Raw genomic sequence first — 56,167 nt, forward strand, 5'->3', positions numbered from 1 at the left:
GAATCCCAGAAACACCACCCACCTGGAACGACACAGGCGCATCAGCACCCGCAGGCGAACCGCCGCGCGTATCCAGGGCGCGGAACGGTGAAAGCGATACAAATGTGCCAGGGTCCACCGGTTCCGTTGGACCGCGCATTACAGCAGATGCCGGGGAACTCTCTGGAACGCGAGCATACGCTGGGAGCGCTGAAACCCCGGCGGTGGAGGCGAGCAATCCAAGCAGGACAGCGAAAACAGCCAAGAACTTTAATCCACGCACGCGCAGGAGACCCCCAATTGCCTCGACGGCATGGATCACCGTCATTTTTGCGACAATCTACCAGATGCGAGGTGGGCCACAGAACCCAAACGACCCTGCAGTACTGCGGGCCCCGGCGCCGTCGCACTCGATCAATCCTTTGCTGCGTAACTGTCGTTTTCGGGCCCTAAAACGACAGTTACGCAACAACCGATCGGGGCCCGCCTAGACCCGCGCGCTTCCGATCACCGGAAGTCCCGCCGTCGGGAAGAGGCTCGGGAAGACCGACGGCCCGGGTACCGGCACCGCGTCGAGGGCCACAGTGACGGTTTCGACGCCGACGACGACCCGCTCCCCGCGCACGCTGACCTCCAAAGGCGCGGCATCGGCGTCGGGCGCTGAACCTGAATCCGGAACCAGCGCAAGGCTGATGGTCGCCGGCCGCAGCTCGACGGACAACAGCCGCCCGCGGATCTTGAGCCGGAAGGACAGGCTGTCCCACTCGGCCGGCAACCGCGGATCGAAGTGCGGGACCTGGCCCTGGTCACGCATGCCCGCGAAACCGCACACCAGGGAACTCCAGATGCCGCCGGTGGACGCGATGTGCACGCCGTCAACGGTGTTGTGGTGCGTGTTGTCCAGGTCGATGAACAAGGCCTCGGTGAAGTGCTTGAGCGCGACGTCGGAGTAGCCCACCTCGGCCGCCATGATGCCCTGCACGCAGGCGGACAAGGTGGAGTCGCCGGTGGTGATGGGATCGTAGAAGTCGAACGCGCGCTGCTTTTCCTCGGCCGTGAAGTCCTGCCACTGGAGGAACATCGCCAGTACCGTATCCGCTTGCTTGAGGACCTGGTGCCGGTAGATCACCAGCGGGTGGAAGTTGAGCAGCAGCGGGTACTTGGACTTAGGGGTGTTCCAGTCCCACGGCTCCAGGGTCATGAAGTCGTTGTCCTGGCTGTAGATCTCCATGTCCGGATCGTAGGGAAGGGACATACGCGCGGCGGCCTGCTGCCACACCATCCGCTCGGTGTCGGGGACGTCCGGGTGTTCCAGTGCCGCAGCGGCCCGCAGGTTAAAGCGGGCCATGACGTTGGTGTAGAGGTTGTCGTTGACCACCGCCGTGTACTCATCCGGGCCGGTGACGCCGTGGATGTGGAACAAGCCGTCCTTGCCGAAGAAGCCCAGCGAAGCCCACATGCGGGCCGTCTCGATCAACAGGTCGGCGCCCACTTCGGCGCGGAAGCTCGCGTCGCCGCTGGCCCACTGGTACCGGTTGGCGGCGAAGGAGATGGCGGCGGCGATGTGGAACTGCGCCGTGCCAGCGGCGTAGTACGCGCTGGCCTCGAGCCCGTTGATGGTGCGCCACGGGAACAGTGCACCGTCCACGCTGAGTTCCTTGGCCCGAATCCGGGCGTCGGGAAGCATGGCGTGGCGGGATTCCAGCACTTGGCGCGCGGCGGCCGGGTTGGTATAGGTCAAGTACGGCAGGAGGTACACCTCCTGGTCCCAGAAGTAGTGGCCCTCATAGCCGGAGCCGCTGACGCCCTTGGCCGGGATGCCCGCGACGCCGGCCCGCGCGGTGGCCTGGGCGAGCTGGAACAGGCTCCAGCGCACGGCCTGCTGCTGTTCGGGCTGGCCGCCAATGGTGATATCCGCCGTAGACCAGTAATCCCGGTAGTGCGCCGTGCCTTCGGCGAGGAGCGCGTCAAACGGCACGAGGCCCAATTCGGCGTCGGACGCGAGGATCTCGCCCGGGTCTGATTCGCTTGCATCGGCGCTGTTCACGACGTAGCTGACGCTCTTCTCCAAGCGGAACGTCTCGCCTTCATTCACGGCCATGACGTAGCGGACCGTTGACTCGTCCTCCCCCACCACGGTTTCGAAGGGCTGGCCTTCGGCGGATATCCAATGGTCCACGGCCATGCCGATGCGCTGCCGGGATTCAGCGGTTTCCCAAGCCATGCGCAGCGATCCGTCGGAGCCCTGGAGGTGGAGCGGAAGCAACACCCGGCCAGCGTGGCGGCCGGAGCGGCGGGGGTCGTGGGCCGAGTGGTCCTCCACAGGCTGGTCCTGCCGATTGATCACCAAGGACGTGATGTCAGCGGACACCTGGCGGTCTGCGGTGAGGCTCAGCTCGATGCCGAGGGAACCCCTTGAATCGATCCCGACGGCGCGGCGCTCCAGGGTGGTGACAATGGCGCCTGAACGGCACTCCCAGGTAACGGCGCATTCGTACACACCCGTGGCGAAGTCGATGCTGCGGCGGTAATTCTGCACCGCGGACTCTGTGAGGCTCAGCTGCTCGCCGTCGATGACAACGTTGAAGTTGTTGGCATCCGGCACATAGACGATCCTTTGTCCCGTGCGGGCGAAGCCATACGCGTTCTCGGCGTGCTTGATGTCCCACGTTTCGTGGAAACCGTTGATGAACGTGCCGGGGAGTTCGGCGTCCGCCCCGGCCCAATGGGCACCGCGGATGCCCAGGTGGCCGTTGCCGAGGCTGAAGAGGGTTTCGAGCGTACCGGCGTCGCCGGGAACGTGGATGCTCTCCACGAGCTTCCACGGTTCGCAGGGGAAGCGCAGCCGGTCGGAGCTGATGAGTGCCATGGACTGTTGGGTTCCTTCTGTTTCTGGTGAAACGGCTTGGTTAGAGGAGGTCATCGAGGTCGTCGACCACGAACGTTGCGCCGGCGTCGAGCAGGGTCTGGTGGCCGGCTCCCCGGTCCACCCCGATCACGGCGCGGAAGTTCCCGGCACTGCCGGCCTGCACGCCGGACACTGCGTCCTCGACGACGACGCAGCCCTCGGCGGGAACGTCCAGCAGTTCGGCGGCGTAACGGAACGTGGCCGGATCCGGCTTGCCGGGGAGCCCGACGGCGGCTGCCACCTGGCCGTCGACGACTACCGGGAAGTAGCCATCCAGTCCGGCCGCCTTCAGGACGGCGGGCGCGTTGCGGGAAGAGGACACGACGGCGAGCTTGAGTCCCAGCTCCAATGCGGCGTGGATGAAGCGGACGGAGCCCGCGTAGGGCTCGACGCCACGCGAATCCACGATCTCGTTGAAGATCCGGTTCTTGCGGTTGCCCAGGCCCTGCACGCTGGTGTTGGCGGGATCGTCGTCGGTGGGTCCTTCCGGCAACGTGATTCCACGGGAGGTGAGGAAATCACGCACGCCATCGAAGCGCGGCTTGCCGTCGATGTGGTCGAAGTAGTCGCTCTCCTGGTAGCCGTCCGGATGGCCCGTTTCGGCCAGGTAGCCGTCGAAGAGCTCCTGCCAAGCCTGCTCATGCACCACGGCGGTGGGCGTCAGCACGCCGTCGAGGTCGAAAAGGAGCGCGGTAGCGCCCGTCCAGGCGGTCTTCTGGGTGGCTCGGGTATCAGTCATGGTGTGGAGTGGTCCGTTCAGCGCTGGCGGCGCGTGGTTTTGCGTTCAATGAGTTTCGTGTCAAGGAAATGGTGGGAGGGTTCGTTGGGGGCGTCGGCGTTCTGGAGCCGGTCCACCAGGAGGTTGGCGGCGAAGGCACCCTGGTCCGCCACTGGCTGCGCCACCGTGCTCAGGCCGAGGAACCAGCTCATGGGGTGGTCGTCGATTCCAATCACGGAGACATTCTTTGGTGCGGACAGCCCATGCTCTCGCAAGGCCATCAGTGCCCCGAACGCCGCCTCGTCACAGTGTGCGAAGACCGCGGTGGGAAGGCTTCTGTGGGCAATGAGTTCGTTCATGGCTATACGGCCGCCGTCGATCGTGGAATCCGAATTGATGACCAAGTCCGGATGAACAGTCAGGTGATGGTCCTTCAATGCACGGCTGAATCCCTTGAGCCTGTCGCTGGCCGTCAACACCGAGTTCTCCTGGGTTTCGCGGCCGGAAAGCACCGCCAGATCCCAATGGCCCAGCCCCAGCAGGTGGGAGGTGGCCTGCCAAGCTGCGAGTTCGTCGTCGATCCCTACGTTGTCCCACGGTACGGAAGTCATCCCCACGCTCGCAACTGCAAGGCCGGACGCGGCCAGGAGGGCAACCTCGGATTCGCTCAAATCGACGTTGAGGAGCAGCACGCCATCCACGCGTTGGGACAGTCCAAGGAGGTCGCCAAAGATCTTCCGCTTGACGCTCGACTTGCCGCGCAGGCTGATCAGGACGGTGTCGAAACCGCTGTCTCCGAACACTTCCTCGGCCGCCTCAACGGCCTGGGCGAAGAACCACGCGGTGGCGGTAGGAGTGATGATGGCGATGGAACCGGTATTTCCGCCGGCCAGCCGGGCCGCCGCGGAGGATGCCTTGTAGCCGAGCTTGGCTGCGGCGTCGGCCACTTTGGCTTGTGCTTTTTCGGACACGTTCGGCAGGTTCCGCAGGGCGCGTGAAACGGTGCAGATGGACAAGCCCGAGAGGACGGCAACGTCCTGGATTGTCACGCGGTGAGCCTTAACCATTCAACACGGCCTCAACCCTTTCATCTTCTGGATTTGGCGGCACATCCTTGCACCGCCGAAGAAGAGTGTAAGCGCTTACAATTTTGGCAATCAAGAGTTGTTTTCCGGCATCCCCGAATGTGACGCGGACCTCACTTCAACGAAGGACGTAAAACCGCAGAAACGCGCTCACATCCGCCATTTCCCGGGCCTCGATCCGATGGCCCATGCCGGGGTAGGTTCTCGAGGTGAGAGCCATGTTCTTGTTGAGCCATTCCTCGGTGTGCTCAATGGCATCCCTGAAGATCACGGGATCGGCTTTGTCCCTGCCCCAGAAGAACGGCGGCGGCGAATCGAAGGACTCGCTGAGCGCCAGAAGGTCGTTTTCCAGCACGAATCCGGAGAGGCCCACTGTCGCTTTGAAGCCTTCCGGACGGAGACGCAGAAGCGTGCTGGCCATGGCCATGCCTTGGGAATAGCCCAGGAGGCTCACGCTGCTGTGATTCCGCTTGACGGAGTCGATCCAGGCGAAGACCTTGTTAGTGGCCGTGATGACGTCCGCGAAGTCGTTGGCGAGGAAGTAGTCCAGCAGGAACCAGCCGTAGTGGTCCCCTATCGCCACGGGCCCACGGAGCGCAGCGCAAGTGAATTCTTTGGGGAGCTGCGGAAAGAGATTCACCATTCGCTGCTCGTCCGTGCCGTATCCGTGCATCATCACCAGGAGCGGCGTCCCTGCGCGCTCATTTTCCGGTCTGGACCAGACGACAGTTTCCATGGGCCACAGCTTAGTGGGGGCCGGCGGCCCGTTCGACCGCACGGGCCTCGGTTCAAGGCCGCCTCTAGCGGCTGGCTACTGCCTTGTGATGACCTGTCCGGCCTTGATGACCGTACGTGTGCGACTTTCGTCCCAGAGCACCGACGGTTCATCGACAGGGTTTCCGTCCAGGATGACCAGGTCTCCAAAGGCTCCTTCGGCTATGCGGCCCAGGTCATCGCGACGCAACAGGGCTGCGTTGGTCGATGTCGCAGAGCGGAGCGCATCGTAGACACCCAGTGCTTCGCATTGCAGGCGGAGCCCGGCCAATTGCTCGTCCTCCAGCTCCCCCATGAGGTCGGTACCAAATCCAATTCGGACCCCCGCGTCGCGTGCTAACACGACGGCATTCCGGCCGGCATTCAGCACTTCCCGGTTCTTGGCCGCCCCTATCTCCGTGAGACCGATTTCTTCGCCGCGCCGTGCCATCGCGTCGTAGGTCGCCAAAGTCGGAACCAGGTAGACCTCATTGTCAGCCATCAAGCGGGCAGTTTCGGCGTCCAGCAGATTGCCGTGCTCAATACAGCGCACCCCGTTGAGCACCGAATGGCGGATGGCCTCGGGCGAGTAAGCGTGGGCCGTCGCATAACTGCCCCGGCGGGAGGCCTCTTCCGTTACAGTGCGGATTTCGGCCGAGCTGTACTGCGGAACCCTGATGGGGTCGACGGGCGAAATGACTCCGCCGGACGTCATGAGCTTGATGGCCGTGGCTCCGGTGCGGAAGCGGTTGCGCACGGCCCGCAGAAGCTCATCCTCGCCGTCCACCACTTCGCACATGTGGCCGCCATGGAAGCACCCGCCGTCGTCCGCGGCCCGGATGTCACCGTGGCCACCTGTCTGGCTCAGGGCCGGTCCGGTAAAGAAGTACCTCGGACCTGCGTACAAGCCTTCGTCGATGGCATTGGCAAGGCCTATGTCTCCCCCGGCCACGTCACGGACGCTCGTGAAGCCCCGGTTCAAGGCTGCCCCAAGTCGCCGGGCCCCTGCGAGCGCAGAGTAGCTCAACGGCCCCGTTTCGTTCTTGGCGGCAGTCAAGCTGAGCGCGTAGGCATGGAAATGCGCATCGATGAGCCCGGGAATCACGGTACGGCCGTCGGCGTCAACGATTTTTCCGGCCTCTTCCACGTCTCGCCCCACTTCGGTGATCCGGCCCTCGCGGACCGTGATGGAGCCTTCGATCAGGTTCCGGGTCTCGCCATCGAAGATGAGGGCGTTCCGGATGGTCAGTGTTCCCGGCGGCGTAGTGGTCACGTGTGGAGATTCCTTTCCTAGTTAGTGGTGGCAATCGCTTGTTCGAACAGCGGGACAGAGCGCTGGGCGATGTCCACGGCCGCATCCACCGATGTCTGCCCGTAGCTACCCTCAGCGGCAAGGAAGTTCATGGATCCGATGGTCTCACCGTTGCTTACCACTGGAACGTTGACGATGGCGCCGCAACCCAGCGACTCAATGGTCGCGGAGTCGAAGAAGAATGCCCGGACTGCTTCCTTGTCCGCCCCAAGGAACGGCTGCTGGCCCTTGAGGACCTGCTCGAGCCACACCGGGTTGGTGTCCCCGCCCAGGGTCTTCCTTCCGCCCACGGGGTAGACCCCCGGGTGGCTTGTGTAAATGCGCGCCATGCTGGTGCCTGCGTCGGCGACGACGGAAGCGGTGAACAGGATGACGCCGGGCGTTTCCTGTGCGGCGGCATAGACATCGTCAAAGTTTTCGAACTGGGAACTCATGGGAGTCCTTTCTGGTTATAGCCGGGATTGGCGGAACTCGTCTTGTTGTGGATTGAGCGACGAAGTGTGCTGAGGATGAGATGGACGGACAAGAGCTTGGCTGGGGTGTCGAGGGGGACGCCCAGTTCGCGGGCACGGTTTAGCCGGCTCTGCAGGGTGTTCCGGTGCAGGTCAAGGGAGCTTGCTGCGAGGCTGACGGAGCCGTGGTGGTCGAGGAAGGCCCCTGCAGCCGCAATGACGAGGTCTCTGTCCGGGCTGGCCATGAGCAGCGGCAGCGTCAGTTCGGCCACGAGCAGGACCGAGTCCTCATCGACGAACGTCGCGGCCGCCGCAACGTCGAGGTTGGCGAAGCCTGCCACGGTGCCGGGTCCCGTCGAGAGAGCGGATTCAGCGGCCAAACGGGATTCACGGACGATATTCGGCAGTGCCACGGGTTCCTCGCGCCACCGAGAGAGTCCTGCCCCCAGCCCCAGTTCCTCTAAAGACTTCCCGAGACGGACCCGGATCCGCGCTTCGAGCTGGTCCGCCGACTCTTGGTATCTGACGGGAACAAGGGCGAGCCAGCCACCGTGGACTTCGGCCAGGGGGCTGCGGACTGTGACCTTCCGCCAGAGCAACCGCAGCACCGCTGTGAGCTCCGGGCGATGAGCTTCCAACGACGCCCTGCGGATCCACACGGCCACATATTGCTCCTCCCCACGCCAGCCCAGCTGGGAGAGCAAGTGCCGGTGACGTTCCACGAACGTGGTCCAGGAGGAGCCGGGGTCGTGGTTCAAGCCGACAAGGGCCGCCGTGGGTACTGCACGCGCAGTGTCGAGGACATCTCCCAACAGCCACGCAGCGTTTACCGACGGCGTTGCCACCTCGAGGATCGACCGGACGAGCTGCAGGTTGTGGACTCCGGATCTTGGTACCCTCGCGGTGAGCCTGGACGGGATGGAGCTATTCGAACCGCGAACATCCACGGTGATGATTTCGACTGCCTCCCGGGTGGGCGTTCCCGCGGACGCCAGGCTCACGCCGTCGTACTCCAGCAAGATTTCAATACCGTCCAGCTCCCTGGAGATGGTATTCAGGACAGCTCCCAAGGTCGTGTCCTTCGCGACCGCTCGGGCAAACCGCGCCAGCTCAGCGTCCACCACGGAAAGGGCAGCGCCGATTTCAGCGGCGAGTGCGAGGGCAATGCCTGACGTGTCGCCCTCGGCGGCCAGCAAGGTGATACCCAGCCGCTCGGCGAGGCCGATCACTGCGCTGGAGTAGGTACTTCCAGCGACGACGACGGCGCTGGCCTTCCGCTCCCAGGCGTGCCGCAGAGCTGCGGACACCAGCCAGCCGCCGGAGCCCATCTCCGCTGAAAGGACGATGACGGTGTTGGGCCGCACCCGCTGGATGGCATCGAGCTGGGAGACAAGAACGACGCCATCGATTGCCGCGCTGGACGGAGTGAGATACAGCGGGGTGGTGCCGCGGAGGGAGCCGTGCGCCAGGAGCGCGGCGACATCCAGATGGTTCTCGCTTTTCGACCTACGCATGTTGCCGCCTTGGGTGCTCGATCGGAATACCAAAGGCCTTTGGTTCAGCAAGATCAAGGCCTGCCTCCGAGTACCACTGCGCCGCGGCCTTGATCTTCAGGACGTCAATGACATCGCCCACCCGCACATCGTCGATGTTGACGACCGTGCCGTGCTCGGAGTTGAGCAGCGAGACGATGTCCGGGACGGCAGCTGCGATGGCGCCGTCGACGAGGGCCAGCAAGATTTCGTTCTGGATCTCCAAGCGGATGATCTGCCCGGATCGTTCGTCCACGAGCGTCACGCTGGACGGCAGCGCCGGAAGGCCTAGGTCCGAAGGGCGCGACAGGCCTTCGACGTGACTCACCCGGGCCCGGGCAATCCGGGTGGCACCCAGAAATTCAGCGAGCTGCTGGAACTTGCGTCCAACCGACGTTTCGCCGTCGAGAATCTCCCCGATTCGGATCATCCGGCTGATGGAGCCGTGGACTCCGTGCTCGCGCATTTGGCCCGCTGAGCACGGATACATGGCTGTAGCGGCCCACCCACCCATCTCCGTGACGAGTGCCCGCACCAGGGTTTCGGCCCGCTGCGGGTTCTCAGCCTCCACCACAGCCCGTTCGCCGGTAACTCCCATGAGGGCGATCGGACTGATGGGGACGTGGCCGATGTTCAGCGTTGTTTGGCTGATCAAGGGAAATACACGGCCCATGGGGTCGGAATCAATCACCGGCAGCGAGGACTGCAGCCCGACCATAAGGGGAACAATTCCGTTGATGTTGGCGGCGGCGAGCGAATAGATCGCCCGCACCTGCCGGCCAAGGTTGGCCTCGATGGCACGGATGCACCCGATGAACTCATCACCTACAGGAGGCATATCCGCGATGAGGAGACCCTGAGTGACCATTCCGATCGCAACCACGAGGTCATCGGGGGCCAGCTCGTCAATCGAGATGAGTTCCAACACGCGGTTTTCCATGGCCCTTTCAATCATCTCCGCGTAAACGTAGATGGCTGTCGGGTCGATGGTGCAGGCCAGGAAGTGGGCGCCGGTCCGCAGGTGCCGGACATCCTCCACCGTCAGCAGGGCGCTCATCGAATGACACCCTCTTCCGCCCCGAAGGGTGCCCGTCCTTGTATTTCGGGGGCATCTTCAATCGTGTCCCCGGAGGCTTCACCAGCGGCTTGGACCCTGATCCGCACGATGCCGGGGTTGCCATACGGCATGGCATAGACGTTCGATTCAATGATCCGCGTGAGCCCGGGGCTCGCCCCCAACTGAACGGCTGCCGACTCGGCATCTTCTTCCGCGCGACGCTGCACCAACTGGAGGTCCGCCCGACCGCTAACAGTCTCCAACCTGTCGATCCAGGCGGTCAGGGGCGCGACGGCGGAGCCCACCTGCGCGGCGTCGTGCTCAGCTGCCAGCGTGGGAACCAGCCCGAACGGGAGCGGGGTGTCCTGCCCGCTCCGGAGGTCCGCAACCACCGAGGGGACCGCAGGGCGGACCGGATGGTCGGCCGTGTACGGTTCGACGACGGCGGCGTTGCTGGCGAGGCTCGCCTCGTACCCTTGGCGGATGACGCTTCGCGTAGCAGGGAGACCCCCGCGGATTTGGCCCACGGTGACCCCAGAGTCCGCACAGATCACGACCTCCCCATCCGGGGCGCCGGCCAAGGTAGCCGCGCCGAGGATCTGCATAGCGGGTTCGGGGCGCAACCCGTGAATCGGAATCACTGCCAGCCGCGCGAGCGGCGCGCGGCCGCCGTCGTTCTTGGCGAACCACATCGTGGCGGAGGGAAAATGCCGCCGTCCCGACGCTTCCAGCATCGCGACCAGGTCCTCTCCTGTTTCCATGAGGGCGCTGTTGAGGATGGCTGTGTAGTCACGGTCGCGGAAAACACTGGAATAGAAGTCGCTGGAGATGCTGATGCGCATTTCGCTGTCACTGGACAGGATGGCATCGGCAATGCGCGTTTCGTGATCCTTCGACGCTGTCGACCCCACGGAGGTGATTGCAATGTTCCGTACGTCTCCGGAGAGGATGTCCGGAAGTTCGGCCAGGAAAGCCTCCAAACCTAGCGGAGCGAGGGGGCGTCCTCGCAGGTCGTGGCCTCCGCCGACGTGGACTGTCCGGGCCACCACGGGTACCACGAGTGCCGGCAGCCCAGTCACGTGGAACGCGTCCGCAGGCGGGCGGGGCGAAATCCGGATCGCGATGACCGAGGCTAGTTTCCGCGCAGCGAGGACGCTCCCGGCGTCGGAGGTAATATCCGTTACTTTCGTAATTTCCGCACCAAGCTCGTGGCGAAGCTCTTCGAAGGTGGTGTCGACGGCCTCTGCAAGCGTGCTGCATCGCTCCGCAGCCGCGGCGGCCACCACGCTGTGCCCGTCGAGCACCAAGGTCCGGCAGCTTGTTCCCTGCAACCGCAGCCCTATGCGCATTGTTCGGCCTCCTGTTCAGCCTGCCGCAGTTCCCTCACCGGGTCATGACCATGTTCCATGTATATAGCGTCCCCCGATAGGGCCTAGCCCGTGCGCTTGCGGAAGAACAATCCGTCCGCGGCGACTGCAAGCAGGATGAGGACGCCGGTGACAACCTGCTGGTAGGTGGTGTCCCAGTGGAGCAGGTTGAAGCCGTTGCCGATGACGGTCAGGATCATGACTCCGACGAATGCCCGCCACATAGCACCGTGTCCGCCGAGAATGCTGGTGCCTCCGATGACCACGGCGGCAATGGCCGTGAGTTCGATGCCGATGGCCATGGCTGGCTGGGCTGAGCCTGCGCGCGAAGCAAGAATCATGCCGGCCATCGCGGAGCACAGGCCGCTGATGGCAAAGACGGCGACGTGGATGGAACCGGTGCGGATACCGCTAAGGCGTGCCGCTTCCTTGTTGCCGCCCACGGCGTAAATCCTGCGGCCAAACGTAGTGCGCCAGAGGACGATGCCTAGGACGATCGTCATGGCTACCATGAGCACGGAGCCCGCAGTGAGGCCGAAGAGACTGGGCCAGGTCCACGTCTGGAAGGCGGCAAGTTGCTCGGGCAGCGGCGCGACGATGGCTCCGCCCGTGATCACGATGGCCAGGCCGCGGTAAATGATGCTCACCGCCAGCGTGCCTATGAAGGAATTCACCTTCGTACTGACCACGATCAGGCCGGTGACGGTTCCCAGGGCGGCTCCCACCAACAATGCGCCGACGAATCCCGCGATCACCCCTAAGTGCTGGGTGATCATCACTCCGGCGATGGCGGAGACAGCCAAGTTTGCGGTGGAGGAAAGATCGAAGACACCGCTGACGATGCACAGTGTGGCGGCAGCGGCCAACAGTCCCACGATGGCAGCTTGGTCGAACAGGTTGATGAAATTTCGGCCCGTGAGGAACGTTCCGGTATTGAGGGTCAGCAGCAGCATGATGGCGATCAGTCCGAAGACGATCCCGAAATCCCTGACATTGAGCTTGAATTTCTTCTCGGCCGGCTCGGACACGGCAGCAGTAACTGTGGTCATTTGATTCACCTATTTCAGAAATGCGGAAGCCATGACTTCATCGCGGGAGGCGTTCCGGTCGAATTCAGCAACGATGCGGCCTTGCCTCATGACATGGATACGGTGGGATAGGCCGATGACTTCCTCGAGTTCGGAACTGACAACGACGACAGCCGTGCCCTTTGCTGCGAGGTCAGCGATCATGCCGTGGATGCGAGCCTTGGCCGCGATGTCGACACCACGCGTGGGTTCGTCCACCAGCAGCACCGCCGGAGGATTGAGCAGCCACTTGGCGAAGAGCGCCTTCTGCTGGTTTCCTCCGGACAAATCGGCAATTAGCGAGCCGCGGCGGGCGCCGCGCAGGTCGACGGAATGGCTGATTTCGGATACGGCTGCCTTTTCCCGGGCTACCCTGACGAAACCGCCCAGTGATCGGCCCGACAAGGTGGAAAGAGCGATGTTTTCGTCCACCGGCCGGCACATGACTAGGCCCTGTTCTTTCCGCGACTCGGGGACGAGGGCCATTCCGGCTTTGATGGCTTGCCGGATGGAGTTGGCACGGAGGCGTCGGCCGTTGATCTGGACATATCCACTGGTGGTTCGATCAGCACCGAACATGGCGAGCAGGGTCTCGCTGCGGCCACTGCCCACCAGGCCAGCGATACCCAGGATTTCGCCTTGGCGGACCGTGAAGGAGACGTCTTTCACTTTTGAGCTGCTCAGTCCCGCCACTTGGACCACCGTTTTTGCTTCCGGGGGTACCGGCTGAACCTCCGGAATGAGGAAATCGACCTCCCTGCCGACCATCAGGCCGACGAGCGACTCGGGCGTGTGCCCCGAGGCGTCCTCAGTGGTGATGTGCTGTCCGTCGCGGAGAATGGTCACTCGGTCCACTAGACCCAGGACTTCCTCCAGATAGTGCGATACGAGGATGACGGTGGTGCCTAAACGCGCGAGGCTCCTGATCACCTTCAACAGCTTTGCTTTCTCGGCCTCGTTCAGGACCGCCGTTGGCTCGTCCATGCACAGCACCTTGGCGCCACGGGCGAGGGCTTTCAGGATTTCGACCTGCTGCTGCTGACCGATCGGGAGGTCCCCCGCCATCGCCCGGGGGTCAAGCTCAAAGCCGGTCTCGGCCAGGAGGCGCTCCAAGTGATCGGCGTCCCGCCGCGAACGGAGCAGGCTTCCTGTGTTGGCCCATCGGCCCAGGAAGACGTTCTCCAGCACTGAAAGGCCAGGAACGAGTGCCAGCTCTTGGGATATAAGGGATATTCCTTGTGCGATGGCGTCCCTGGGCTCGGCGATCTTCACCTCCCGGTCATCAAGCTTGACGACGCCGAAATCTGCCGCGATGGCGCCGCCGAGGATCTTCAGCAGCGTGCTCTTGCCAGCACCGTTTTCCCCCATGATGCCGTGGATTTCCCCCGGAGCCACCGACAACGTGATATCGCGGAGCACAGTGCTGGCACCGTACCGCTTTCCGATTCCGGAGACGGTGATTTCCGGAGCGGCACTCCGATTGACTCGCTCTGGTGTATCCAACTGTTGTATAGCCATTTTGACCTCGGGAGATGGAATGGACGTTTGGCCGGTCCTGCCGGGACCGGGGCGGGGGCTCCTGCCCTGCCGGGATTTCAGCCCCGGCAAGACAGGACCACGAGGGTGATAAGTCGGCTAGTCAGAGTACTTCGAGACGTAGTTCACGGCGTCGAGGGCTTCCTTGGTGCCCTTGGCCTTGTTGGGAGCCAAGCTCGCCTCGTCCACTGCCGTCTCCACCTGCTGTCCCCGGGCCTTGGCAAGGCCGAGTTCCGTGGCCTTGGCGCCGTTCGCCACCACGTCGCTGACGTAGATGGAGAACCATTTACCGGATCGGACGGCCTCGACATTCGAAGTAGATGCACCGTTGCCAATGAACTTGATGTTGCTATTGCCAGCCGCAGCGGCCGCACCCGTGATCGCCTGGGATGCACCGATGACGACATCGACGTCCGGGTTGGCCTGGGAAACGTTCTGGAACGCCTGCCGGCCGCTGTCTTGGGTGTATCCGCCTTCGACACTGGCCACGAGCTTGATCTTCGGATCAGTGGCCAGCTCAGCTTTCACTGCTTCGGTCCGGGCGTTATCCAGCGGCAGGGACTTGAATCCCTCGAGGTAGGCCACCTTGCAGGTGTCTTTGGAGACTTTGGCGCAGGCATCCTTGCCCATTTGGCCGAGCATCTTGCCGTTGCTGGTGGGAAGGTCAACGATGCTGATCGCACCGGGGACCTGGGGCTGGATAGTGTCGAACTTCGGACCGATAACGGAGAACTCGACCACCACCGTTATGCCAGCTTGGACGGCCTGCTGCAGTGGCGCAATGAGGGCCTGGTTGTCGTTCGCCTGGATAACGATCACCTCGAACTGTTTTGAGGTGACTGCGTCCTGGATCTGCTGGACCTGGGTCTGGGCGTTGAAGTTGGGGTCCACGAACGTAGCGCTGGCGTTGTTGGCCTTGGCCGCCTGCTGGACGCCGAGGAAGGTTCCTTGGGCGAAGCCGTTCGACTTGGCGAAGCCGAAGAATCCGACGTTGAGGGGTTTGCCGGCGTCCGCCGTCGAAGCTGGTCCGGCGGCCGCTTGCGTGGGTGGGGTGCAGGCTGACGTCAGGAGCGCTAGCCCGATGAGCGCCGCGGCTGCGGCTGATTTCTTTATGTTTTTCATTGGGTGTCCTTCTGTGGGCGGGGCTTAGTATCCGTAGTGGGTCTTGGCGAAGTCCTCGGTGATGAAGCCGTTGACGATGTCGTAGGTGATCTCGTCCCGGGAGCGCTGGGAGACGTCCCCGAAGCCGCCGCCGCCGCCGACTGCGAGCCGGACGATGTCGCCGGCCTTGACCTTGCGGGCGTTGGCTTTCAGAGTGCGGACCTCATCGCTGCGACCTGGGTTGAACACAACCTCGGGCCCTTGGGCGTCTGAGCCGCCGAACAGTCCCCAGGCCGGGGTCTTGGACCTTTCGAACCAGAGCCCCACGACGCAGTCGGCCAGGAACTCGTATTCACGGATGACTCCGTTTCCGCCGCGCCACTGGCCGGGGCCGCCGGAGTTGGGTCGGATGGAGTATTCGTTGATGCGGAATGGGTAGCGGGTCTCCATCATTTCGATGGGCAGGTCCTTGAGGGAGCCGTTGACGTTGTTGATCATCGCGGACTCGCCGTCGGTGCCTTGCCAGGCTCCCCAACCGCCCAGTGTGGCCTCCATGGTCACGAAGTTCCGGCCGAAGCGAGGATCGAAACCGGCTGCAGTGATGATCATCGAGTCGCCGTGGCTGGCGCTGGCAACCCGCTCGGGCATGGCCGGTGCCATGGCCTTGGAAACCAGGTCGATCAGTAGTCCGAGGTGGGAGAAGTACCACTGGCACGGGGCTGGCGCCACCGCGCCGAGAACTGAACCTGAACGCACCTGGGTGGTCAACGGCCGGAAAGACCCGCCGTTCGAGTTGGAGTCCGGGCTGACAAGGAGCTTGTAGCCGACCCGCAGTGCGGAGACTGCCTGGGCGGCGCCACAGTTGACGGGCCCCATGGTCTGGTCAGCCGATCCGGTTACGTCGAAATCAACGGTGTCGCCAGAGACTGTGATCTTTAGCCTGATTGGAATCGGGGTGTCCAGGTTGATGCCGTCGTTGTCCAGGACGCCTTCGGCTTCGTAGACGCCGTCGGGAATGTTGCGGACGGTCTCGCGCTCGATTTCCTCCGTCTGACGGAAGATCTCATCCCGGGCAGCGTCCAGTTGGTCCATCCCGTAACGGCCCACGAGCTCCTTCATCCGGGTGGTGCCCATCCGAAGGGCGGCGATCATCGCGTGCATGTCACCGATGGTCTGGTAGGGGAAGCGGACATTGGTTCGGATCAGATCCACGACGGAGGTTTCAATGCCTGCCTCGATCAGTTTGACCGGGCCCATCCGGAAGCCCTCCTGGAAGATGTCCGTCGCATCCATGGAACCGCCGACGTCCTTGGAGCCCATGTCCATCCAGTGCGCACGGGTGGCTGCGAAGCCGACCACAGCGCCATCGTCGAAGATCGGGGCAAAAATGGTGACGTCGTTCAGGTGGGTTCCGCCAAGATAGGAATCGTTGAGGATCCAGACGTCCCCTTCCTTCCAGACGTCGCGGCCGTACAGTTCTTCCACCGCGATGGAACAGGTTTCCAGGTTGCCCAAGAACAGTGGCAGCCCAGCGGACTGTCCGAGCACGCGGTGCTCGGTGTCCAGGAGCGCCACGACGCAGTCCCCTCCTTCGTAAAGGATGGGTGAGTAGGCGGAGCGGATGAGGGTGGCGTTCATGTCGTCCGCGGCGCTGGTGAGCGCGTTGCGGATGATCTCCACGGTGACTGGATCCAGGGTCTTGACTGCAGTGATTGTCATTGTTGGTACCTCAGTTTCCTTCGACGTCTTGAGTGCGGATGATCAGTGAGCCGAATTCGTCGACGATGACGTCGAAGCCGGGGGGCACCACGGTTGTGGCGGTCTGTTCCACGATGATGGCGGGGCCTTCGAAGGCATGGCCGGCGGCCAAGTCGTCACGGCGGACCACGGTGGTCTGGTGTTCGATGTGCTCAAACACCACCGGGCGGATTTCATGCTTGAACTCAGCGCTCTGTGCGGTGGCGAAACGTGGCGCATCAAGACGGCCCAGGTCGCCGACGGCCTGCGTCCGTAGCGCCACGATTTCGATGGGCGCCCCGAGGTTGGAATGCCCATAGCGCTCGTGGTACATCGCTGAGAAACGCGAGGCCAACGCGGCAACGAAGTCGGTGGATTCCGGTTCGTCAGCGGAGGCGAGCGGAACGTTCAGGGAGAATTCCTGCGATTGGTAGCGGACATCCACTGATGCATTGGTGAGGCGGCTGTCCTCCGGCACGCCCTCGGAGGCCAGGGAGCTCAGGCCCTCAGACTCCATCGACCGCAGCACGCCGGCCATGTGGGCCACGTCGATATCCTCGTCGAGGTAGAAATACGGCTCCGAGAAGTCCTTGCGGATGTTGGTCTGCAGCATGCCCCAGGCCGAGAACGCTCCGGGGAACCGGGGGACGACTGTTTCCGGGATGCCCAGTTCCTTGGCGAGGAAGACTGCGTGCATGGGACCAGCACCCCCGAATGCCACGAGCGCGAAGTCCCGGGGTTCGATCCCGCGGGAGATCGTGATGGTCCGGATCGCCTGGGCCATCTGGGAGTTGGCGACGTCGCAGATCCCTTCGGCCATGGCAATGGGGTCCAGACCGAGCCGGTCGCCAACCGTTTTCAGGGCGGCGATCGCCGCTTCCCGGTCCAAGGACACCTGTCCGCCTGCGAACCAGTCAGGGTCCACGCGCCCCAGCACCAGGTTGGCGTCGGTGACGGTAGGTTCCGTGCCTCCACGTCCGTAGCAGGCAGGTCCGGGAGTGGCTCCCGCGGAACGCGGGCCGACCCTGAGGCCACCGGCTTCGAGCCAGGCGACCGAGCCGCCGCCAGCGCCCACGGTGTGAATATTGACCACGCTCATGAGCATTGGAAGGCCTTCAAGATGTGCCTCCGTGGAGACGTCGGGCTTGCCGTCGACTACCAATGAGACATCGAAGGACGTTCCGCCCATGTCGACGCCGATCAGGTTGCGGTTTCCCGAAACGCCGGCCAGTTCGACGTCGCCCATGGCGCCCCCGACCGGGCCCGAGAGAAGGGTCTGGAGTGGGCGCTTCCGTGCGGACTCAGCGGTGAGCACCCCGCCGGAGGACTGCATGATGTGCAGCGGGGCTTCCACACCGCGGTCCCCGAGCTTCTTTTCGAGGTCCAGGAGGTAGTTGCGGACCACTGGTCCGGTGTAGGCCTCGACGACGGCGGATGAGGTGCGCTCGTATTCGCGCCATTCCTTCGCGGCCTCGTGGGAAAGCGAAACGGTGAAATCTTCGCCTAGTTCTTCGAGCAGGATTTCCCGGGCCCGAAGTTCGTGAGCGGGGTTCTTGTAGCTGAACAGGAATGCGACGGCGACTGCGCCATAACCTTCGGCCACTGCCCGACGGCCTGCCTGACGGACGGCAACTTCGTCCAATGGCCTGATCTCGAGGCCTTGCCCATCCAGGCGCCCTCCCACACCGATGACATCCTTGCGCTCGAGCAGCGGGGAAGGCTTGCGGTACTGGGCGTTGTAGAGCTCAAGGCGCGGGCCGCGGGCAATGTGATAAGTGTCTTCGACTCCGGCGGTGGCCAGCAGCAGCACCGGTACGCCGCGACGCTCAAGGAAGGCATTCAATCCCTGGGTGGTGCCGTGGACCAGGAACTCGATGTCGGACAGGTCGTCGACAATGGACTCGAGGCCGGCGATGACGCCCGCGCTCAGATTCCCCGGCGTAGTGGATGATTTGGTGGCCGTATAGGTTCCGGCGTGCTGATCGTAAGCGACAATGTCGGTAAACGTTCCACCGATGTCCATGGACACCCTGTAGTTCGGCATGTATGTCTCCTCATGGTTCTGAATGGGAACTCGATGTGTGAGACATCACGCTACGGACCCGGCTTTTCCGGACGTGGGCAAACTGCACGATGCTGCATCTACCCCGAGGGCGAACTGCCTAACGACCATCGAAATCCGACTATCGCCGCAGTTCAGAGCCACAATTCTGAGACGTGCTGCGAGCCTAAGAGAAAACACCCTGAATCTCTTGACGTGACGGAGAGCGCAATTCGGCATCTCTCCGCCGGCCGTCGCTCCCGGGCGTAGACTCTGTTGCGCCGGCGCCCGGACGCCGACCACGTGAAAAGGAGATGGACATGGCAGGCAACTTCATTGCGAGTTCAACCATCACGATCAATGCAAGCGCCGATCGGGTGTGGTCGGTACTCACCGATCCCCAGGCCATCAAGGAGTTCATGTTCGGGACCGAGGTGGTCACCGACTGGACGGTTGGCGGACCTATTATTTGGCGCGGGGTCTGGAAGGGCAAAGACTATGAGGACAAGGGTGTCATCCTTGAGTTCGAGCCAGGGAAGCGGCTGGTAAACACCCATTTCAGTCCGTTGTCCGGCCAAGAAGACACTCCCGGGAACTACCACACGCTGACGTGGACTTTGGAGCCGGAAGGCGGGATGACCAAGCTGACCTTGGCGCAGGACAACAACGCCAGCGCGGAAGAAGCGGCGCATTCGAAGGGCATGTGGGACAGCCTCGTGGAGAGCGTCAAAAATATCGCGGAGCGTAGCTAGCGGGGCCCTCTACGCGTCGAAGTGCGAGACGGGCGTTTCGTTCGTCAAGGACTGGAGAAGGGATTCCGCAACGTCCCTCAGTTTCTGGTTCCTGCCGTTCGAGGCCTTACTTAGAATCCTGAAGGCCTCCTCCTGGCTGCACCTGTTCTGGCCCATGATGACGCCGGTTGCCAGATCGATGGCGGTCCGGGAACGCATGGCCTGCTCGAGGTCCTCTGCGCGTTGCTGCCTGGCACCGATTCGGACCGCCAGACGCAGAGCCTTTTCTGCCTGGCTCGCGAATTGCTCGCAACTGCGGATGGAGGCCTCGTCGAAGGCATCGGAGTGCGGAGCGAAAAGGTTGATCGCCGCCGTCGCGCCCTCTTCCAGGCGCAAGGGGACGCAGAGCACCGCCAAGTGCCCGCGCTCTGCGATCGTGGAACAGTATTCAGGCCACCGGGAGTCCGTCGACGTATCCCGGACGAGCAGGGACTTCCCGGTTCTCATCGCCTCGAGGCATGGCCCGTCTCCATAGGCTTGCTGCACTTCGTCAATGAGGCGGGCTTCGTGGCTGCTCCCCGCGACCGTCATCGATCGGCGGCGCCGGCTCAACGTGACCCCGCACAGGACGTCCTGGCCGCGCGCAGCGGACACCGACGAGGCCGTGAACACCGCAAGGTCTTCGAGGAAGCCGCTGACGTCTTCACTGTCGATGACCAAATCCTGGAGTTGTCCCACTACCGAGGCATTCAGGCCCATTTCGTCCATGGCTCAGTCTAGGAGCAGCAGGGCGGCAATGGCAGAAAAGGCGCACGATGCAGCGTCCACCAACTGGACAAACGTTCCGCCGGTCTTGCGCGCCGGGGGTACAGAGTGCACAATTCTTCTACAGTCCGTGCAGAACTCCGGACAGGGGCCGAGCCTTCGGCCTGTTTTCGCTCAAGCAGCCGGGCGCCATGTCACTCAATGTGAAGGTGCTGCCTGATGAGCAAATGCCTGTTACCGGCGCGGAGCTAGTCGATGTCGACCGTCTCCGAATCCGCCGTCCCCCACGAACCACATCAGCCTGGGGCTGCCCCCCTTTGGTGTGCCCGTTGCGGAACGGACAGGCACCTGATCATCGAGTCCATCCAGGCCCGGTCTCCAAGGTCTTCCCAACAGCTTGCCGTGTTCTACACGTGCACTTCCTGCGGGTTTTCCTATAGCCACGCGGCCACCGTCCAGCAGGCGGGGGCCATCCTGAATCGTCGGGGGATTCAGGATGGCCTCCTGGAGTTCGGAAGCCACTATTTCCATTGCAGCGAACCACTCCGTGAGGTGAACACCGCGCTGCGAAGCTTCAGGGCACCGCAGACGGGCGTGCCCCGATCGCGCAGCTCTCCCCCGGAAGCCCGGCTCCACACCAAGGTCTTGAGATGCAGTTGCGGGTTCGAGCTGGAAATACCTGCTTAGCCAACAATGTGCAGCATTACCCGAAGGAAACACCATGAAGCTTGAAAGTACACAGCAGCGCCGGCCCGAAGACGACTCCCCGCAAGATTCCGATGGACTGGACCAAAAGAGGAACAAGAACCGGCACGAACCGGATTCCCCTACCCAGTCCCGCTTGCCCGATCCCCCAGACCCAGACAACCTCCCCATCGACTACCCGGGCCTAGGGGAGATCGAGTGGCCATAGGGCGGCCTCCGGTCCGGCGTTAGCACCCAAACCACACCTCAACAAACCCAAACCAAAGCAAAGATCTTTGTTTATGTTGTTTTCTGTTGACAGACCAACATGAACAAAGATAGAGTCAAGCAATTCCACATCATGTGATGACTGTCACTGGTGTACTTACAGCTTGTACGCAATGGAGGGTATGTGTTCGCCGAGGAGCGCCAACAGCTGATCTCCGAGCTCGTCGCCGAGCGTGGGCGGGTCAGCGTCACGGACCTTGCAGACCGATTCAGCATCACCACAGAGACGGTCCGCCGTGACCTCGCTGCCCTCGAATCCGCCGGCAACCTTCGCCGCGTCCACGGCGGGGCCGTCCCGTCGGACCGCCTCAGCACCCGCGAGGAAAGCGTGGTTGAGCGGGCCATCCAGCGCCAGCCGGAAAAGGTCCGCATCGCCGAGGCCGCCCTTGCCCTCATCCCCGAGAACGGAGCCGGCAGCATCCTGATCGATGCCGGCTCCACCACGGAAGCGCTCGCGCGTTTACTCGACCAGCGGACCGCCCAGCGCACGGCGTCCCTGAACGGGAACGCCCCGCGTGAAGAACTGGTGGTTATCACCCACGCCATCCCCATTGCCGGACGGCTTTCCGGCAACCCGCACATCGCACTCCAGATCCTGGGCGGCCGCGTCCGCGGCCTCACCCAGGCCGCCGTCGGCCAGTCCACGGTCGAGGCCGCTTCCCGGCTCCGCCCGGACATCGCTTTCGTCGGCGCCAACGGCATCCACGCCACGTTCGGGCTCAGCACCCCTGACCCCGAAGAAGCCGCCGTCAAGGCCGCCTTCGTCACGTCCGCACGGCGCGTCGTCGTCCTCGCGGACTCCTCCAAACTGGACGCGGAAACCCTCGTCCAGTTCGCCGCCCTAAAAGATGTGGACACCGTGATTACTGACCACGAACCCTCTGAAGAGCTCTCTGCCGCTTTGGCTGAGGCCGGCGTCGACGTGGTGATCGCATGATCGTCACCCTGACCGCCAACCCGAGCTTGGACCGCACCGTGGAGCTCCCGGCCCCCTTGGCCCGCGGCGAGGTTCAACGCGCCGTCGCCGTCCACCAGCACTCCGGCGGCAAGGGCGTCAATGTCTCCCGGGCGCTTGTCGCCTCGGGCCTGGACACCGTTGCTGTCTTGCCGGGCGGGGATTCCGATCCCGTCCTCGCCGGACTGCTCGACGACGGCGTCCCCTACGCGGCGCTTCCCATCAGCGCGCCGCTGCGGAGCAATGTGACGCTCACCGAACCGGACGGCGTCACCACCAAGATCAACGAACCCGGCCCGGAGTTGAGCCTGGACGAGCAGGAAGCCCTGATCGGGCTGCTGCTGGACCGCTCCCGTGGCGCCAGCTGGGTGGTACTCGCCGGATCGCTCCCACCAGGAGTTCCGGCGGATTTCTACGCCACGGTCGCCCGCAGGCTCCGTTCAACGCACGACGGCGACGCCCCGCTTATCGCAATCGATTCCTCCGGCGCCCCGCTGGCAGCCGCCATCAGCGGCGATTCCAACGGCATCAGCGGCAAGCCCGATCTCCTGAAGCCCAACGCGGAAGAACTGGCCGAACTGGCCGCCGCAGCGGGCCTCACAGACGTCCACACGGCTGACGAACTGGAAGCGGACCCGGGCCTTGCCGCCAGGGCCGCTGCCGCCGTCGTCGCCAGCGGTGTGGGTGCAGTACTCGCAACACTCGGTTCCAAGGGCGCCGTCCTGGTAACCGCCGACGGCGCGTGGTTCGCCACGCATCCGCCGATCCAAGCCGTCAGCACAGTTGGTGCCGGCGATTCATCCCTTGCTGGCTATCTGCTGGCCGCCACCAACGGCGGAACCTCGCAGGACTGCCTCCGTCAGGCTGTGGCACATGGTGCCGCCGCTGCTTCGCTGCCGGGCTCCACTGTCCCGGCGGTCCACCAAACAACTCCCGACGCCGTTACCATCACGGCCCTTCAGAAGGACTAACAGTGACCCAGCTCATCACCCCCCAACTGGTCGCCCTCGACCAGAACCTCGGCGATTCCCCCGCCGATGTCATCCGCTTCCTGGCAGGCAAAGTTGCCGCAGCCGGGCGCGCCTCCGAGGTTGAAGGGCTCTTCGCGGACGCCTTCGCCCGCGAGCAGAAGACCGCCACGGGCGTACCCGGCGGCATCGCCATCCCGCACTGCCGCTCAATCGCAGTAACCGAGCCCGCCCTTGCGATGGCCCGCCTCTCGAACAAGGTGGACTTCGGTGCCAAGGATGGCCCCGCGGACATCATCTTCTTCATCGCTGCCCCGGAAGGAGCGGACCAGGAGCACCTGAAGTTGCTCTCCAAGCTGGCCCGTTCCCTCATCAAGAAGGACTTCACTGCGGCCCTGCGTGCGGCTGCCACCGAGCAGGACATCGTCGATCTGGTTGACGGCGCACTGGCAGACAAGCCGGCTGCCCATGCGGCAGGGCCGGCGGCACAGGCCACCGAGGCCGCCCCGGCTTCGGCGAGTGCCGCTTCTGCCGCGGCCCCGAAGCGCATCGTCGCCGTCACGGCCTGCCCCACTGGCATCGCCCACACCTACATGGCAGCCGATTCCCTCGTGGCCGCTGCCAAGGAAGCGGGTGTCGACCTGCAGGTTGAAACCCAAGGCTCGGGCGGATTCACCGCGTTGGACCCGGCTGTGATTGCCGCCGCCGACGCCGTGATCTTCGCGGTCGACGTCGATGTCCGCGGCAAGGAACGCTTCGCGGGCAAGCCCGTCATCAACGCTCCCGTGAAGCGCGGCATTGACGAGCCGGCCAAGATGGTCCAGGAAGCCCTCGCCGCCGCATCCGACCCACATGCACACCGCGTCCCGCATTTCGGTGCCGAAGAGAGCGCCGAACAGGCATCCGCAGCTGCAAGCGAGCACCTCGGCACCAAGGTCAAGAAGGTCCTGCTGACCGGCGTCAGCTACATGATCCCGTTCGTCGCCGGTGGCGGCCTGCTGATAGCCCTGGGCTTCCTGTTGGGCAGCTACGAAATCGCCGGAGTTGCGGACAAGATCCTTGCCGCGAACACCCTCGTCAACCTGCCCACCGATTACCCGGTCCATGCATGGGGTCCGCTCGGCGCCTACCTCGGAGCCGTGCTGTTCAAGATCGGTGCGTTGTCCCTCGGCTTCCTCGTCCCTGCCCTGGCTGGCTACATCGCCTACGGCATCGCGGACCGGCCTGGTATCGCCCCGGGCTTCGTCTCCGGTGCTGTCGCCGGCTACATGGGCGCCGGCTTCCTCGGTGGCCTGGTAGGCGGCCTGCTCGCTGGCCTCACGGCACACTGGATCGGCACGTTCTCCGTTCCACGCTGGTTGCGCGGCCTCATGCCCGTGGTCATCATCCCGCTCGTCGCCTCGATCGTCGCTTCGGGCGCCATGTTCCTCTTCCTCGGCGGCCCGATCGCGGCCATCTCCAAGGGCCTCAGCACCTGGCTTTCCGGGATGACCGGTACTTCGGCGATCGTGCTTGGCATCATCCTTGGCCTCATGATGTGCTTCGACCTGGGCGGTCCGGTCAACAAGGTTGCCTACTCCTTCGCCGTAGCCGGCCTCGGCGCCGGCAGCCTCGCCAACCCGGCCCCGCTCCAGATCATGGCTGCCGTCATGGCCGCCGGGATGGTGCCGCCGCTCGCCATGGCATTGGCAACCGTGCTCAACAAGAAGGGCTTCAGCCTCGCCGAGCGCGAGAATGGCAAGGCCGCCTGGCTGCTGGGTGCTTCCTTCATCTCTGAAGGCGCCATCCCGTTCGCCGCTGCCGACCCGCTCCGCGTGATCCCCGCAAGCATGGTGGGTGGCGCCGTGACCGGTGCGCTGAGCATGGCCTTCGGAGTTACCTCCCAGGCACCCCACGGTGGCATCTTCGTCTTCTTCGCTATCGGCAACGTGTTCATGTTCATCGCATCGATCGCAGTCGGCGTAGTCGTCACCGCCCTGGTCCTGCTCGCGCTCAAGCGTTGGGCGGTCCGGAAGCCGGTCGAGGCAGAGCAGGCTCCTGTTCCCGTCGCGGCCTGAACAACCCGCCAATAAGCAAGTAGAGGACTATTCCATGCAGACCTTTTCAGGTGTAGGCGTTGCCCCCGGGCGTGTTCTGGGGCCGGTGCGGCAGATGCCGAAGCCGGTGCAAGAGCCCCGTGAGAACGTCAATATTCCTGCGGACGTTACCGTCGAATCGCAGGGCCAGCGCATCAAGGATGCCGCCAAGGCCGTGCAGGCGGAACTCCGTGCCCGGGCCGCGACGGCGTCCAGCGAAGGCAAAGAGGTCCTGGAAGCAACAGCCCTGATGGCCGCCGATCCCATGCTGGTGAAATCGGCCATCAGGCTCCTCTCCCCCGAGGCTCCGGGCGGCGCACGCACCGCCGAACGGGCCATCTGGGAGGCCGCTGCAACGGTTGCAGACTCATTGAAGGCCCTTGGCGGCTACATGGCAGAACGCGTGGCCGACGTCCTGGACGTCCGCGCCCGCATCGTCTCTGAACTGCGCGGTTTGCCCGCGCCGGGCATCCCGGCGTCCGACGTTCCGTTCATCCTGGCCGCCGAGGACCTCGCCCCGGCAGACACCGCCACCCTGGACCCCGCCAAGGTGATCGCCCTGATCACCTCCAGCGGCGGCCCCCAGTCCCACACCGCCATCCTGGCCCGCGCCCTCGGCCTGCCCGCGATCGTCGCCGCCCCGGGTGTCGACGAGATCGGGGACGGCACGGAGGTCTACCTCGACGGCGCTGCCGGCACCATCACGGTTGACCCTGGTGAGGAACTCCGCCTTGCGGCCAAGGCTTGGGCCACCCAGGCATCCACCGTTGCCGCCTTCAGCGGGAGCAACGTCATGGCCGACGGGTTCCGGGTTCCGCTGCTCGCCAACGTCGGTACGGGTGCCGACGCCGTCAAGGCCGCCGACGCCGGTGCCGAGGGCGTCGGTCTGCTGCGCACCGAATTCTGTTTCCTGGATCGCGACGACGAACCCACCGTGGAGGAGCAGATCGCCGCCTACGGCGCCGTCTTCGCTGCTTTCCCGGGCAAGAAAGTGGTGGTCCGAACCCTCGACGCCGGAGCGGACAAGCCCCTGCCGTTCCTTACCAACGCGGACGAGCCCAACCCTGCGCTGGGTGTCCGCGGGTACCGCACCGACCTCACGTCCCCCGGCGTCCTCGAACGCCAACTGGCGGCAATCGCGGCAGCAGAGGCCGCCAACCGGGCCGAAGTGTGGGTCATGGCTCCCATGATCTCCACGGCCGAGGAAGCAGCGCATTTCGCTTCACTCTGCTCCGCCGCCGGTTTGAAGACCCCGGGCGTCATGGTCGAAGTCCCGTCGGCTGCCTTGACCGCAGCCTCCGTGCTGCGCGAAGTCAGCTTCGCCTCGCTCGGAACCAACGACCTTACCCAATACGCCATGGCCGCGGACCGCCAGCTCGGCCCTCTGGCCACTCTCAACGACCCCTGGCAGCCGGCCGTGCTTCAGCTCGTGAAGTTGACCGCCGACGGCGCCGCTGCCGCCAGCTCGGGCGGCAACCCCCGGCCCGTGGGAGTGTGCGGCGAGGCAGCCGCGGACCCCGCCCTCGCCGTCGTACTCGTTGGACTGGGCGTCGCGACGCTTTCCATGAGCGCCCGCGCCTTGGCTGCCGTTTCCGCTGTCCTGGCAACCGTCACCGTGGCGCAGGCCCAACAGCTCGCGACGACGGCGCTGTCCGCCCCGAGTGCATCCGCCGCGCGCCAAGCCGTTCGCGCCCAGCTGCCTATCCTGGACGAGTTGGGTCTCTAGACTTTCCCCAAGCCCACAATCGAAGGAGCAACAATGTCCGAACGTACCGCCACCATCGCCAGCCGCGTCGGCCTGCACGCACGCCCGGCAGCCATCTTCGCCGAAGCCGCCGGCGAGCTGGACATCGAGGTCACCATCGCCCGCGAAGGCGAGCCCGCCGACGACGCCATGGATGCCGCGAGCATCCTCTCCCTGATGAGCCTCGGAGCTTCATTCGGCGACGTCGTTGTCCTGCGTGCCGAAGGTGCCGGGGCCGACGAAGCCCTGGACCGCCTCGTGAAGATCCTCGAAACGGACCACGACGCCGAGTAACCCCACTGAGCATGCTCTCCCTTGGCACTCCGGGATGGACATATTCCTCACCTGTCCATCCCTCGTAGCCAACGGGGAGCATGCTCTTTTGTTTTCAGGGCAAATTATTCAAGGCAGTGACCCCAAGTAGGCCGCGATATCCGACTCGCTGGCCTTGAGCTGTTCGAGATCACCCGCCAGGAAACCCTCCACGAGGCGCGGATCGACGTAGGCTGCCCTCGCCACCGTTGGCGTGTTGCCGAGAAGTTCGGCGGTTTGCTTGATTGCTTCGAGGACTCGTTTGCGGGCAGGCACTTTGGAAGCCGGGCCTGCGAGCGCCATTCCGGCCGCTGCAGTGCCTTTCCACGTGCGGAAGTCCTTGGCCGTGTAGTCGCCGCCGGTGATGTGGCGAAGGTACTCGTTGACCATCGCGGCATTCAGGGAGACGCTTCCCTCACCATTCTGGAAGACCAGTAGGGGCTCCTTGCCTGGCCTGCCTGCCAAGGGTCCGAGGAATCGGGCGAGCACCGGGTCCTCGATGGTGGAATCCCAGGTTTGGCCGCTTTTCCCCGGGAAATGCAGGGAGACCGTTTCCCCGTTGACCTTCACGTGCTTGCACCTCAGCGTGGTGAGCCCGTATGAGCCGTTGCGGCGCGCGTAGCCATCGGAACCAACGCGCAAGGCACCGAGATCCATGAGCCGTACGGCCGCGGCCAAGGTTTTAGTCTTCTCGGAAGGTGACTCCCGCAGATGCCTGGAGACCAGGCGGCGCGCCTGCGGCAGGAGGGACCCAAGCCGCGCGGCCCGGGCGAACTTTTCAGTATCCTGGCGGGCACGCCACTCCGGATGGTAGATGTATTGGCTCCGGCCGGCGTCGTCCACTCCCATTGCCTGGATATGTCCGTTCTCGAACGGACATATCCAGACATCGGCCCATGCAGGAGGTATCGCCATCGCGTCGAGGCGTTTGCGCTCCCCGCCCGAAATAAGCGATCCGTCCGGGTAGTAGTAGCTGAATCCGCGGCCGGACCTTCGCCGGGAAATGCCCGGAGTGCCCGGTTTACTGCGGCGGAGCCGTGGCATGCACTGACGCCGTTCGCCGGGTTCCTAGGCTTCCTGTGGATCTGCCACGGACGCACTGGCCGACATGATCTCGGCACTGATCATCCAAGCGAGCTGCTCCAAACGGGCAATGAACGCGTGGAGCAGGTCCGCCGTCGTGGGGTCTTCTTCGTCTACTTCGTCGTGGACATCACGCATGGTCTGGACCGTCCGCTCCAGGCGATCGGTGATCAGCTTCACGGCGTCCTTGGTTTTGGTCAATCCAGCGGGGAATTGCTCCAGCCTTGTTGAGGCGGCGATGGTGGTGCTCCGGCCATCGGGAAGGGCATGGAGCGCCCGCATCCTTTCGGCGGTTTCGTCGGCGAACTCCCGGGCGGCTGCGACGAGTTCGTCGAGCTGCAGGTGCAAGTCCCGGAAATTAGGGCCAACAATGTTCCAATGGGCCTGTTTTCCTTGGAGCTGGAGTTCAATGAGATCCGTCAGGACCAACTGGAGGTTATCTGCCAGGGTTTGCGATGCTTTCACGTTTTCTCCTCCTAAACGACCGTCCGATGCGAGCGCAGGAAACCTGCGCTCGACCTTCCGTTTAGCCTACGACGATATCCAAAAATCTTTGTAAGCGTACTTAGTACTTGATTTGATAAGGGTGCTTAGTAGTACCATGGAGGAAGTCGATGCCGGTTCTTACCGGACGAAAACCCTGAAAATCCGGGGCGGTATCACTACAGCAAGACCTTGCACGGGGCCTTCGGGCCTGGCGGGGAACAACGGTTCGCAAGCGAACTGACAACCGAATACATCGCAAGGGACCCGGGCGCTTGCCAGCGGTCCCGCTGAAGTAAGGAATGTGTCATTGTGAACACTCTTCTGATCATTGCAGGCGTTGTGGCAATCGTTCTTCTGCTCGTCGGCGGCTTCTCGCAGGCCGTGAGCTGGCTCCTTTGGGTCGGCGTGGTCCTCCTGATTGTCGCGGCCATCGGCTGGCTCCTTAGCTTCATGTCCGGCCGCAGGTCACACGGAGTTTGACCGGCAACTGCAGTGAGGACGCCTGGCCCTGTCGGCCAGGCCCCACACCGTTTGGCGAATCGAAGAAAGTCCCTTTACCAGCAAAGGAGTACGTCCATGGGTGCAGATGACAAGATCCAGAACGCCGGAGAAAAGCTTGCAGGCAAATCCAAGGAAGCGGCTGGAAAGCTGACGGGTAACGAGAGACTCGAAGCCGAAGGCAAGATGGATCAGAGCAAGAGCGACCTGAAATCGGCCGGTGAAAAGGTCAAGGACGCTTTCAAGAAGGATTAAATCCGCTCGAAGTGCGGCTTCCGCCTCGCGCGGGAGCCGCACTTCCTGGTTCAAGGAGTTAAGTCGATGCCGACTATCTCTGACCCGCTTGTTCCCAACGGCGCGCCCCTCCCCAAAGGGGAACGAATCTGGTGCGGCCATTGCGGCACCGCCGAGTACGTGATTCTCGATTCCATCGAGCCCCTGAAGCCACCGTCGGCAGAGTTCGTGGATGTCGCCTACACCTGCGTGGAATGCGATATGTTCTACGCCCATGCCGCAACATTCCAGGACGTCGCAGCCATCCTGAACCAGCGAGGCACGGTGTCAGGTGTGCTGCAATTCGGCGGCGAATACATCCACTGCGGCGAACCCATGAAGATCTCAGGAACCGGATTCCACAGCGTGTATGCACCGGTGTCCACCGAAGACCCCGCCGTCGACCTTCTCGACGTGTACCTGGCCACAAAGGTGCTGCAATGCCGCTGCGGGTTCCGGATGGAGCTTCCGTCCTAGCCCGGATCCTGACCAAAGGAGGATCGCATGCCAAACAAGAAGAATCCCAGCCTCAAGGATCCGGAACTCTACGAAAGCCTTCGTGAGGATGGCGCCTCGAAGGAAAAGGCCGCGAGGATCTCGAATGCCGCTGCCAAGGAGGGCCGCAAGGAAATCGGCCGGCGCGGCGGCACCTCGGGCGACTATGAAGACTGGACTGTGCCCCAATTGAAGTCCCGGGCGAAGGAACTGGGGCTCACAGGGTACTCAAGCAAGAAGAAATCCGAGCTGATCTCTGCGTTGCGAAACCACTAGGCCATCCATGGGACATGTGCCTTGCTCCGGCGCAGGCCACTGGGAGCATGCCCAGCGTTCACGAAGCGCACGACGGCGGCGCGTCAGGCTTTCTTGACCCTCGCCCTCGGCTTGCTGGCCGCCTTGGCTGTGGCGCCGTCGTCGGACCCTTCAGCGGAGGACTCGTCGGACGAGCCGGCAGACGCTTTGCCGCGCTTCTTGTCGAGACTCCGTTTGAGGGCTTCCATGAGGTCGATGACCTCGCCACCTTCCCCTTCGCTGGCTGCCACACCGAACGTCTCCTCGGTGTCGATGGAGTCGCCCTTTTCGAGTTTGGCCGCGATGAGTTGGCGCAATTGAACTTGGTAGTTGTCGGTGTATTGCTCGGGCTCGAAGTCGCGCGCCATGGAATCCACCAGGGCCGAGGACATCTCAAGTTCCTTGTCCGAGATCTTGACGTCGGTTTCCAGCGAAGGGAAGTTTGCTTCGCGGACTTCGTCGTCCCAGAGCAGGGATTGGAGCATCAGCACATCGCCCCGTACCCGCAGTGCGCCCAGCCTGGTCTTCTGCCGGAGGGCGTACTGCACAATGGCCACGCGTTCGGTGTCCTGCAAAGTGCGCAGAAGAAGCATGTAGGCCTTGGGCGACTTGGAATCCGGCTCGAGATAATAGGGCCGCTCGTACATGATGGGGTCCAACTGCTCAGCTGGAACGAACTCCACAACCTCGATTTCGCGGCTGCTCTCCGCAGGCAGCGACTTCAAATCGGCCGCCGACAGCACCACGGTGCGGCCTTCCTCTTCGTAGGCCTTGTCGATATCCTCGTAATCCACAACAGAGGCGCAGATTTCGCACTTCCGCTGGTAACGGATTCGGCCCCCGTCCTTGTTGTGGACCTGGTGGAGACTGACATCGTGGTCCTCGGTGGCGCTGTAGAGCTTGACGGGTACGTTGACCAGCCCGAACGCGATAGAACCCTTCCATATGGCCCTCATGCACTAAGTGAACATCACAACACGGCGGAGGTGAAGAGGTGGCAACCAGCCAGAAGGAACGCGTCAACGTTGAAGGCCATGAACTGACGCTCACCAACCTGGGCAAAATCATCTACCCGGAGACTGGCACCACCAAGGCCGAAGTGCTCGAATACTATGCCGCCGTTGCCCCGTTCCTGATCCCGGCTGCCGCCAACCGGCCCGCCACACGGAAGCGCTGGGTCCACGGAGTAGGGACCACGTCGGATCCCGGGCCTATGTTCTTCCAGAAGAACCTGGACGACTCCACGCCGTCATGGGTTCCCCGGGTCACCATCCAGCACAGGGAACACAGCAACGTTTATCCGCTCGTCAACAACCTCGCCACGCTCACCTGGCTGGCCCAGATTGCAGCCTTGGAAATCCACGTGCCGCAATGGCAAGTGGACGCCGACGGGACCATGCTGCCGCCGGACCGCCTTGTCCTGGACCTCGACCCCGGTCCCGGCACCGGCCTTTCCGAATGCGTCGAAGTCGCCAAGTTGGCCCGCAGCATCCTGCAGGACATCGGCCTCGATCCGGTTCCTGTGACGAGCGGCAGCAAAGGGATCCATCTCTACGCCGGACTGGATGGCACCCGCAAATGGGAGCAGGTCTCCGCGTTCGCGCACGAATTGGCGCGCTCGCTTGAGGCCGACCATCCGGACCTCGTGGTCAGCGACATGAAGAAAACCCTGCGCAACGGCAAGGTGCTGGTGGATTGGAGCCAGAACAGCGGGAACAAGACCACCATCGTGCCGTACTCCCTCCGCGGTCGGGCCCACCCCATGGTCGCCGCCCCGAGGACGTGGCGCGAACTCGCCTCCCCCAAGCTCGAGCATCTGGACTTCACGGCCGTCATGGAGCGCGTCAAAGAGGGAAAGGACCCCTTCGCCGCGGTGGCGGGCGGGCACGCCACTTCGCACTCGAACGGCGGTTCCAGAACCAAGAACGACGACGGCGGCCCGCCCCACTCGCACCGCGCGGGCACCGGCGCGGCCGGCGTCAGCACCGCCGTCGGGGGCGCGGCCTTGAACCCTCGGCTGGCCAGCTACGTGGACAAGCGCGATCCGCAGCGGACCCCCGAACCGTTTCCCGCCGTCGAGCACCAAGCCGGTTCGCGCCCCCTCCAGTCCGACGCCGAACCCAATCCGCCCGGCGGAATTTTCGTCATCCAGGAGCACCATGCCCGCCGTTTCCACCTGGATTTCCGGCTGGAGCACAACGGCGTCCTGGCGTCGTGGGCCTTGCCGCGGGGCGTGCCGGACACTCCGGACAAGAACCACCTCGCGGTGCGCACGGAGGACCACCCGATGGAGTATGCGCAATTCGCGGGCATCATTCCGAAGGGCGAATACGGTGCCGGGACGGTCAGCATCTGGGACAGCGGCGAGTTCGAGTGCGAAAAATGGCGCGACGGCAAGGAAGTCATCGCTACCCTCACCGGAAAGCCCGGCGGCGGATTGCACGGGACCCGCCGCTTCGCGCTCATCCACACCGGGGAGTCGCCGTCGCAATGGCTGATCCACCTGATGAAGGACAAACCGGGCCATCGGACGGTGCTGTTGCCTGACTCCCGGCCCCAACCGATCGGGACCCCCAGCTACGCGCCCATGCTCGCAACCTCCGGGACAACCGCCGATGTCTCCTCCGGCGACTGGCTGTTTGAGCTCAAGTGGGACGGTTTCCGGGCGATCGTTTCAGGCTCGGGCGGCAAGATCAGGTTGACCAGCCGCTCGGGGATCGACATGACACCCACCTACCCCGAACTGGCGGATCCGCGCTATTGGCCTGACCACGACTTCGTGGCAGATGGCGAAATCGTCGCACTCAGCAAGAACGGCCGGCCCAGCTTCGAGCTGCTCCAGAAGCGGATGAACCTCTTCAAGCCCGGCGACGTCGAACGTGCCCGGGCCGCGGTCCCCGTGCAGCTCATGGTGTTCGATCTCCTGTACGACGCCGGGTCCCAAGGCGGCGCCGACCTCACGTCCCTGCCGCTCAGCGAGCGCCGGGAAAAGCTGGCGGAGTTCCGCGCCAAGCTGCCGGCCCAGGGCTCCCCTATCCATGTGTCCGAGATCCTGGAACATGACCTCGACGACATCCTGGCCAGCGCCGGCGAGCTTGGCTTGGAGGGCGTCATGGCCAAGCGCGCGGATAGCCGGTACCAGCCGGGGCGGCGCAGCAGGTCCTGGATCAAGCTCAAGTTGGAACGCACGCAGGAAGTGGTGGTGGGTGGCTGGCGGCCCGGCTCCGGGACGAGGCTGGGGACCATTGGCGCGTTGCTGGTGGGGATTCCCGACGGCGACAAGCTGCGCTACGCGGGCCGGGTGGGCACAGGGTTCAAGGACTGGCAACTGCGCGACATCCTGAAGCGCCTGCAAGGTCTCGATCGCCCAGACTCTCCCTTCCACGACATCCCGGCCGAGGACGCCGCCACGGCGCACTGGGTTTCCCCCGAGCTCGTGGGAGAGGTGACGTTCGGCGATTGGACCGGCACCGAGAGAATGCGCCATCCCGTCTGGCGGGGCTGGCGCCCCGACAAGTCTCCCGACGACGTCGAGCGCGCATAACCCAGGCCCGCGCGCTTACGCCTCCCGCACGTAACTCAGCCCAACTAACTGGCAGCAGATGTCGTTATGAGGGCTCAGAACGACATTAAGTGCGAGTCAGTTGGGCTGAGGAGGGTGGGTTCCTAAGAGGAGTGCGGCATCTGCGGACGGCTGGTGCGGTGGACCGCGGTGACTGCCGCCTGCTGGCCTACGCGGCCGTGGCTTGCGCCGCGGTCCTTGGGGTGCTTGGCCTTGCCGCTGACGTCCGGCCAGGCCGGTCCTTGGGTCGAGCCGAGGGCCATGGCCACCGTTGCCGGGGCTGGCATGGGCGCTTTATCCATGGACTCGACCAAGTGGCTGGCCACCTCGGAGTTGATTTGTTGCTCAACGTGCTTCGCAGCCATTGTTCTTCCTTTCTGCATTGAAACGAAGGGATTTTCCATACTAGGTGGGAGCGGTCCGCTTGTCTGCAGGATCTACCAGCGGACTTTCTTCTCGGACTTGGCCAGCTTGCCACTCGCCTGAGTGGGTTTGTGTCCTTTTCCGGTGCTTTGCCAGCCGTTCCCTGCCCCGCCACGGGACTTGCTGGCCAGCATCTCCTTCTGGGCGTCAGTCAGTTTCGATCTGACACCGGCAGCCGGGGCGATGGTTTCCTGCGCTTCTGGTTCCTGCCCGGCGTCGGTTTCGGGTGCGTTCGGTGTCATGCAGTGGACTCCTTAGAGCTCTTGATGTGCCGGAGGAGGTATCGGGACGCGACGTCCGCTGCGAGACCCTGGGTCTAGTGAAAGCAACAGGAACGGCGCGGAGGCGAAGCCTCAACAGGCATGGATTTTTGTCGGTTCAAACTCAGCGGTGACCCGCTGGCCTATTCAAAAATCAGTGTTCCCATGCACCCACCCTAGACACTCCGGGCTGTGTTTGTGAACCCCGGCTTTCGTCGAAGCCGTTTCAGGCGTGGTTCCCGCCTCCACCCTCGGCTAGCATGGCCCGGAGAGCACCCCTCGGTATCCCGAAAGGCTCTCCTATGTCAGCACCCACGTTCCAGCCGTCCCATTCCGCCGTCACGGCACGGCTCCGTTCTGCCGGTTGCGTCTTCGCCGAAGAAGAGGCCCGGCTCCTGATCGCCGCGGCGCACGCTCCCGAGGAGCTTGACCGTCTGGTAGAACAACGCGTCTCGGGTTTACCCCTTGAATACCTCCTGGGCTGGGCAGAGTTCTGCGGCCAACACATCGCCGTGGACCCTGGCGTCTTCGTCCCCCGGCGCCGCACGGAGTACCTCGTCCAGGCGGCGGCCCACCTCGCCCGGCCGGGCGCCGTCGTCGTCGATCTTTGCTGTGGTTCGGGTGCCGTCGGCGCCGCTTTGCTTGCCGCGGCGGGCGGCATCGAGCTTCACGCGGCCGACGTCGACCCCTCTGCGGTCCGCTGCGCCCGCCGTAACCTCGGCCCGGTGGGCGGCCAGGTGCACGAAGGCGATCTCTATTCGGCGCTGCCGGACGCTCTTCGCGGCCGGGTTGACGTCCTGGTGGCCAACGCTCCCTACGTCCCCACGGACTCGATCGGGATGATGCCGCCAGAGGCCCGACTGCATGAACCGCGGGTGGCGCTCGACGGCGGCTCGGATGGTTTGGATGTGCAGCGCAGGATCGCTGGGGAGGCTCCGTTGTGGCTGGCTCCCGGTGGTCGGCTGCTGATCGAAACGAGCGTCCGGCAGGCCGCGACGACGGCGGCCCTGTTCGAGGACGCCGGGCTGTCCGCGCGGGTGGTCCATTCTGGAGAATTCGATGCCACGGTGGTGTTGGGAAAACAACGGGCAATCCACCGGAAATGATCAGCAAACTGTGCGTTCCGGGGCCCTGAATCAAACAATTTGGTAACGCACCTCCGGAGCACGCCAAAATCCGCGTGATTCCGGGGCTGCAGGGGGTCCGCGGATGTCAGACATTTGTGCCCGAAAGGGTCCGGAATGGCCCCGAAATTCGGAGCCCAACTCTAAGATTGGGCGAATCTCGCGTAAAATTGAAACCCTGCCCAGAGCGGAGCAGCTGTATGTCGCAAGCAAATGATCTCCCTAGGAGAAACACAAATGCCCACAGACCGAAGCATCACCGACTCTTCAGCAGGCGCTAGGAACGCCGCTGCAACGAGCAAGAACGCACCACGCGGTGCCTCAAAATTGAAACTTCCAACACGCCGTCGACTCAAAGTATCCGACGTCAACGTCGTTGACCAGCCCATGCTGAAAAAAGCACTCGGCGGGACGATCGTCGGCAACACGATGGAATGGTACGACGTCGGCGTGTTTGGCTACCTCATCACCACGATGGGGCCGGTCTTCCTGCCCGAGGCGGACAAGTCCGTGCAGACCCTGTTCCTGCTGGGAACATTCGCCGCAACCTTCGTGGCACGCCCCCTCGGCGGCGTTGTCTTCGGGTGGTTGGGCGACAAGGTGGGCCGCCAGAAGGTGCTCGCCACAACACTCTTGCTGATGGCGGCAAGCACCTTCGCCGTCGGACTCCTGCCCGGTTACGCACAAATCGGTATCTGGGCAGCGGCACTGCTCGTCATCCTGAAGCTTGTCCAGGGTTTCTCCACCGGCGGCGAGTACGCCGGCGCCACCACGTTCGTGAGCGAGTACGCTCCGGACAAGCGCCGCGGTTTCTTCGCGAGCTTCCTGGACATGGGCTCCTACATCGGCTTCGCCCTTGGCGCGGCGCTCGTGTCCATCCTGCAGCTCACCATCGGCCAATCGGCCATGGAGGACTGGGGCTGGCGACTGCCCTTCCTCATTGCGGGTCCGCTCGGCGTCATCGCCGTGTACTTCCGTAGCAAGATCGAGGAATCACCCCAGTTCCAAGCCACTTTGGATGCCCAGGAAGCCCTCGCCGCGGACGCCGCAGCGGGCGACGCCGCGGTAGCCAAGGGTCCCATCGGCATCGTGAAGGCTTACTGGCGCCAGATCATCCTCGCCATGATCCTCGCCGCCGCCGCCAACACGGTGGGCTACATGCTGACTTCCTACATGCCCACGTACCTGACCGAGTCCAAGGGCTACGACCCCGTTCATGGCACGCTGCTGACCATCCCCGTTTTGGTCGTCATGTCAGTCTGCATCCCGTTGACGGGCAAGCTCTCCGACCGGATCGGCCGCCGGCCCGTCCTGTGGATCGGGGCCGTCAGCACGGTCGTGTTCGCTGTTCCGGCCTTCCTGCTGATCGGCATCGGCGACATTTGGTCCACGCTTGCCGGCCTGGCCCTGATCGCCTTCCCGGTCACGTTCTATATAGCCAACCTCGCCTCCGCGCTTCCGGCGCTGTTCCCGACCTCGAGCCGTTACGGGGGAATGGGCATCGCCTACAACTTCTCCGTAGCGATCTTCGGCGGCACCACGCCATTCATTGTCGCCGCCTTGATCCAAGGCACCGGCAACGACATGATGCCCGCGTATTACCTCATGGGAACGTCCGTGGTTGGCGCAATCGCCATCTACTTCCTGCGCGAATCCGCACAGCGGCCACTTCCGGGCTCCATGCCAAGCGTGGACACGCAGGCCGAAGCCCGCGAGCTGGTTGCCACCCAGGACACCAACCCGTTGATCGACCTCGACGAAATGCCGTTCGACGACGGGCCCCTCGTAGCGGCGGATCCGGACCGGGACCCGGTTCCGGCCTAGGCACACTGCCGGTCCAGACACAGGGCGGACGGGGCTGCGGGCGGCCCGCGTCTGCACAACAAGGCTGGTTATTTGTGGCGGGACCGCCACAAATAACCAGCCTTGCCGCCATTTAAGCCTTGCGGTCGGCTTTCTGCTCCTGCATCCGCTTTGCCTGCGCCTGGATCTTCGGGCCGTAGCCGCCGTTCAGGGCTGTGTCCCTGATGTGGGTTGCCTTGGCCACCCGGTCGCCGTCGGCTGCGTCCTTCAGCGCTTTCAGGTCCGCTTGCAGCGCGGCTGGAAGCTTCGCGGCCAGTTTCGGGCGCTTGTCCAGGATGAACGTGGCGATCTTCGCGGCGCGTTGGCCGTAGTTCGGTTTGCTGCTGTCACCGTTCACGAAGAACCGCAGGGCCGCCGCGAGCGGATGCCGCGCGAGAGCCGTCTTGGCCGCCGCCGTTGCCGTTGCCGTCGCTGCCGTGGCCTCGGACTGGGAGGTGGCTGCCGCCGTCGCGCTCGGGCTACTTGCGGTTGCGGCGTTGGCGGCGATCACGCCGCCGCCCAGCAGGAGGCCTGCTGCGAGGACGCTGACGACGGCGGTGCGCGCTTTGGTACGCTTGCGGCCCTCAACGGGAGTGCTGGAGCTCGGGATGGTGTTGTTCATGGTCCGTGTCCTTTGTTCCGGCCGGTGGTCGATCCGCCGGCGCTCTTCACCACACTCTGGTCCGGCCGCATGAATTGATTGTTCGGCCAATGTTCGAGGAATGTAAAACCGTCCCCGGCGGCCGACGAGGACGCTCCACAGGCTTGATCCTTGCTGTTGAATGGACGCATGGAAGACAGCCGCGGATTGGTGCTGATTGCCGAGGATGAACGGGCAATTGCCGATATCCAGCGCCTCTATCTGGGCCGCGCGGGTTTCGGTGTACACGTTGAGCGGGACGGGGTGTCCGCGTTGGCACAGATCAAGCGGCTCAAACCGGTCGCGGTGATTCTCGACGTCGGCCTGCCCGGTCTGGACGGGATCGAGCTTTGCAGGCAACTGCGGCAGGCAGAGGACTGGACGCCGGTACTGTTCGTCACGGCCCGGGATGAGGAGGTGGACCGCGTCCTTGGCCTGGAATTGGGCGCGGACGACTATCTCACCAAGCCGTTTTCGCCCTCCGAACTAGTGGCGCGGGTCAAGGCGGTCCTGCGCCGGACCGAAGGAACCCCACGTTCCAAACCGCTCGTGCTGGGCAGCGTCGAACTGGATCCGCTGAACCGGACCGCACGCGCGGGAACCGAGGAACTCACCCTGACGGCCACCGAATTCGACCTCCTCGCGTACCTCATGGCGCAGCCTGGCCGGGTCTTTTCCCGGGAGCAGCTACTGTCCGCCGTGTGGGGGCAGGCCAGTTATGCCGCCGGGCGGACAGTGGATGTGCACATCGCGCAGCTCCGTGCCAAGCTCGGCGAGCACTCCCCCATCGCGACGAGCCGCGGCGTCGGCTATTCGGCCGCGCCTCCCCATTCGTCCGTGCTCCGTCCCGGCGCCGGAGGAGCCACGTGAGGCGCTGGTTCGGCACACTGGCCGGACGCACGACGGCGGTGATCGCCGCCGTCGCGACCGTCGCCGTCGTACTTGCCGGCCTTCTGGCGGCGCAACTGGTCAACGCCACGGCGGTGGACGAAGCCAAGAAGTACCTCGCGGTCGAGGCCGATTCCCTCAGCAAGCAGTCAAGCCTTGGGAGCCTGCAGGACCTGCGCACAGATCTGCTCACGCACGGCGCGAGGCTCGCGCAAATCAGCACCGACGGCCGCGTGACAGGCGGCGGGGCGAGGCTGGTGGATGCGAAGACCGTCGCGGAGGTATTGACCGGAAAGTCGGTCTCGACGTCGGTGAACGGTCCACAGAACACCGTGGTCCTCGAAGCCCGGCCCTTGGCGGCCGGCGGAGGCGTGGTGCTGGCGCAGCCCGTGTCCGAAATCCGCGCGGCCGCCGCTCCCCTCCTGAGCCGCATGCTGATTGCCCTCGCGGTCTGCCTCGTGTTCGCCATCGTGGCCGGGGGCCTGTTGGCGCAATGGTTGAGCCGGCCGCTGGTGCGTACGGCGCATTCGGCCCATCGGCTCGCAGCCGGAGAACGATCCGTGGCCGTAGCACCCGGCGGCCCGGCCGAAGTGGTGGAGGTGTCGCAGGCGCTGGCGGCCCTCGACGCCGCGCTCCGGACCAGCGAGGACCGCCAACGCGAGTTCCTGCTCTCCATTTCGCACGAAATCCGGACACCACTTACCGCGCTGCGGGGCTACGCCGAAGCGCTTGCCGATGGCGTGGTCAGCGGAGACGACGTGAGCGGGGTCGGACGGACGCTCGTGGCCGAAACCAACCGCCTGGACCGTTTTGTCCGCGATCTCCTGGAATTGGCACGGCTTGAGTCCGATGATTTCCGCGTGGAACTCCAGCCTGTGGACGCATCCTTGATCCTGCGCGAGAGTTGGCAGGCCTGGCAAGCGGTGTGCGTCCAGAACGGAATTGCCGGTCGGCTCGAACTGCCTTCCGGGCCATTGCCGGTCCGCAGCGATGGCCAGCGCCTGCGCCAAGTGGTGGACGGCTTGCTGGAAAACGCGCTGCGCGTGACCCCTGAAAGCGCTCCCGTTGTGCTCGCCGCTTACCTTTCCGGCAACGGACTCACCGTTGAAGTGCGCGACGGCGGCCCTGGCCTCACGGAGGCGGATGCCTCCGTCGCGTTCGAACGCGGTGCGCTCTTTGCCAGATACAGCGGAGAACGGCCGGTTGGAAGCGGACTCGGTTTGTCCATCGCGGCAAGGATCGTGCAGCGGATGGGCGGTCGCATCAGTGTGCGTGCGGCGCGTGAGGGCGGCGCGGCATTTGTCGTGGAGTTGCCCGGCATTCCCGCGGGCCCCCGTCAAACGTAGACTCTGCGCATGGCTGATGTTCCGGTGGGTTCGCTGCACCACGTAGAAATTTGGGTACCCCACATCAGCCGGGCGCAGGAAGAATGGGGCTGGCTGCTGGCCGAACTGGGCTACGAACAATTCCAGGAGTGGCCCGAGGGCTGCAGTTGGAAACTCGGAGGCACGTACATCGTGATCGAACAGTCCGCGGCCCTCACGGGAAGCACGCACCGCAGGACGGAGCCCGGGCTCAACCACCTCGCCTTCCATGCCGGCACCAGGGAGAACGTGGACCGGCTCCGGGAGCTCGGCGCGGACTCGGGCTGGTACGAGATGTTCGAGAGCAAATATCCCCACGCCGGCGGGCCCGGCCACTACGCCGCCTATCTGGTGAATACCGACGGCTACGAGGTAGAGCTGGTGGCCGGCTGATCAGCCGTCTGCGGCAGTGGGGCTGAATTCGGAATCGTCTTGTTGATCTTTCCCGGAGTTACGGGCATCGGTGCGGAAGATCCAGTATTTGTAGAGGAAGAAATTCCAGGTCATTGTCGAAACCGTGGCCACTACTTTTCCACCCGCATAGGTGAGGGCGAGGCTATCGAAAAGATTGACGATGATGTCCGTTGCGAAGACGTTGAAAACGACTAGGAGGCCGTAGCGGAACATGCTGACGTGCTGCCGGTTATTGGACTGGAAAGTATATGAGCGCTGGACGAAATAGTTGAAGACGAGGCTCGCGAGGAAAGCAGCTGGCGTGGCAAACCACAGGTCAACTCCAAAGCCTTCGTGCAACAGAACCAGCAGGCCAAGATCAATGGCGAAGGAGAGCCCTCCCACGATCAAGAATTTCAAGAGGTGGCTACGGTGGACAAAGCCCACCAAGCGCGTCACTTGAGCACGCGGGTCTAGCGCCACTGTTAGCACCCCAAAATCGTCAATGTCATATAAACTGCGGCTTCCGGCGGAGACAGCCTCGCCTCAGCGACCGCAAGGCTCGATCAATCATAACGGCTCCGGTTCCAGCGAAACGCCGCGCATCGAACCGCCAAACCGTGCCGATGGCCTGTTTCGAACGGCTTCAGGCGGTCTCGTCCAGCCGGGTTGTTGGCGACCGGGTGCGATAACGTATCAGGACGATGGTTACCAATTCTCCAGCCCTGCCAAGCGCAGCACGCAGGCCGGGCGCACTGCCCACATTGCGGTTTACGTTCATTGCGTTCCCCATCATTGCCGTGCTTTCCATGATTTGGGTGTTCGCCTCACCCCTGATGTCAGTGCCCGACGAGCCGGCCCACACCATCAAAGCCGCGGCAGTCGCCCGTGGCGAGCTCACGGGAAGCTCATCAGGCAAGCAGGGCGAGCAGACTATTGTCACGGTTCCGAGATACATTTCCACCATCAGCGCCCAAGGTTGCTTCGCTTTCAAAATCGCCATGACGCCTGCGTGCGCACCTCCACTCGACCCCGCAGCGCGGGACCTCGTGCAAGCCCAAACGAGCGCCGGCAATTACAACCCGATGTACTACGCGATGGTCGGCCTTCCCTCACGGTTCATGGCGGGCGAGCCCGCGATCTACCTGATGCGCCTGATCAGTGCCCTGATCTGCTCAGTGTTCCTTGCGGCCACCATCGGCGCTGCGGCGTCATTGCGCCGTCGCTTCTGGCCAATGGCGAGCTGCCTGGTTTCCATCACGCCGATGGTGCTTTTTCTCAACGGCTCGATCAATCCCAATGCGCTTGAAGTGGTTACGACTTCTGCCTTGTTTCTCAACCTATGCGTCGTTCTCGAGAATTACCGGAATCTCAAGAACGTTCGGACGAGCATCGTTATTGTCGGGATTTCCGGAGCCGTTTTGGCCAATACCCGCGCTCTTTCGTTGCTCTGGCTGGCGGTGGCGGTAGTTTCAGCCGTGTTGATTTTCGGAATAAAGCCGATGGTCGCCGTCGTGAAGAACCGATTGGGCCTGGCCATGACCGCGCTCATCGGCCTTGGTTGCGCTGCCAGTCTCGCCTGGCTGGTCGCGGCAAATAGCCTGAGCAGCCTGACGGGTACCCCCAGTGATGTGACACCGGACCAGGCCTTCGTCACGATGCTGGACCGCTCATTCGACTATGCGTCCGGCTATATCGGAATCATGGGCTGGCTGGACACCGGCGCACCCGCCGCGGTCTACGCCTTCTGGCACTTTGCCTTTGCGGCCGTCATCATCGGCGGCCTCACCGCACGGCCTCTGCGGGCCCGGCCCGCAGTCTGGATCCTGCTTGTCGCTGTATTGATCCTGCCGCCCATCCTTCAGGCCCAGGTAATACAGCAAATTGGCTACATCTGGCAGGGCAGATACTTGCTGGCCCTGTTTGTCTTGCTTCTGCTCACCTGCGGAGTGGCCATGCGCATGCGCCCGACACCACGGGGACCATGGGCGCGTTCCCTGTCTCCGTGGCTCTTTGCCGGAGCCGTTGGCGTACACGTTTACCTCTTTGTGTTTGTCCTCCGGCGGTACACGATAGGCCTCCAAACCCATACGAACTGGACGGAAATGTTCGATCCGCTGTGGCAGCCGCCCTTCACTTGGGAAGGGCTGACAACCGCATACCTCCTGGTACTTGTTGCGGGTGCAGTCATCTCACACAGGATCCTCTTTCCGCGCATCCCGCGTTTTCCCCGGAATGTTGAGCGCAGCGAAGCCGAACTCATCACTACCTAGCGCACGGACCCCCCATCCGGGTCAGTCGAGGATGCGACAGGGGAGCTTGACGCCTTTGATCGACCAATCCGTCGGGGCGATCGGAACGATCTGCTCCGGTTCGGCCCCGGGCGTCCGGCATGCCGCTCGGGCCTGCTCGAGATGGTCCGCCCAGATTGGTCCGAACTCGCGCCCCACGGCCACGGGGAAGAAGTAGACGAGCATCAGCACGGCCAAAACGCCGAGCACCGCCGGCCGTGCAGAGCGCCCCAGAACCTCCCCCAGAAGCGGCAAGAGTGCGAGCAGGAACATGGACGGCGCAACAGCGTACCGCCCGAGGTGCAAGGCGTTCCAGCCGGCGTCGTCGAAAGCGGCGTAGTCGAGGAACGGCCGGAAGTTCAGGGCCACGGCTGCGCACGCTATGACGACCGAGCCGCCCAGGAACGCGCCTGCGGCAACCCTCTCGCGCGTTCCACCCCGAACAAGGATGAGCGCGGTCGCTGCAAGGAAGAGGACCCCCGCCAGCACCACGGGCACCCAACCGAAACGGACTACCACGCGGGATATCTGTCCGGCGGTACCGAACATTACGGCGGACGGGCCGTCGACGAACCACCCGTATACGACCGATAGCCAATTCACCGGCGGTGCGGCCGGGTTTTCGCGTGGGAACGCCAGCGTCGTGAAAACCTGCGCCCCAACGCCAACGAGGAGGGCTAGCCTCGGACCCCAAAGGCGTGCGTCCCGCAGCCTGTAGAGAAACAGGGGGACGAACACTGCGGCCTGTATTTCGGTAAGGCCCACGAGCAGCGCCGCAACCGTCAGGAGGACGCCCTCGGCCCATGTCCGGGGCCGTTTCAAAAGGAGCCACGGCGCCAAGTACAGGAAGTACCAATGCAGGTTTGCGAGGTTTCCGAGGGCCTCCTCCGGGCTGGCAGCGACCAAGACGGGCACCGCTGCGAACCCAAGCCGGACCCAGGTATTACTGGACAGCGCGGACGAGCAGTGGAACACGAGCGCGGCCACGCCGCCCACGATCAGGCACGCCGCCACGGTCACCGCGATCGCCCACGCGTCCACAGGAAGCAGTCTTACGACCAGCCACGCCACCCCGCGGGGCACGACGTGGAGGTAGCCTTGGTAGGGGGCGAAGATGCCCCGGAGGCCTGCGTCCTTGAGCACGTCATTGATGAAGATCCCGCCATCTTCGGCCCACAGGGTTCCGATAGCCGGGCCCGGGAGCCGCGCCAGCGAAATCAGTGTCGAGACCAGGACGATCGACGCGTACACCACAGGGTTCCGCGAGCGGACAGTAGGAGCGAAAAAGGCGCGACGGCGCACGGTCAGGACAGCCAAGCGGGGACCCCCAAAAGAAAATTGCAGACAGGAGGCCGATTCTACATCCTCAGCGCTTAACGCTTAGTTCCTGTTGAGGTTCGGGTTGTTGTACCTTCAACGCCGGCCTCTTCAGCTTCATCGCCGGGCGCTCTACAAAGTAGTAAGTCAAAGTGGACAAGGACAGTGTGATGGCCAGGACGAGGAGCCCGTTGAGCGGCAAGGCGAGAGTGTTTTGGCCGAACGTCCGGTGATGCCCCATTAGCCAAAAAATGACGGGCAGATGCCAGAGATAGATGCTGTAACTCATGACGCCCGTGAAGCGGAATGGCAACCATTCGAGAACACGGGCCGTCCGATTCAGGTCGTCTCCCCGGGATGACGGTAATACGACTGCGAGCAATACCAACGCCGCAGCCACCCCGGAGACCGTGGAAATTACGGGTCGGGCGAATTCAAGGGCCAGGAGCTCGATCAGCGCCGCGACCAGGACTAGTGCTGCCTTGACCCGGGTCTGCACCCGCTCCACGCCGCGTTCGTGGATCACGACCACTGCCACGGCGGCGAGCATTCCGTATCCAAAGAGATCCGCCTGCGCAAGGAAGCTCCGAAGGAAGACTGCACTGCCAGTCTGCCCGAAGCCGAAGTTCGCTGCATCGATCGGGCTCATTCGGCTTGCCGCGTCACTGGCCCAAAGCGTAATGCCCAGGCCGACGATGACCATGGCAAGCGGCGCGCACACCAAGGCGGCAGTCTTCCTCGATCCTTTTCGAATCCTCCACAGGGCAAGAAAGGCCACCAAGGGCAGGACAAAATAGAAGGTGATCTCAGCCGTCAATGACCACGACACCGGCAGGCCGCTCATGACGTACTCCGGAATGAACATGTGAACAAGAAGTACGTTGGCTGCGATCTTGAGGGGATCCGTGAGCCTGCCGATGTTTTCCGGGCCGAACCCGTGAGTGCTGCCGTGAAGGTACACGGAACCGACGAAGAGTCCGGTGACAACGAAGATCACGATGTACGCGGGATAAATCCGCAGCAGCCTGTTGTATGCATAGCGGCGGATGGACGGCAGCTGCCTGCCCTGCACGATCGCGGAAACGAAGGGCCTGTACAACAGGAAGCCGGAGAGAATGAAGAACAGGGTGAGGCCCTGGTTGCAAAGCGAAAAGAGAATTTCCAACGGCCCGGTCTGCACTTGGAATGAGGTCGTCAAAGCAAGGTGGTAAACCATCACCGATAGGGCCGCAATGCCTCGGAGGCCTTCGATTCCGGCAAGGCGACGACCCCACGATGGACGTACGGTAATGGTGTCCTGCACGGGCGGTTCCCCTCAAAAGGCGGCTGCGTGATCCTGTGGGAGCTTACAGGATTCACTCAGCTGTGGTTCACTCGAGCGGAATATTGCCGCGCAAAACAATCAGGTTCGGGCCGCCTCACTCAGTTCCCGGACCTGGGTTCTGCAGCCTGTCCTTGAGTGTCGCGGTATCCACGCCCAGGTTATGGAGCAGGACGGCGGCCGGATCCGGTTCGCGCCGCTCCAGCAGTGCGAGCAAGAGGTGCCGCGTGCTGATCCTGCGGGCCTTCTCCCGGGTGGTCAGCATCAGTGAGTCCTGAATGACTGAGCGGGCGGCCGAGGTGAAGGTAGTCCGGCTGCTTCCCTTCGGCGCATTCAGCGGGCCGAAGTCCCCCAGCGTCACGCCAACGGCTTCCAGCGCCTGCTGGTCGAGGGCATCGAGCTGGGCGCGGGCGGATTCGAGGTCCGTTTCCAACGTCCGGCAGCTCCCGGGGTCGTGAAGCAATCCCAGCAGCAAATGGTCCGTGCCGATTCTCCGGTCTCCACGGCGTTTGGCTTCCTCGGCGCCGGCATGGACAGCGGTCCTGGCTTCGCCGGCAAATCGTTCAAACATGGCAGACTCACTTTCCGTATTTGGCGTGGACCGACTGCTTGGAGACGCCCAAGGCATCACCTATTTGCTCCCAGGACCAACCGTGCTCCCGCGCGAGGGCCACGTTGGTGGCCTCCACCTTCTCAGCCAAGCGATGCAGGGCACCAACGGCGCGGAGCCCGATTGCCGGGTCCGTCGCCGGGATGTGGGAAGTCAGCTCATCACCATTCATGCTGTCAGTTTGGACTGACGGCACAGGCCTGTCAATACAGACTGACAGAATCTTCCTGTCCGCGGATCGGCCTGACGCGCCGCCGCATGGCGATCCTGGGCCAACGGCTCAGGCCCACCAAGCCCTCGCATTCGAGGATGCCCCGGAGTCCATCGTCCAACAGCTCCGGGCCCAGCTCCTCGAAACCCAGCCTGCGATAGTAGGGCGCATTCCACGGAACATCCCGGAAAGTGGTCAGGGTCAGCCACTCCAAGCCCTCGGCCTGAGCCCACTTTTCGGCAACATCGAGCAGCTCGCTCCCCAGACCTTGCCGCGCATGCGACGGATGGACGCTCAATTGCTCCACGTGCGCATTGCCGTCGAGGTGCTCAATCAGAAGATAGGCCACGGGAACATCTGACGTGTCGGCAAAGACCAAGGCACCACCGCGCGCCTGGTAGAGAGCCATTTCCGTAACGGTCAATGGCTCGTCGTCTGCGATGGCGTCCATTCCACAGGAGCGGAAGATCTCCCCCGCGGCGAACTCGATCCCCCGGAGCCGTTCCAGTTCGTCCGCGCGGGCCGTCCTGATCATGCGGCGGCACCGCTGCGGGCAAGGTATTCGTTGCGCTGTTCGATGAGGTTCCGCAGGTATCGCCCGAGGAAAGCCTTCTCCGCAATCCGGCCCACAACGCCGAAAGGCGCCGCGAACTCGACGCGATCGATCATGAGCGTGCCGCCGTCGTCGGGAATGAACTCGTGCACGTGCCGGAAGAAGCGAAAGGGGCCACGCACTTGCTCGTCCGTAAACGATTCAGGGAATCGAAACCGGGTGATGCGGCTGCTCATTCGCAGAGGTACAGCGAAATGCCAGGCCTGCCAGGTGACCTCGTCGCCTTCCGAGAGCAGTCCGGACACGACGCCGGCAACCGCACGTTCCCGGGACTTGGCCATGGAGCCGACGTGCGCGTCGACATTGCGGGAGAGATCGAAGAGCTCCCCGGGTTCCATTCCGATATGCGTACGGCATGTGAACGACACAGTCATGCTTCGATCCTGCCACCGTTTCAAAACACCCGTCGACCCGACTAGCTCGCAGTTAATGTCGTTATGGAGGCTCAAAACGACATCTACTGCGAGGGCCCACGCCGCCAGGGTTCCCTGGCCGAGCTTGCGAGGCGAGGGTGGCGGTGGGGACTAGTTGGGTGGGGACGCACAAGGAAACGTTGTGACCCAGCTAATGGCGCAGATCGTGGGGTGCTGATAACTTCCGAATGATCGGCTGAGTTGATTGGTGGTGTCCCGTTGCGATCAATCATTGCCCATGCCCGTGCGCTTCATACCGTTCCACCGGCAAGCAACGATCACCTTGCCGCCGTCCGCGTCGCACTGAGCGTCGCCGTGCCGGCACTTGTGCTTCTTGCGATTGGCCGGGCGGACCTCATCATCTACGCCGTATTCGGCGCCCTGACCGGCATGTACGGTCGTGCCGAATCGCACCAACTGCGGCTCAAGCACCAGGCCCAGGCCGCCGCCGTGCTCCTGGCCGGCGTCTCGGTGGGCACGTTCTTGTCCGTCTCCCATATCCATTCATGGGGATTGGTGGTAGTCGAGGCGCTCCTGGCGGGTGTTGGCTCGCTGTTCTCGGACAAGGTTCGGCTCAAACCCAACGGCCCGTTCTTCGGAATCCTGGCCCTTGGAGCATGCGGGTCCGTCCCCGCGCACGTCCCGTTCCTTGCCGCGGTCCTGATCTGCGCGGCATCGGCAGCGTTTTCGATGGTGGTGGGTTTCGCCGGGTGGCTCCGGTACCGGGTGTGGGAACGTGGCGCCGTCCGGGACATTCCGGCATCCTCGGCGCGGCTGCGCCAAGCAGCCGGACTCCACGCGGCCCGGTATGTGCTCGCCGTCGGCGCGGCAGGTGCTTGCGGAGTGCTCACGGGCAGCGGGCATCCGCACTGGGCGATGGCCGCGGCCGCCGTTCCGCTGGCCGGAGCCGATGTGCCGAGCCGCCTGCACCGCGGCATTCACCGTATCGTGGGGACGTTCCTCGGATTGGCGATTGTCGCCGTCGTGCTCTTTCCAGGACCGCTGTCCCCGCTGCACTATTTCCCCGGGCAAACCGCCCTCATCCTTGCCCTGCTGGTGATCGGGTTCCAGTTCCCCACCGAGTTGTTCATGGCCCGGCATTACGGCTGGGCCATGGTGTTCTTCACTCCGGTCATCCTGCTCATGACTCAGTTGGCGGCGCCCGCGGATCCCGGCGTGCTCGTCCTGGAACGCGGGGTGGAGACGTTCGTGGGAGCCGTGATCGGGATCGCGGTGGCGGTGCTGGTCCAGGCGCCCCGGCTTACTTCGCGGGCCCGGATTGCTTCGCGGCGAGGCGGGGCGGACCCGACGTAAGCTTCGCCGGCAGGAAGCGCATGACGGCGGTGATCGCTTTGTAGCGCTTCGACGGAATGGAAATCCCTTTGCCCTTGGCGTTGTCTTCCAACCCTTCCCGGACAACGCGCTCGGCGTTAAGCCACAAAAAGCGCGGAGCCACCGACTTGTCCATGCCCATGCGATCGTGGAACTCCGTGTGGGTGAAGCCCGGGCACACCGCGGTGACTTTCACGCCGCTGCCGGCATACGCGGTGTTCGCCCAACGGCTGAAGCTGACCTGCCAAGCCTTGGCCGCCGAATAGCTTCCCCGGTTCGCGAATGCCGCAACGCTCGCAACGTTGATGATCCTGCCCGACTTGCGTGCCAACATCACCCCCAACGCCGCGTGGCACAGCTCCATGGGCGTCTGGACATGCAGCCGCAAATGCCGCTTTTCGTCTTCCACATCGTTCTTCTCGAAAGAATTCAGCAAACCGATTCCGGCATTGTTGACCAGCACGTCCACCGGCCGCGAAGCGTCCCGCAGCCTGGCCACGACAGCCGCAACCCCGACGTCGGAGGTCAAGTCGGCGGGCACCACCTCCACAGAGATACTGAAGTCCCGTTCAAGCACCTCGGCGCTTGACCTCAGCCGGGTTTCGTCGCGGGCCACGAGGACCAGGTGGTGGCCGGATTCGGCCAGCTGACGGGCGAATTGCGCACCGAGCCCGGCAGTAGCACCGGTGACCAGGGCGGTGAGTTCGTTGGCACGAGTTGTCATGCGCCCAGACTAGTCCCGTTGACGCTCCGTGTGGTGATGCACGTCCCGGCCGTCAAATGCCATCTCGACGGCGGTACTCGTACGTTTTCGGTGCTCGCGGTAGTTTGCCTCAAAAGTGCGCCTTTCGAGCCTCTGTGGGGGCCACGGCACACCAACCGGGAGGAACAGACCATGGACGAGGCTCATGGCAGGATTGAATTCCGCGAAATCGACGAGCACGGGAATGCGCTGGAGCATCACCTAGGCGCGGTCGAGGTACCTCAGCGGAGGGCCGCGGTGAATCCGTTCATCATCGGGCTATGGGTGCTCGAGCTGCCGCTCGTCATAGGCATCATGGTGATCATCAATGAGGCGATGGCCCCGCTCACCCCCACTCCGGGAAATACGATGCCGTTCCCGTTCATCCTGATGAACATGACCCCGCAGCTTCTCCAAGCCACCGCTCTGATCCTGGCGACGCTTCTGTTCTGGCACGCCTGGCAATGGCAGAAAAGGAAGGCACAAAAGTAGGCACCTACACCGCGACGGTGGCCCGCCCGGGGCGGCAGTTCGGCCCGATTACAGCAAAGACGGAAAGTGGCGTGCGGCTGGGGGTGTGAATCGTGTCGCGAACTTCGCAAATTGTTTCCGAATCAGAGATCGGCTGGCTCAATGCCGGGGCCATGACTTAGTCAGCAGGGTGGTCTTCCGGCGTTTTCTAAGGCAAAACCGCGTCTGGCTAATCGTTGTCCGGTTCCCCCACCGGCGGTTCCGGCGGCCAATCGACGTCGAGCTCGTAGCCCTCGTGCTTGCGCAGATAGGCGGCGATGAACGGGCAATGCGGGATGATCCGCTTGCCGGAGGCGACGACGTCGTCCAAGGCAAAATGCGCCAGGACCTTCGCCAGCCCGCGGCCCTTGAACTGCGGGCGCGTCTCAGTGTGGAGGAAGTCGATGTGGCCGGGTTTGTCCATAAACTGCGAGATCACGGCTACTTCACCATCGACAAGAAGCTCGTAGCGGTGGAATTTGTCGTTCCTGACCGTTGTCACGTCCGGGCTGAACGACTCTGCGGTTGAATCCGTGAACTCAGTCATGAGTCGAGATTCGCACGTAAACCGGGCTCTGGCAATGGCCCCGCAGGGGCATCGGGAACGGCCGCGGACGGGAGTCCGGCGGGTATCCGTCCCAGGAGCAACACTCCCAGCGCGAAGCACGCCGCTCCCCCACCCAGAAGGGTCAGCGTGAGTCCGTTGAACGCGGCGTCCACCACCGGAATGAAGACCACGACGCCGGCAGTCACCACCGCGACGTGCGTCCTGCCGCGCGCGTGGCTGGCCGCCGTCGGGCGCTCTTCAAGCCTTCCGCACAGCAGCAGGACCGGAACCAAGAGCAGGAGGACGCCCAGCAGCACCAGCGGGCGGGCCCACCACCATTCGGCCGTACCTGCCGCTGGCTTGGGGAAGTCCGTAAGCAGAAGCAGCCCGGACATGGCTGCGAGCAGCGGCAAATGCCACAAGTAGACCGTCATGGACCGCCGGCCCGCCACGGCCACCATCCAACGGATCCAGCGCACGCCGGCCACCCAGGCAAGAGCGGGGCGGAGCAATTGGAGGGTTGCAGCCTGGGACAAACCCAGAAGCAGCATGCAGAAGTTGGGCGGGTTCAGGTCCACGATCATGTTTCCTGAGTAGACCCCGATTCCAGTCACGAACCCCAAGAGCAGGTTGCTGCCCACGATCAACCCCGCGAACCAGCCCCGGCTGCGTCCAGCGAAGATGCCGTCAGCGATGAAGAAGCCGAATTGCTGGACCGCGCACCACACGAAGAGCATGTTGACGAAGGCGAGCATCGGGAATGCCCCGCGCAAGGAGTCCAGGGTGATCACGGCGGCAACGAGCCCGCCGAGGGTCAACCACGGGGAATGTCCGTGCAGCCGGGCCAGCACGGGAACGCTCAGTTGGGTGGCGAGGTAGGCGGCCAGGAACCACAAGGGCATGCCCGCGCCGGTCGCGATGAGCTGGACCACTTCCGGGTCGACGCCAAGCAGGCTCGCGGCCCAGAGCCCCACGAACATCGACGCCAGCAGCGCAGTTGCCGGACGGATGAGGCGCAGGAGCCGCAGTTGCGCGTAGTCGATGCCGGATCCTCCGCGCGCACGCAAGCGACGCCACGATTCCAGTCCCGTGATCCCGCCAAGGACGAAGAACAGCGGCATCACCTGGAACACCCACAGGACAGGTTCAAACCAGTGCTGTTCCATGAGTGTGTTTTCGGTGGTGACGGTGCCGTCCGGGTGCAGGACCGGGCTGACCATCATGCAATGCGAGAGCACAACCAGAACGAGGCAGAAGAACCGGGCGAGATCGATCACGGGATCACGAGGGCGGCCAAATGCGGCCATGCCCGGCGCCATCTTTTGTTGCCTCGAGAATCCCATTGCGCTCCTTTGCGAACTGCTGAGATCATTGTCCGCCCGCTTGACGGCGGGAACCAGAGCGGGCGACGGGGTGAATTCGTGGGTGCGGCCCGCCCTCCCCGACGCTCGCTCACCTATGAACCGAATATCCCCGACGCTCGCTCACCTATGACTGAAAGCCCTGCGGCCCTCGCTCAGATGATCTGAGCGAGGGATCCCGATTTTGGCATCATAAGTGAGCGAGCGTCCCTGCAGGGGAGTTCAGTTGGTTCGGCGGGTTAGCAGCCGTTCCCGTTGCCGCGGATCGCTGGCCGCCGCGCAGGCAGCCAAGGCCAGGCCGAACGCGCCGTCCAAGACCGCCCGGTCCGCGGAGGCCGACGAGCCGTGGGCAGCGAACTCGGCGGTGTGGTGGGCGGCCCCGCCGACGTCGTAGCCGAGCAGCGGATGGATGCTCGGGACCAGTTGCGAGACGTTGCCCATATCTGTGGAAGCTACTGGATCTTCGTTGAACTCAACAGCCCTCCCCCGGGCGGACATTGCTGTCCGGTACGCCTCGGAAAGGTACCGGTCCTGCCTGAGTTCAGCGTAGGCATTGCCCGTGGGGGTGACCTTGAGCGTGCTTCCGCTGGCAAGTGCACCCGCTTCCAGGCAGCGCCGCACGCGTTCCTCGATGACACGCAGATTCTTGATGCTGGGTGAGCGCATTTCGACGCTCGCCCGTGCCCGCTCGGGTATGACGTTGACGGCGCTCCCGCCTTCGGTCACGATCAGCGAAACAACCGAGCCGGGCGGAAGTTGCTGCCGGGCCAAGGCAATCGCCGTCTGTGCGATCACGAGGGCGTCGAGGGCATTGACACCCTCTGACGGAGCGGCGGCGGCGTGCGCAGGCCGCCCTTCGTAAAGCACGTCCCACATTCCCATGGCCAAGGACGAGCCGCCGACGACGTCCTCGGCGCCGGCGTGGGCCATCATCGCCAGGGACACGTCCTCGAAGAAGCCCTCGCCTATGAGATCGACTTTGCCGCCGCTCGTCTCTTCTGCCGGAGTGCCGAGGACCTTGACTGTGATCCCGAGCTCGTCGGCGACGGAAGCGAGCGCGAGTGCGGCCCCCACGGCGCAGGCGGCGTTCACATTGTGTCCGCAGGCATGCCCGATGGTCGGCAAGGCGTCGTATTCGACGCACAGCGCGACCACCAGCTCACCCGTCCCGAACCTCGCGCTGAAAGAAGCCGGGAGCACAGGCTGCGGATCGTCAAAGCTGAAGCCCGCGCTCCGGAGCAGCCGGCTAACCCGCTTGGCGGCCCGGAACTCCTGCCCGCTGAGCTCGGGATCGGCGTGGATCGCGTGGCTCAGGCCGAGGATTTCCGGCTCCCAGCGTTCCAGCGCTGCGGAGATGGAGCGCCCGACGGCGGCCGAAGAGGTCGTGACGGGCGTTGCGGTTTCGAGGGAGGCGGCTTTCAGAGCCGCGGCTTTCATACGGCGACCCCTGCAGTTGTCGCCGCGGCTTTGCGCTTCGGGTAGCGGGCGGCAGCTGCCGCGGCGACCAAGGCCGCGATGGCCAGGGCAATCCAGATCGACAAGAGCCCGCCCTTGCTGATGTGCCCGGACTGGACTGAAGACGAGGAGATGAGCTTCACGACGGCGGCGCCCACCGCGATGCCAACGGACAGCGCCAGTTCGTTGAGGCCGGCCGCCGTCGAAGTTTCCTCCAGCGGAACGCCCTCAACAGACAGTGCCCGGGTTCCTGCCTGGTACATGCCAAGGCTCAAGTTGAACATGGCGAATCCGGTGCAGTAGCCGGCCAGGGAGCCGTGCGCAGCCGCCATGACCAGGAAGCCGCCCGCCAGGAGGAGACCGGCGAACACCAGGGTGGCCCGTTCGCCAAACAGACTGAGCGCCTTTGAGGTCAGAAGCGAGGAGAACAGCGAGAGCACCGATGCGGCAGCCAGGACGATTGCGATGATGAGGGGGCTCAGCGCGAAGCCGTAGCCGGTCTTGTCCGGGTTTGAGTACAGGAAGATCCCGTTGGTGCCGAAGTAGCTGATGGAGGCAAAGCCGAAGAAGAAGGTGGCCAGCGAGACCGTCCGGATCCGCGGGATGGCAAGCATCCGCAGGTCCATGAAGCGCTTCCCGTTGACGCGTCGAGCGTCCAGGACCACCCAATAAGCCAACAGCGCGAACCCGATGATTCCGGATCCCAGGGTCTTGGCATCCAACCAGCCCCAGTCCGGGCCCATCGAAAGCGCCACCACGAAGCCGATGAGTCCCAGGGAACATGCCATGAGCGGCACCAGGGCGAGTCCCTCGCCCGTGGGGGTTCCGGCGTCGGGCAGGACGAAGGAGCAAAGCAGCCCGGCAACCGCGAACGGCACCGCAACCCAGAAACCGAGGGTGGGATCGTCGACGCCGATGATCCCGGCAAGCAGGCCGCCTGCGCCGACCATGATCATGAGCATGCCGATCATCACGCTGACCCCGGTGCGGGTCTGCGCCGGGCTGCTCACGCGCAGGATGCCCATCATCAGAGGGATGAAACCAACCACGCACGTGAGCATGACGACGCCGATCGTCACCGTCCACAGCGACGGCCACATCGCCATCATGACGACGCCGGCCGCGACTACCGCCGTCGACCAGCGCAGGACGAGCCTGTAGCCGTAGCTGTCGCCGAGCCGCGAGATGATCGGCGTGAGCACCGCGAAGCTCACGTTCGAGATGAGGAAAATACCGTTGATGGTGGGGTCGTCGATCGAAAAGGCCGGCCCCAAGGCGGGGAGGATGGGGTTCAGGTATCCCTGGGTGACTCCGCTGAGGGATTCGATCAGGGCCATCGCCACGATCATGCCGGTGATCGTCCGGCGGGCGACGGCCGCAGTCGCCGGAGGTGCTGTCTTGCTTGCCATGTGCTTCCTTGAGTGTTGGGGGGCTTCGTTGCCTGGGTCTTCGGATGCGAGCGGGTGATGCGAGTCACAACGTTAGGTCCGCCGTCTACACTGGCTAGGAATTTGTTTGAAATCATCTGAGAACCGTGAATTTTGAAGGAATCAGCCATGATCTCCGAAACTGACCTTGAAATCGTCAATGCCCTTCAGATCAATCCCCGCGCCGACTGGAGCCGCGTGGGGGATGTCCTGGGCTTGTCCGGGCCAACCGTCGCGCGCCGCTGGAACTCTCTTGCGGAGCAGGGACTGGCATGGATCACCCCGGCCCCGGGTCCGCGCTACCTGAGCGCGGGGTGGTCTGCGTTCATCAGCCTTTCGTCGCTGCCAAGCGAGAACGAAGCCCTGGTCCACAAGCTGTGCGCGGAGCCGGCCTTCGGCACCGTTTCGCTGGTGTCCGGCTCGCACGATCTCTTCATCGACTGCTTCGCCTCAAGCCACGAAGAGCTCATGGAGATCGTCACCGGCTCTTTTGCAGGCCTCCCCGGAGTGACCCACCGGGAGGTCGTTTTCGTCACCAAGCTGTACCGGCAGGCCTCCGACTGGCGCAGCGGCACCCTCGAACCGGCGCGGGCCCGGCTCATGTCGGCGGAACCCCTGCCCGCCCCGGCCGCCTACGCTCCTGACCGGCTCGACGCATCCCTCTTGGAGGAACTAGCACGGGACGGGCGGGCCAGTTGGGCGGAACTGGGCGCCGCCTGCGGCGTCGCTCCGCAAACGGCACGACGGCGGGTGGAGCGGTTCCTCGCGTCCGGCTACATGACGCTGAGGTGCGATACGTCCGCTTCAGCCCAACAAGGACTCAGGGAAGTGAGCCTGATCCTCAACGTGCCCGCCCACCACGTTGACGCCGTCGGGCGCTATTTCGCGGCCCTCCCGAATTGCAGGCTCAGCGCCCAGGTTCTGGGCGCCCAGAATCTGCTCGTGACGCTGTGGGTGCGCGACTACCTCGAAGTCCAAAGCCACGAGCGCGAACTGGCGGAGCGAGCGCCAGGAAGCGCCGTCATCTCCCGGCAAGCCGTGGTCCGCAACTACAAACGCCTCGGGCACGTGTTGGACGAGTCCGGACGCAGCCGCAGCGTGGTCCCCTTGCCTCTGTGGCGCGAAGGCTAGCCGCCCAACCCTCGCTCACGTATGACGGCAAATCCCCCGACGCTCGCTCACGTATGACGGCAAATCCCCCGACGCTCGCTCACATATGACGGGA

54 protein-coding genes are annotated in these 56,167 nt (G+C 63.9%); 21 read left to right on the forward strand and 33 right to left on the reverse strand.

Features of this window, described 5'->3' with window-relative positions:
* Nucleotides 1–466: 466 nt before the first annotated feature.
* The 14 genes from QRN51_RS15585 to QRN51_RS15650 all read right to left on the reverse strand — a co-directional run bounded on the left by QRN51_RS15585 (nucleotide 467) and on the right by QRN51_RS15650 (nucleotide 18,648).
* Nucleotides 467–2,848 (reverse strand): glycoside hydrolase family 65 protein, encoded by a 2,382-nt coding sequence (locus QRN51_RS15585; protein ID WP_284990758.1) that lies wholly within the window; start codon nucleotides 2,846–2,848, stop codon nucleotides 467–469.
* 40 nt (nucleotides 2,849–2,888) lie between these two features.
* Complete coding sequence (locus QRN51_RS15590; protein ID WP_284764054.1) at nucleotides 2,889–3,626, reverse strand: HAD family hydrolase; 738 nt, start codon at nucleotides 3,624–3,626, stop codon at nucleotides 2,889–2,891.
* Nucleotides 3,627–3,643: 17 nt separating this feature from the next.
* Complete coding sequence (locus QRN51_RS15595) at nucleotides 3,644–4,654, reverse strand: LacI family DNA-binding transcriptional regulator (protein WP_253257245.1); 1,011 nt, start codon at nucleotides 4,652–4,654, stop codon at nucleotides 3,644–3,646.
* A gap of 154 nt (nucleotides 4,655–4,808) precedes the next feature.
* Nucleotides 4,809–5,426, reverse strand: a complete 618-nt coding sequence (locus tag QRN51_RS15600; protein ID WP_059388420.1) for an alpha/beta hydrolase — start codon at nucleotides 5,424–5,426, stop codon at nucleotides 4,809–4,811.
* A 75-nt stretch (nucleotides 5,427–5,501) separates the two neighbouring features.
* Nucleotides 5,502–6,716, reverse strand: coding sequence for a metal-dependent hydrolase family protein (locus tag QRN51_RS15605; RefSeq protein ID WP_059388419.1), 1,215 nt, complete (start codon nucleotides 6,714–6,716; stop codon nucleotides 5,502–5,504).
* 17 nt (nucleotides 6,717–6,733) lie between these two features.
* Nucleotides 6,734–7,189: a hypothetical protein gene (locus QRN51_RS15610; RefSeq protein ID WP_059388418.1), complete on the reverse strand. Its 456-nt coding sequence runs from the start codon at nucleotides 7,187–7,189 to the stop codon at nucleotides 6,734–6,736.
* Nucleotides 7,186–8,721: a helix-turn-helix domain-containing protein gene (locus tag QRN51_RS15615; protein ID WP_253257244.1), complete on the reverse strand. Its 1,536-nt coding sequence runs from the start codon at nucleotides 8,719–8,721 to the stop codon at nucleotides 7,186–7,188. Before QRN51_RS15615 ends, QRN51_RS15610 begins: the two co-directional genes overlap by 4 nt.
* Nucleotides 8,714–9,796, reverse strand: a complete 1,083-nt coding sequence (locus tag QRN51_RS15620; protein ID WP_284990760.1) for a DUF917 domain-containing protein — start codon at nucleotides 9,794–9,796, stop codon at nucleotides 8,714–8,716. Before QRN51_RS15620 ends, QRN51_RS15615 begins: the two co-directional genes overlap by 8 nt.
* Nucleotides 9,793–11,145 (reverse strand): hydantoinase/oxoprolinase family protein, encoded by a 1,353-nt coding sequence (locus QRN51_RS15625; protein ID WP_284990761.1) that lies wholly within the window; start codon nucleotides 11,143–11,145, stop codon nucleotides 9,793–9,795. The genes QRN51_RS15620 and QRN51_RS15625 overlap by 4 nt, the downstream gene beginning before the upstream one ends.
* Before the next feature lie 83 nt (nucleotides 11,146–11,228).
* On the reverse strand, nucleotides 11,229–12,212 hold the full coding sequence (locus QRN51_RS15630) for an ABC transporter permease (RefSeq protein WP_059388414.1): 984 nt from the start codon (nucleotides 12,210–12,212) through the stop codon (nucleotides 11,229–11,231).
* A 9-nt stretch (nucleotides 12,213–12,221) separates the two neighbouring features.
* A complete protein-coding gene (locus QRN51_RS15635; RefSeq protein WP_284990763.1) occupies nucleotides 12,222–13,748 on the reverse strand; it encodes a sugar ABC transporter ATP-binding protein in 1,527 nt (508 codons plus the stop codon).
* A gap of 117 nt (nucleotides 13,749–13,865) precedes the next feature.
* The gene (locus tag QRN51_RS15640) at nucleotides 13,866–14,888 is read right to left on the reverse strand and encodes a sugar ABC transporter substrate-binding protein (protein ID WP_059388412.1); all 1,023 of its coding nucleotides are present in this window, start codon (nucleotides 14,886–14,888) and stop codon (nucleotides 13,866–13,868) included.
* 24 nt (nucleotides 14,889–14,912) lie between these two features.
* Entirely contained in the window at nucleotides 14,913–16,586 is a 1,674-nt protein-coding gene (locus QRN51_RS15645) for a hydantoinase B/oxoprolinase family protein (protein ID WP_284990764.1), read from the reverse strand.
* Between the two features lie 10 nt (nucleotides 16,587–16,596).
* A complete protein-coding gene (locus QRN51_RS15650) occupies nucleotides 16,597–18,648 on the reverse strand; it encodes a hydantoinase/oxoprolinase family protein (protein ID WP_284990765.1) in 2,052 nt (683 codons plus the stop codon).
* 317 nt (nucleotides 18,649–18,965) lie between these two features.
* On the opposite strand from QRN51_RS15650, the gene QRN51_RS15655 reads away from it, so the two are divergent.
* Nucleotides 18,966–19,397 (forward strand): SRPBCC domain-containing protein, encoded by a 432-nt coding sequence (locus tag QRN51_RS15655; RefSeq protein ID WP_284990766.1) that lies wholly within the window; start codon nucleotides 18,966–18,968, stop codon nucleotides 19,395–19,397.
* 9 nt (nucleotides 19,398–19,406) lie between these two features.
* Here the strand turns inward: QRN51_RS15655 and QRN51_RS15660 are convergent, their stop codons facing one another.
* On the reverse strand, nucleotides 19,407–20,144 hold the full coding sequence (locus QRN51_RS15660) for a GAF and ANTAR domain-containing protein (protein WP_284990767.1): 738 nt from the start codon (nucleotides 20,142–20,144) through the stop codon (nucleotides 19,407–19,409).
* Between the two features lie 718 nt (nucleotides 20,145–20,862).
* Here QRN51_RS15660 and QRN51_RS15665 point away from each other — a divergent pair.
* The 6 genes from QRN51_RS15665 to QRN51_RS15690 all read left to right on the forward strand — a co-directional run bounded on the left by QRN51_RS15665 (nucleotide 20,863) and on the right by QRN51_RS15690 (nucleotide 27,149).
* On the forward strand, nucleotides 20,863–21,054 hold the full coding sequence (locus tag QRN51_RS15665; RefSeq protein ID WP_059388408.1) for a hypothetical protein: 192 nt from the start codon (nucleotides 20,863–20,865) through the stop codon (nucleotides 21,052–21,054).
* Between the two features lie 183 nt (nucleotides 21,055–21,237).
* Complete coding sequence (locus QRN51_RS15670; protein ID WP_284990903.1) at nucleotides 21,238–22,050, forward strand: DeoR/GlpR family DNA-binding transcription regulator; 813 nt, start codon at nucleotides 21,238–21,240, stop codon at nucleotides 22,048–22,050.
* Nucleotides 22,047–23,039, forward strand: a complete 993-nt coding sequence (locus tag QRN51_RS15675) for a 1-phosphofructokinase family hexose kinase (RefSeq protein WP_284990768.1) — start codon at nucleotides 22,047–22,049, stop codon at nucleotides 23,037–23,039. Before QRN51_RS15670 ends, QRN51_RS15675 begins: the two co-directional genes overlap by 4 nt.
* 2 nt (nucleotides 23,040–23,041) lie before the next feature.
* Nucleotides 23,042–25,093: a PTS fructose transporter subunit IIABC gene (locus QRN51_RS15680; RefSeq protein WP_284990769.1), complete on the forward strand. Its 2,052-nt coding sequence runs from the start codon at nucleotides 23,042–23,044 to the stop codon at nucleotides 25,091–25,093.
* 34 nt (nucleotides 25,094–25,127) lie between these two features.
* Nucleotides 25,128–26,837 (forward strand): phosphoenolpyruvate--protein phosphotransferase, encoded by a 1,710-nt coding sequence (gene ptsP / locus QRN51_RS15685; RefSeq protein WP_284990770.1) that lies wholly within the window; start codon nucleotides 25,128–25,130, stop codon nucleotides 26,835–26,837.
* A gap of 33 nt (nucleotides 26,838–26,870) precedes the next feature.
* Nucleotides 26,871–27,149, forward strand: a complete 279-nt coding sequence (locus QRN51_RS15690; RefSeq protein WP_059388405.1) for an HPr family phosphocarrier protein — start codon at nucleotides 26,871–26,873, stop codon at nucleotides 27,147–27,149.
* A gap of 108 nt (nucleotides 27,150–27,257) precedes the next feature.
* Here the strand turns inward: QRN51_RS15690 and QRN51_RS15695 are convergent, their stop codons facing one another.
* Together QRN51_RS15695 and QRN51_RS15700 are read right to left on the reverse strand one after the other, a co-directional pair.
* A complete protein-coding gene (locus tag QRN51_RS15695) occupies nucleotides 27,258–28,211 on the reverse strand; it encodes a DNA topoisomerase IB (RefSeq protein WP_284990771.1) in 954 nt (317 codons plus the stop codon).
* A gap of 24 nt (nucleotides 28,212–28,235) precedes the next feature.
* Nucleotides 28,236–28,715, reverse strand: coding sequence for a Dps family protein (locus QRN51_RS15700; RefSeq protein WP_284990772.1), 480 nt, complete (start codon nucleotides 28,713–28,715; stop codon nucleotides 28,236–28,238).
* A 330-nt stretch (nucleotides 28,716–29,045) separates the two neighbouring features.
* Here QRN51_RS15700 and QRN51_RS15705 point away from each other — a divergent pair, with 330 nt between their 5' ends.
* The 4 genes from QRN51_RS15705 (at nucleotide 29,046) to QRN51_RS15720 (ending at nucleotide 30,278) form a co-directional block, all read left to right on the forward strand.
* A complete protein-coding gene (locus tag QRN51_RS15705) occupies nucleotides 29,046–29,216 on the forward strand; it encodes a DUF2207 domain-containing protein (RefSeq protein WP_139359614.1) in 171 nt (56 codons plus the stop codon).
* A 96-nt stretch (nucleotides 29,217–29,312) separates the two neighbouring features.
* A complete protein-coding gene (locus QRN51_RS15710) occupies nucleotides 29,313–29,489 on the forward strand; it encodes a CsbD family protein (protein WP_059388403.1) in 177 nt (58 codons plus the stop codon).
* A gap of 66 nt (nucleotides 29,490–29,555) precedes the next feature.
* A complete protein-coding gene (locus QRN51_RS15715; protein WP_059388402.1) occupies nucleotides 29,556–29,984 on the forward strand; it encodes a hypothetical protein in 429 nt (142 codons plus the stop codon).
* A 27-nt stretch (nucleotides 29,985–30,011) separates the two neighbouring features.
* Nucleotides 30,012–30,278 (forward strand): DUF7218 family protein, encoded by a 267-nt coding sequence (locus QRN51_RS15720; RefSeq protein ID WP_284990774.1) that lies wholly within the window; start codon nucleotides 30,012–30,014, stop codon nucleotides 30,276–30,278.
* Nucleotides 30,279–30,361: 83 nt separating this feature from the next.
* Here QRN51_RS15720 and ku read toward each other — a convergent pair whose 3' ends face one another.
* Nucleotides 30,362–31,252, reverse strand: a complete 891-nt coding sequence (ku, locus tag QRN51_RS15725; protein WP_059388401.1) for a non-homologous end joining protein Ku — start codon at nucleotides 31,250–31,252, stop codon at nucleotides 30,362–30,364.
* A gap of 38 nt (nucleotides 31,253–31,290) precedes the next feature.
* Between ku and QRN51_RS15730 the strand changes: the two genes are divergently transcribed.
* Entirely contained in the window at nucleotides 31,291–33,840 is a 2,550-nt protein-coding gene (locus QRN51_RS15730) for an ATP-dependent DNA ligase (RefSeq protein WP_284990777.1), read from the forward strand.
* A 122-nt stretch (nucleotides 33,841–33,962) separates the two neighbouring features.
* Here QRN51_RS15730 and QRN51_RS15735 read toward each other — a convergent pair whose 3' ends face one another.
* A complete protein-coding gene (locus QRN51_RS15735) occupies nucleotides 33,963–34,223 on the reverse strand; it encodes a hypothetical protein (RefSeq protein ID WP_284990778.1) in 261 nt (86 codons plus the stop codon).
* Nucleotides 34,224–34,295: 72 nt separating this feature from the next.
* Entirely contained in the window at nucleotides 34,296–34,523 is a 228-nt protein-coding gene (locus QRN51_RS15740; RefSeq protein ID WP_284990779.1) for a hypothetical protein, read from the reverse strand.
* 320 nt (nucleotides 34,524–34,843) lie between these two features.
* On the opposite strand from QRN51_RS15740, the gene QRN51_RS15745 reads away from it, so the two are divergent.
* Nucleotides 34,844–35,647 carry a putative protein N(5)-glutamine methyltransferase gene (locus QRN51_RS15745; protein WP_284990780.1) on the forward strand — a complete coding sequence of 268 codons (804 nt, stop codon included), beginning with the start codon at nucleotides 34,844–34,846 and terminating at the stop codon, nucleotides 35,645–35,647.
* Nucleotides 35,648–35,902: 255 nt separating this feature from the next.
* Nucleotides 35,903–37,489, forward strand: a complete 1,587-nt coding sequence (locus QRN51_RS15750; RefSeq protein ID WP_059388399.1) for an MFS transporter — start codon at nucleotides 35,903–35,905, stop codon at nucleotides 37,487–37,489.
* A gap of 112 nt (nucleotides 37,490–37,601) precedes the next feature.
* On the opposite strand, the gene QRN51_RS15755 is transcribed toward QRN51_RS15750, so the two are convergent.
* On the reverse strand, nucleotides 37,602–38,129 hold the full coding sequence (locus QRN51_RS15755) for a hypothetical protein (RefSeq protein WP_284990782.1): 528 nt from the start codon (nucleotides 38,127–38,129) through the stop codon (nucleotides 37,602–37,604).
* Between the two features lie 168 nt (nucleotides 38,130–38,297).
* On the opposite strand from QRN51_RS15755, the gene QRN51_RS15760 reads away from it, so the two are divergent.
* Genes QRN51_RS15760 through QRN51_RS15770 form a run of 3 tightly spaced genes read left to right on the forward strand, consistent with a single transcriptional unit; the run spans nucleotide 38,298 to nucleotide 40,792 of the window.
* A complete protein-coding gene (locus QRN51_RS15760; protein WP_059388398.1) occupies nucleotides 38,298–39,017 on the forward strand; it encodes a response regulator transcription factor in 720 nt (239 codons plus the stop codon).
* Entirely contained in the window at nucleotides 39,014–40,381 is a 1,368-nt protein-coding gene (locus QRN51_RS15765; protein ID WP_284990783.1) for a sensor histidine kinase, read from the forward strand. The genes QRN51_RS15760 and QRN51_RS15765 overlap by 4 nt, the downstream gene beginning before the upstream one ends.
* Before the next feature lie 9 nt (nucleotides 40,382–40,390).
* A complete protein-coding gene (locus QRN51_RS15770; RefSeq protein WP_284990784.1) occupies nucleotides 40,391–40,792 on the forward strand; it encodes a VOC family protein in 402 nt (133 codons plus the stop codon).
* Here QRN51_RS15770 and QRN51_RS15775 read toward each other — a convergent pair whose 3' ends face one another.
* Complete coding sequence (locus tag QRN51_RS15775; RefSeq protein ID WP_284990786.1) at nucleotides 40,793–41,212, reverse strand: GtrA family protein; 420 nt, start codon at nucleotides 41,210–41,212, stop codon at nucleotides 40,793–40,795.
* Nucleotides 41,213–41,496: 284 nt separating this feature from the next.
* On the opposite strand from QRN51_RS15775, the gene QRN51_RS15780 reads away from it, so the two are divergent.
* A complete protein-coding gene (locus QRN51_RS15780; protein WP_284990787.1) occupies nucleotides 41,497–43,065 on the forward strand; it encodes a DUF2142 domain-containing protein in 1,569 nt (522 codons plus the stop codon).
* A gap of 21 nt (nucleotides 43,066–43,086) precedes the next feature.
* Here the strand turns inward: QRN51_RS15780 and QRN51_RS15785 are convergent, their stop codons facing one another.
* From QRN51_RS15785 to QRN51_RS15810, 6 genes are all read right to left on the reverse strand, one after another.
* Nucleotides 43,087–44,400: a hypothetical protein gene (locus QRN51_RS15785; RefSeq protein WP_284990788.1), complete on the reverse strand. Its 1,314-nt coding sequence runs from the start codon at nucleotides 44,398–44,400 to the stop codon at nucleotides 43,087–43,089.
* A gap of 49 nt (nucleotides 44,401–44,449) precedes the next feature.
* Nucleotides 44,450–45,703, reverse strand: coding sequence for an acyltransferase family protein (locus tag QRN51_RS15790; RefSeq protein WP_284990789.1), 1,254 nt, complete (start codon nucleotides 45,701–45,703; stop codon nucleotides 44,450–44,452).
* A 115-nt stretch (nucleotides 45,704–45,818) separates the two neighbouring features.
* Complete coding sequence (locus QRN51_RS15795) at nucleotides 45,819–46,292, reverse strand: Clp protease N-terminal domain-containing protein (RefSeq protein WP_284990791.1); 474 nt, start codon at nucleotides 46,290–46,292, stop codon at nucleotides 45,819–45,821.
* Between the two features lie 7 nt (nucleotides 46,293–46,299).
* Nucleotides 46,300–46,503 carry a hypothetical protein gene (locus tag QRN51_RS15800; RefSeq protein ID WP_284990792.1) on the reverse strand — a complete coding sequence of 68 codons (204 nt, stop codon included), beginning with the start codon at nucleotides 46,501–46,503 and terminating at the stop codon, nucleotides 46,300–46,302.
* Between the two features lie 31 nt (nucleotides 46,504–46,534).
* Nucleotides 46,535–47,077 carry a GNAT family N-acetyltransferase gene (locus tag QRN51_RS15805; RefSeq protein ID WP_284990794.1) on the reverse strand — a complete coding sequence of 181 codons (543 nt, stop codon included), beginning with the start codon at nucleotides 47,075–47,077 and terminating at the stop codon, nucleotides 46,535–46,537.
* Entirely contained in the window at nucleotides 47,074–47,529 is a 456-nt protein-coding gene (locus tag QRN51_RS15810; protein ID WP_284990795.1) for an SRPBCC family protein, read from the reverse strand. The genes QRN51_RS15805 and QRN51_RS15810 overlap by 4 nt, the downstream gene beginning before the upstream one ends.
* A gap of 258 nt (nucleotides 47,530–47,787) precedes the next feature.
* Here QRN51_RS15810 and QRN51_RS15815 point away from each other — a divergent pair, with 258 nt between their 5' ends.
* Nucleotides 47,788–48,882 carry an FUSC family protein gene (locus QRN51_RS15815; RefSeq protein ID WP_284990796.1) on the forward strand — a complete coding sequence of 365 codons (1,095 nt, stop codon included), beginning with the start codon at nucleotides 47,788–47,790 and terminating at the stop codon, nucleotides 48,880–48,882.
* On the opposite strand, the gene QRN51_RS15820 is transcribed toward QRN51_RS15815, so the two are convergent.
* Entirely contained in the window at nucleotides 48,830–49,624 is a 795-nt protein-coding gene (locus QRN51_RS15820; protein ID WP_284990797.1) for an SDR family NAD(P)-dependent oxidoreductase, read from the reverse strand. The genes QRN51_RS15815 and QRN51_RS15820 overlap by 53 nt on opposite strands.
* Before the next feature lie 171 nt (nucleotides 49,625–49,795).
* On the opposite strand from QRN51_RS15820, the gene QRN51_RS15825 reads away from it, so the two are divergent.
* The gene (locus QRN51_RS15825) at nucleotides 49,796–50,134 is read left to right on the forward strand and encodes a hypothetical protein (RefSeq protein ID WP_284990799.1); all 339 of its coding nucleotides are present in this window, start codon (nucleotides 49,796–49,798) and stop codon (nucleotides 50,132–50,134) included.
* 208 nt (nucleotides 50,135–50,342) lie between these two features.
* Here QRN51_RS15825 and QRN51_RS15830 read toward each other — a convergent pair whose 3' ends face one another.
* The 4 genes from QRN51_RS15830 to QRN51_RS15845 form a co-directional block, all read right to left on the reverse strand.
* The gene (locus tag QRN51_RS15830; RefSeq protein WP_284990800.1) at nucleotides 50,343–50,699 is read right to left on the reverse strand and encodes a GNAT family N-acetyltransferase; all 357 of its coding nucleotides are present in this window, start codon (nucleotides 50,697–50,699) and stop codon (nucleotides 50,343–50,345) included.
* Nucleotides 50,696–52,042, reverse strand: a complete 1,347-nt coding sequence (locus QRN51_RS15835; RefSeq protein WP_284990802.1) for an acyltransferase family protein — start codon at nucleotides 52,040–52,042, stop codon at nucleotides 50,696–50,698. Before QRN51_RS15835 ends, QRN51_RS15830 begins: the two co-directional genes overlap by 4 nt.
* Nucleotides 52,043–52,282: 240 nt before the next feature.
* Nucleotides 52,283–53,497, reverse strand: coding sequence for an amidohydrolase (locus QRN51_RS15840; protein ID WP_284990803.1), 1,215 nt, complete (start codon nucleotides 53,495–53,497; stop codon nucleotides 52,283–52,285).
* Nucleotides 53,494–54,924 carry an MFS transporter gene (locus QRN51_RS15845; protein ID WP_284990805.1) on the reverse strand — a complete coding sequence of 477 codons (1,431 nt, stop codon included), beginning with the start codon at nucleotides 54,922–54,924 and terminating at the stop codon, nucleotides 53,494–53,496. The genes QRN51_RS15840 and QRN51_RS15845 overlap by 4 nt, the downstream gene beginning before the upstream one ends.
* Before the next feature lie 147 nt (nucleotides 54,925–55,071).
* Between QRN51_RS15845 and QRN51_RS15850 the strand changes: the two genes are divergently transcribed.
* A complete protein-coding gene (locus QRN51_RS15850) occupies nucleotides 55,072–56,073 on the forward strand; it encodes an Lrp/AsnC family transcriptional regulator (RefSeq protein ID WP_284990806.1) in 1,002 nt (333 codons plus the stop codon).
* Nucleotides 56,074–56,167 lie beyond the last annotated feature (94 nt).

This window comes from Arthrobacter sp. efr-133-TYG-120, assembly GCF_030209785.1.
Taxonomy (GTDB): domain Bacteria; phylum Actinomycetota; class Actinomycetes; order Actinomycetales; family Micrococcaceae; genus Arthrobacter.

What these genes read in the sequence shown, in the direction of transcription:
- QRN51_RS15585 (WP_284990758.1), bottom strand. Translation starts at nt 2,848, where the DNA reads ATGGCACTCATCAGCTCCGACCGGCTGCGCTTCCCCTGCGAACCGTGG.
- QRN51_RS15590 (WP_284764054.1), bottom strand. Translation starts at nt 3,626, where the DNA reads ATGACTGATACCCGAGCCACCCAGAAGACCGCCTGGACGGGCGCTACC.
- QRN51_RS15600 (WP_059388420.1), bottom strand. Translation starts at nt 5,426, where the DNA reads ATGGAAACTGTCGTCTGGTCCAGACCGGAAAATGAGCGCGCAGGGACG.
- QRN51_RS15610 (WP_059388418.1), bottom strand. Translation starts at nt 7,189, where the DNA reads ATGAGTTCCCAGTTCGAAAACTTTGACGATGTCTATGCCGCCGCACAG.
- QRN51_RS15615 (WP_253257244.1), bottom strand. Translation starts at nt 8,721, where the DNA reads ATGCGTAGGTCGAAAAGCGAGAACCATCTGGATGTCGCCGCGCTCCTG.
- QRN51_RS15620 (WP_284990760.1), bottom strand. Translation starts at nt 9,796, where the DNA reads ATGAGCGCCCTGCTGACGGTGGAGGATGTCCGGCACCTGCGGACCGGC.
- QRN51_RS15625 (WP_284990761.1), bottom strand. Translation starts at nt 11,145, where the DNA reads ATGCGCATAGGGCTGCGGTTGCAGGGAACAAGCTGCCGGACCTTGGTG.
- QRN51_RS15630 (WP_059388414.1), bottom strand. Translation starts at nt 12,212, where the DNA reads ATGACCACAGTTACTGCTGCCGTGTCCGAGCCGGCCGAGAAGAAATTC.
- QRN51_RS15635 (WP_284990763.1), bottom strand. Translation starts at nt 13,748, where the DNA reads ATGGCTATACAACAGTTGGATACACCAGAGCGAGTCAATCGGAGTGCC.
- QRN51_RS15640 (WP_059388412.1), bottom strand. Translation starts at nt 14,888, where the DNA reads ATGAAAAACATAAAGAAATCAGCCGCAGCCGCGGCGCTCATCGGGCTA.
- QRN51_RS15645 (WP_284990764.1), bottom strand. Translation starts at nt 16,586, where the DNA reads ATGACAATCACTGCAGTCAAGACCCTGGATCCAGTCACCGTGGAGATC.
- QRN51_RS15650 (WP_284990765.1), bottom strand. Translation starts at nt 18,648, where the DNA reads ATGCCGAACTACAGGGTGTCCATGGACATCGGTGGAACGTTTACCGAC.
- QRN51_RS15655 (WP_284990766.1), top strand. Translation starts at nt 18,966, where the DNA reads ATGGCAGGCAACTTCATTGCGAGTTCAACCATCACGATCAATGCAAGC.
- QRN51_RS15660 (WP_284990767.1), bottom strand. Translation starts at nt 20,144, where the DNA reads ATGGACGAAATGGGCCTGAATGCCTCGGTAGTGGGACAACTCCAGGAT.
- QRN51_RS15665 (WP_059388408.1), top strand. Translation starts at nt 20,863, where the DNA reads ATGAAGCTTGAAAGTACACAGCAGCGCCGGCCCGAAGACGACTCCCCG.
- QRN51_RS15675 (WP_284990768.1), top strand. Translation starts at nt 22,047, where the DNA reads ATGATCGTCACCCTGACCGCCAACCCGAGCTTGGACCGCACCGTGGAG.
- ptsP (WP_284990770.1), top strand. Translation starts at nt 25,128, where the DNA reads ATGCAGACCTTTTCAGGTGTAGGCGTTGCCCCCGGGCGTGTTCTGGGG.
- QRN51_RS15690 (WP_059388405.1), top strand. Translation starts at nt 26,871, where the DNA reads ATGTCCGAACGTACCGCCACCATCGCCAGCCGCGTCGGCCTGCACGCA.
- QRN51_RS15695 (WP_284990771.1), bottom strand. Translation starts at nt 28,211, where the DNA reads ATGCCACGGCTCCGCCGCAGTAAACCGGGCACTCCGGGCATTTCCCGG.
- QRN51_RS15710 (WP_059388403.1), top strand. Translation starts at nt 29,313, where the DNA reads ATGGGTGCAGATGACAAGATCCAGAACGCCGGAGAAAAGCTTGCAGGC.
- QRN51_RS15715 (WP_059388402.1), top strand. Translation starts at nt 29,556, where the DNA reads ATGCCGACTATCTCTGACCCGCTTGTTCCCAACGGCGCGCCCCTCCCC.
- QRN51_RS15720 (WP_284990774.1), top strand. Translation starts at nt 30,012, where the DNA reads ATGCCAAACAAGAAGAATCCCAGCCTCAAGGATCCGGAACTCTACGAA.
- ku (WP_059388401.1), bottom strand. Translation starts at nt 31,252, where the DNA reads ATGAGGGCCATATGGAAGGGTTCTATCGCGTTCGGGCTGGTCAACGTA.
- QRN51_RS15735 (WP_284990778.1), bottom strand. Translation starts at nt 34,223, where the DNA reads ATGGCTGCGAAGCACGTTGAGCAACAAATCAACTCCGAGGTGGCCAGC.
- QRN51_RS15740 (WP_284990779.1), bottom strand. Translation starts at nt 34,523, where the DNA reads ATGACACCGAACGCACCCGAAACCGACGCCGGGCAGGAACCAGAAGCG.
- QRN51_RS15745 (WP_284990780.1), top strand. Translation starts at nt 34,844, where the DNA reads ATGTCAGCACCCACGTTCCAGCCGTCCCATTCCGCCGTCACGGCACGG.
- QRN51_RS15750 (WP_059388399.1), top strand. Translation starts at nt 35,903, where the DNA reads ATGCCCACAGACCGAAGCATCACCGACTCTTCAGCAGGCGCTAGGAAC.
- QRN51_RS15755 (WP_284990782.1), bottom strand. Translation starts at nt 38,129, where the DNA reads ATGAACAACACCATCCCGAGCTCCAGCACTCCCGTTGAGGGCCGCAAG.
- QRN51_RS15760 (WP_059388398.1), top strand. Translation starts at nt 38,298, where the DNA reads ATGGAAGACAGCCGCGGATTGGTGCTGATTGCCGAGGATGAACGGGCA.
- QRN51_RS15770 (WP_284990784.1), top strand. Translation starts at nt 40,391, where the DNA reads ATGGCTGATGTTCCGGTGGGTTCGCTGCACCACGTAGAAATTTGGGTA.
- QRN51_RS15780 (WP_284990787.1), top strand. Translation starts at nt 41,497, where the DNA reads ATGGTTACCAATTCTCCAGCCCTGCCAAGCGCAGCACGCAGGCCGGGC.
- QRN51_RS15795 (WP_284990791.1), bottom strand. Translation starts at nt 46,292, where the DNA reads ATGTTTGAACGATTTGCCGGCGAAGCCAGGACCGCTGTCCATGCCGGC.
- QRN51_RS15800 (WP_284990792.1), bottom strand. Translation starts at nt 46,503, where the DNA reads ATGAATGGTGATGAGCTGACTTCCCACATCCCGGCGACGGACCCGGCA.
- QRN51_RS15805 (WP_284990794.1), bottom strand. Translation starts at nt 47,077, where the DNA reads ATGATCAGGACGGCCCGCGCGGACGAACTGGAACGGCTCCGGGGGATC.
- QRN51_RS15810 (WP_284990795.1), bottom strand. Translation starts at nt 47,529, where the DNA reads ATGACTGTGTCGTTCACATGCCGTACGCATATCGGAATGGAACCCGGG.
- QRN51_RS15820 (WP_284990797.1), bottom strand. Translation starts at nt 49,624, where the DNA reads ATGACAACTCGTGCCAACGAACTCACCGCCCTGGTCACCGGTGCTACT.
- QRN51_RS15825 (WP_284990799.1), top strand. Translation starts at nt 49,796, where the DNA reads ATGGACGAGGCTCATGGCAGGATTGAATTCCGCGAAATCGACGAGCAC.
- QRN51_RS15830 (WP_284990800.1), bottom strand. Translation starts at nt 50,699, where the DNA reads ATGACTGAGTTCACGGATTCAACCGCAGAGTCGTTCAGCCCGGACGTG.
- QRN51_RS15835 (WP_284990802.1), bottom strand. Translation starts at nt 52,042, where the DNA reads ATGGGATTCTCGAGGCAACAAAAGATGGCGCCGGGCATGGCCGCATTT.
- QRN51_RS15840 (WP_284990803.1), bottom strand. Translation starts at nt 53,497, where the DNA reads ATGAAAGCCGCGGCTCTGAAAGCCGCCTCCCTCGAAACCGCAACGCCC.
- QRN51_RS15845 (WP_284990805.1), bottom strand. Translation starts at nt 54,924, where the DNA reads ATGGCAAGCAAGACAGCACCTCCGGCGACTGCGGCCGTCGCCCGCCGG.
- QRN51_RS15850 (WP_284990806.1), top strand. Translation starts at nt 55,072, where the DNA reads ATGATCTCCGAAACTGACCTTGAAATCGTCAATGCCCTTCAGATCAAT.